This is a genomic window from Mesorhizobium sp. B2-3-14 (assembly GCF_006442175.1).
Taxonomy (GTDB): Bacteria; Pseudomonadota; Alphaproteobacteria; order Rhizobiales; family Rhizobiaceae; genus Mesorhizobium; species Mesorhizobium australicum.
The window spans coordinates 1-50,726 of sequence record NZ_VFVP01000019.1; the positions used below are offsets into that span (position 1 = coordinate 1).

The 50,726-nt window shown below is 62.8% G+C and carries 55 protein-coding genes, 1 tRNA gene, 3 pseudogenes and 1 riboswitch; of the genes and pseudogenes, 7 read left to right on the plus strand and 52 right to left on the minus strand.

Annotated elements, in window-relative coordinates:
• A partial coding sequence (locus tag FJ950_RS28955; protein ID WP_140620610.1) for an ABC transporter permease occupies positions 1 to 794 on the minus strand: 794 nt, incomplete at its 3' end.
• Between the two features lie 271 nt (positions 795 to 1,065).
• Positions 1,066 to 2,499: a DHA2 family efflux MFS transporter permease subunit gene (locus tag FJ950_RS28960; RefSeq protein WP_140620612.1), complete on the minus strand. Its 1,434-nt coding sequence runs from the start codon at positions 2,497 to 2,499 to the stop codon at positions 1,066 to 1,068.
• A 126-nt stretch (positions 2,500 to 2,625) separates the two neighbouring features.
• Between FJ950_RS28960 and FJ950_RS28965 the strand changes: the two genes are divergently transcribed.
• Together FJ950_RS28965 and hutH are read left to right on the plus strand one after the other, a co-directional pair.
• Positions 2,626 to 3,627 carry an ornithine cyclodeaminase family protein gene (locus FJ950_RS28965; RefSeq protein WP_140620614.1) on the plus strand — a complete coding sequence of 334 codons (1,002 nt, stop codon included), beginning with the start codon at positions 2,626 to 2,628 and terminating at the stop codon, positions 3,625 to 3,627.
• Positions 3,624 to 5,141, plus strand: a complete 1,518-nt coding sequence (hutH, locus tag FJ950_RS28970; protein WP_140620615.1) for a histidine ammonia-lyase — start codon at positions 3,624 to 3,626, stop codon at positions 5,139 to 5,141. Before FJ950_RS28965 ends, hutH begins: the two co-directional genes overlap by 4 nt.
• Here hutH and FJ950_RS28975 read toward each other — a convergent pair.
• The 14 genes from FJ950_RS28975 to FJ950_RS29040 form a co-directional block, all read right to left on the minus strand.
• A complete protein-coding gene (locus FJ950_RS28975) occupies positions 5,106 to 5,906 on the minus strand; it encodes a 3-methyl-2-oxobutanoate hydroxymethyltransferase (protein ID WP_140620617.1) in 801 nt (266 codons plus the stop codon). The genes hutH and FJ950_RS28975 overlap by 36 nt on opposite strands.
• Positions 5,907 to 5,967: 61 nt before the next feature.
• Positions 5,968 to 6,279: a MocE family 2Fe-2S type ferredoxin gene (locus tag FJ950_RS28980; RefSeq protein WP_023769541.1), complete on the minus strand. Its 312-nt coding sequence runs from the start codon at positions 6,277 to 6,279 to the stop codon at positions 5,968 to 5,970.
• 28 nt (positions 6,280 to 6,307) lie between these two features.
• Positions 6,308 to 7,390 carry a fatty acid desaturase family protein gene (locus FJ950_RS28985; protein ID WP_140620674.1) on the minus strand — a complete coding sequence of 361 codons (1,083 nt, stop codon included), beginning with the start codon at positions 7,388 to 7,390 and terminating at the stop codon, positions 6,308 to 6,310.
• An 85-nt stretch (positions 7,391 to 7,475) separates the two neighbouring features.
• Positions 7,476 to 8,657 carry an aldose 1-epimerase family protein gene (locus tag FJ950_RS28990; RefSeq protein WP_140620619.1) on the minus strand — a complete coding sequence of 394 codons (1,182 nt, stop codon included), beginning with the start codon at positions 8,655 to 8,657 and terminating at the stop codon, positions 7,476 to 7,478.
• Between the two features lie 10 nt (positions 8,658 to 8,667).
• Positions 8,668 to 9,450, minus strand: coding sequence for an ATP-binding cassette domain-containing protein (locus FJ950_RS28995; RefSeq protein WP_015317076.1), 783 nt, complete (start codon positions 9,448 to 9,450; stop codon positions 8,668 to 8,670).
• Positions 9,451 to 9,452: 2 nt separating this feature from the next.
• A complete protein-coding gene (locus FJ950_RS29000) occupies positions 9,453 to 10,472 on the minus strand; it encodes an ABC transporter permease (protein WP_140620621.1) in 1,020 nt (339 codons plus the stop codon).
• A gap of 44 nt (positions 10,473 to 10,516) precedes the next feature.
• The gene (locus FJ950_RS29005; RefSeq protein ID WP_140620622.1) at positions 10,517 to 11,461 is read right to left on the minus strand and encodes a substrate-binding domain-containing protein; all 945 of its coding nucleotides are present in this window, start codon (positions 11,459 to 11,461) and stop codon (positions 10,517 to 10,519) included.
• 55 nt (positions 11,462 to 11,516) lie between these two features.
• Positions 11,517 to 12,431 (minus strand): sugar phosphate isomerase/epimerase, encoded by a 915-nt coding sequence (locus tag FJ950_RS29010; RefSeq protein ID WP_015317073.1) that lies wholly within the window; start codon positions 12,429 to 12,431, stop codon positions 11,517 to 11,519.
• Between the two features lie 43 nt (positions 12,432 to 12,474).
• A complete protein-coding gene (locus FJ950_RS29015; protein ID WP_140620624.1) occupies positions 12,475 to 13,572 on the minus strand; it encodes a Gfo/Idh/MocA family oxidoreductase in 1,098 nt (365 codons plus the stop codon).
• Positions 13,573 to 13,607: 35 nt separating this feature from the next.
• Positions 13,608 to 14,678, minus strand: coding sequence for an ABC transporter ATP-binding protein (locus FJ950_RS29020; protein WP_140620626.1), 1,071 nt, complete (start codon positions 14,676 to 14,678; stop codon positions 13,608 to 13,610).
• A 3-nt stretch (positions 14,679 to 14,681) separates the two neighbouring features.
• Positions 14,682 to 15,773 (minus strand): ABC transporter ATP-binding protein, encoded by a 1,092-nt coding sequence (locus FJ950_RS29025; RefSeq protein ID WP_015317070.1) that lies wholly within the window; start codon positions 15,771 to 15,773, stop codon positions 14,682 to 14,684.
• Entirely contained in the window at positions 15,770 to 16,729 is a 960-nt protein-coding gene (locus FJ950_RS29030; RefSeq protein WP_015317069.1) for a sugar ABC transporter permease, read from the minus strand. The genes FJ950_RS29025 and FJ950_RS29030 overlap by 4 nt, the downstream gene beginning before the upstream one ends.
• Positions 16,726 to 17,586, minus strand: coding sequence for a carbohydrate ABC transporter permease (locus tag FJ950_RS29035; protein ID WP_015317068.1), 861 nt, complete (start codon positions 17,584 to 17,586; stop codon positions 16,726 to 16,728). The genes FJ950_RS29030 and FJ950_RS29035 overlap by 4 nt, the downstream gene beginning before the upstream one ends.
• 73 nt (positions 17,587 to 17,659) lie before the next feature.
• The gene (locus FJ950_RS29040; RefSeq protein WP_140620628.1) at positions 17,660 to 19,273 is read right to left on the minus strand and encodes an extracellular solute-binding protein; all 1,614 of its coding nucleotides are present in this window, start codon (positions 19,271 to 19,273) and stop codon (positions 17,660 to 17,662) included.
• 354 nt (positions 19,274 to 19,627) lie between these two features.
• On the opposite strand from FJ950_RS29040, the gene FJ950_RS29045 reads away from it, so the two are divergent.
• The gene (locus FJ950_RS29045) at positions 19,628 to 20,656 is read left to right on the plus strand and encodes a LacI family DNA-binding transcriptional regulator (protein WP_140620630.1); all 1,029 of its coding nucleotides are present in this window, start codon (positions 19,628 to 19,630) and stop codon (positions 20,654 to 20,656) included.
• A 56-nt stretch (positions 20,657 to 20,712) separates the two neighbouring features.
• Here FJ950_RS29045 and FJ950_RS29050 read toward each other — a convergent pair whose 3' ends face one another.
• From FJ950_RS29050 to FJ950_RS29130, 16 genes and pseudogenes are all read right to left on the minus strand, one after another.
• Entirely contained in the window at positions 20,713 to 21,732 is a 1,020-nt protein-coding gene (locus FJ950_RS29050) for an aliphatic sulfonate ABC transporter substrate-binding protein (RefSeq protein WP_140620633.1), read from the minus strand.
• Between the two features lie 31 nt (positions 21,733 to 21,763).
• Positions 21,764 to 22,659 (minus strand): annotated as a pseudogene (locus tag FJ950_RS29055) (ABC transporter permease).
• A 12-nt stretch (positions 22,660 to 22,671) separates the two neighbouring features.
• Positions 22,672 to 23,508: an ABC transporter ATP-binding protein gene (locus tag FJ950_RS29060; RefSeq protein ID WP_140620635.1), complete on the minus strand. Its 837-nt coding sequence runs from the start codon at positions 23,506 to 23,508 to the stop codon at positions 22,672 to 22,674.
• Positions 23,509 to 23,521: 13 nt separating this feature from the next.
• Positions 23,522 to 23,848 carry a ferredoxin family protein gene (locus tag FJ950_RS29065; protein WP_015317062.1) on the minus strand — a complete coding sequence of 109 codons (327 nt, stop codon included), beginning with the start codon at positions 23,846 to 23,848 and terminating at the stop codon, positions 23,522 to 23,524.
• Complete coding sequence (locus tag FJ950_RS29070) at positions 23,845 to 25,470, minus strand: FAD-binding protein (protein ID WP_140620637.1); 1,626 nt, start codon at positions 25,468 to 25,470, stop codon at positions 23,845 to 23,847. Before FJ950_RS29070 ends, FJ950_RS29065 begins: the two co-directional genes overlap by 4 nt.
• 34 nt (positions 25,471 to 25,504) lie before the next feature.
• Positions 25,505 to 26,101 carry a thioredoxin family protein gene (locus FJ950_RS29075; protein WP_140620639.1) on the minus strand — a complete coding sequence of 199 codons (597 nt, stop codon included), beginning with the start codon at positions 26,099 to 26,101 and terminating at the stop codon, positions 25,505 to 25,507.
• 246 nt (positions 26,102 to 26,347) lie between these two features.
• Entirely contained in the window at positions 26,348 to 26,788 is a 441-nt protein-coding gene (locus FJ950_RS29080; protein WP_140620641.1) for a DUF126 domain-containing protein, read from the minus strand.
• A complete protein-coding gene (locus FJ950_RS29085) occupies positions 26,785 to 28,035 on the minus strand; it encodes an aconitase X (protein ID WP_140620643.1) in 1,251 nt (416 codons plus the stop codon). The genes FJ950_RS29080 and FJ950_RS29085 overlap by 4 nt, the downstream gene beginning before the upstream one ends.
• Before the next feature lie 77 nt (positions 28,036 to 28,112).
• Positions 28,113 to 28,229, minus strand: a pseudogene (locus tag FJ950_RS30025) (TOBE domain-containing protein); the annotation flags it as partial.
• Between the two features lie 446 nt (positions 28,230 to 28,675).
• Entirely contained in the window at positions 28,676 to 28,840 is a 165-nt protein-coding gene (locus tag FJ950_RS29100) for a DUF3309 family protein (RefSeq protein ID WP_023769518.1), read from the minus strand.
• A 230-nt stretch (positions 28,841 to 29,070) separates the two neighbouring features.
• The gene (locus tag FJ950_RS29105; RefSeq protein WP_015317055.1) at positions 29,071 to 29,715 is read right to left on the minus strand and encodes a hypothetical protein; all 645 of its coding nucleotides are present in this window, start codon (positions 29,713 to 29,715) and stop codon (positions 29,071 to 29,073) included.
• A 405-nt stretch (positions 29,716 to 30,120) separates the two neighbouring features.
• Positions 30,121 to 30,807, minus strand: a complete 687-nt coding sequence (locus tag FJ950_RS29110; RefSeq protein WP_224531680.1) for an isoprenylcysteine carboxylmethyltransferase family protein — start codon at positions 30,805 to 30,807, stop codon at positions 30,121 to 30,123.
• Between the two features lie 188 nt (positions 30,808 to 30,995).
• Positions 30,996 to 32,027, minus strand: coding sequence for an ABC transporter substrate-binding protein (locus FJ950_RS29115; protein WP_140620645.1), 1,032 nt, complete (start codon positions 32,025 to 32,027; stop codon positions 30,996 to 30,998).
• Complete coding sequence (locus FJ950_RS29120; RefSeq protein ID WP_140620647.1) at positions 32,020 to 32,787, minus strand: ABC transporter ATP-binding protein; 768 nt, start codon at positions 32,785 to 32,787, stop codon at positions 32,020 to 32,022. Before FJ950_RS29120 ends, FJ950_RS29115 begins: the two co-directional genes overlap by 8 nt.
• Positions 32,784 to 33,647, minus strand: a complete 864-nt coding sequence (locus tag FJ950_RS29125) for an ABC transporter permease (protein ID WP_181171482.1) — start codon at positions 33,645 to 33,647, stop codon at positions 32,784 to 32,786. The genes FJ950_RS29120 and FJ950_RS29125 overlap by 4 nt, the downstream gene beginning before the upstream one ends.
• Entirely contained in the window at positions 33,610 to 34,218 is a 609-nt protein-coding gene (locus FJ950_RS29130; RefSeq protein ID WP_015317050.1) for a YkoF family thiamine/hydroxymethylpyrimidine-binding protein, read from the minus strand. Before FJ950_RS29130 ends, FJ950_RS29125 begins: the two co-directional genes overlap by 38 nt.
• Positions 34,209 to 34,322, minus strand: a riboswitch (TPP riboswitch). It overlaps the preceding gene by 10 nt.
• Before the next feature lie 275 nt (positions 34,323 to 34,597).
• On the opposite strand from FJ950_RS29130, the gene FJ950_RS29135 reads away from it, so the two are divergent.
• The gene (locus FJ950_RS29135; protein ID WP_140620649.1) at positions 34,598 to 34,906 is read left to right on the plus strand and encodes a hypothetical protein; all 309 of its coding nucleotides are present in this window, start codon (positions 34,598 to 34,600) and stop codon (positions 34,904 to 34,906) included.
• 58 nt (positions 34,907 to 34,964) lie between these two features.
• Here FJ950_RS29135 and FJ950_RS29140 read toward each other — a convergent pair whose 3' ends face one another.
• The 4 genes from FJ950_RS29140 to FJ950_RS29150 form a co-directional block, all read right to left on the minus strand.
• Positions 34,965 to 36,017, minus strand: a complete 1,053-nt coding sequence (locus tag FJ950_RS29140) for a formyltransferase family protein (RefSeq protein ID WP_140620651.1) — start codon at positions 36,015 to 36,017, stop codon at positions 34,965 to 34,967.
• Positions 36,018 to 36,115: 98 nt separating this feature from the next.
• Entirely contained in the window at positions 36,116 to 36,205 is a 90-nt protein-coding gene (locus FJ950_RS29720) for a putative RiPP precursor (RefSeq protein ID WP_210161496.1), read from the minus strand.
• A 150-nt stretch (positions 36,206 to 36,355) separates the two neighbouring features.
• The gene (gene msrA, locus FJ950_RS29145; protein ID WP_140620653.1) at positions 36,356 to 36,874 is read right to left on the minus strand and encodes a peptide-methionine (S)-S-oxide reductase MsrA; all 519 of its coding nucleotides are present in this window, start codon (positions 36,872 to 36,874) and stop codon (positions 36,356 to 36,358) included.
• Between the two features lie 167 nt (positions 36,875 to 37,041).
• Entirely contained in the window at positions 37,042 to 38,538 is a 1,497-nt protein-coding gene (locus tag FJ950_RS29150; RefSeq protein ID WP_246681403.1) for a glycosyltransferase family 39 protein, read from the minus strand.
• Between the two features lie 270 nt (positions 38,539 to 38,808).
• Here FJ950_RS29150 and FJ950_RS29155 point away from each other — a divergent pair, with 270 nt between their 5' ends.
• A complete protein-coding gene (locus FJ950_RS29155) occupies positions 38,809 to 39,495 on the plus strand; it encodes a hypothetical protein (protein ID WP_348641182.1) in 687 nt (228 codons plus the stop codon).
• Between the two features lie 158 nt (positions 39,496 to 39,653).
• Here FJ950_RS29155 and FJ950_RS29160 read toward each other — a convergent pair whose 3' ends face one another.
• The 15 genes and pseudogenes from FJ950_RS29160 to FJ950_RS29230 form a co-directional block, all read right to left on the minus strand.
• Complete coding sequence (locus FJ950_RS29160) at positions 39,654 to 39,971, minus strand: hypothetical protein (protein WP_140620677.1); 318 nt, start codon at positions 39,969 to 39,971, stop codon at positions 39,654 to 39,656.
• Positions 39,972 to 39,996: 25 nt separating this feature from the next.
• Positions 39,997 to 40,191 (minus strand): hypothetical protein, encoded by a 195-nt coding sequence (locus FJ950_RS29165; protein WP_140620656.1) that lies wholly within the window; start codon positions 40,189 to 40,191, stop codon positions 39,997 to 39,999.
• Positions 40,176 to 40,415: a hypothetical protein gene (locus FJ950_RS29170; RefSeq protein ID WP_023769504.1), complete on the minus strand. Its 240-nt coding sequence runs from the start codon at positions 40,413 to 40,415 to the stop codon at positions 40,176 to 40,178. Before FJ950_RS29170 ends, FJ950_RS29165 begins: the two co-directional genes overlap by 16 nt.
• The gene (locus tag FJ950_RS29175) at positions 40,412 to 40,612 is read right to left on the minus strand and encodes a hypothetical protein (protein WP_140620658.1); all 201 of its coding nucleotides are present in this window, start codon (positions 40,610 to 40,612) and stop codon (positions 40,412 to 40,414) included. Before FJ950_RS29175 ends, FJ950_RS29170 begins: the two co-directional genes overlap by 4 nt.
• Positions 40,613 to 40,614: 2 nt before the next feature.
• Positions 40,615 to 41,562 (minus strand): glycosyl hydrolase 108 family protein, encoded by a 948-nt coding sequence (locus tag FJ950_RS29180; protein ID WP_348641179.1) that lies wholly within the window; start codon positions 41,560 to 41,562, stop codon positions 40,615 to 40,617.
• Between the two features lie 43 nt (positions 41,563 to 41,605).
• Positions 41,606 to 44,137 carry a hypothetical protein gene (locus FJ950_RS29185; protein ID WP_140620660.1) on the minus strand — a complete coding sequence of 844 codons (2,532 nt, stop codon included), beginning with the start codon at positions 44,135 to 44,137 and terminating at the stop codon, positions 41,606 to 41,608.
• On the minus strand, positions 44,077 to 44,442 hold the full coding sequence (locus FJ950_RS29190) for a terminase family protein (protein WP_348641180.1): 366 nt from the start codon (positions 44,440 to 44,442) through the stop codon (positions 44,077 to 44,079). The genes FJ950_RS29185 and FJ950_RS29190 overlap by 61 nt, the downstream gene beginning before the upstream one ends.
• Positions 44,443 to 44,567: 125 nt before the next feature.
• Entirely contained in the window at positions 44,568 to 44,921 is a 354-nt protein-coding gene (locus FJ950_RS29195) for a hypothetical protein (RefSeq protein ID WP_140620662.1), read from the minus strand.
• Between the two features lie 144 nt (positions 44,922 to 45,065).
• Complete coding sequence (locus FJ950_RS30215) at positions 45,066 to 45,500, minus strand: hypothetical protein (protein WP_348641181.1); 435 nt, start codon at positions 45,498 to 45,500, stop codon at positions 45,066 to 45,068.
• Between the two features lie 174 nt (positions 45,501 to 45,674).
• Positions 45,675 to 46,103: a hypothetical protein gene (locus FJ950_RS29210; protein WP_140620663.1), complete on the minus strand. Its 429-nt coding sequence runs from the start codon at positions 46,101 to 46,103 to the stop codon at positions 45,675 to 45,677.
• The gene (locus FJ950_RS29215; protein ID WP_140620665.1) at positions 46,078 to 47,397 is read right to left on the minus strand and encodes an ATP-binding protein; all 1,320 of its coding nucleotides are present in this window, start codon (positions 47,395 to 47,397) and stop codon (positions 46,078 to 46,080) included. The genes FJ950_RS29210 and FJ950_RS29215 overlap by 26 nt, the downstream gene beginning before the upstream one ends.
• A 127-nt stretch (positions 47,398 to 47,524) precedes the next feature.
• Positions 47,525 to 47,614 (minus strand) — tRNA-OTHER (locus FJ950_RS29670).
• Positions 47,615 to 47,631: 17 nt separating this feature from the next.
• Positions 47,632 to 48,294: pseudogene (locus FJ950_RS29220) on the minus strand (terminase family protein); the annotation flags it as partial.
• Positions 48,248 to 48,637: a hypothetical protein gene (locus tag FJ950_RS29675; protein ID WP_181171486.1), complete on the minus strand. Its 390-nt coding sequence runs from the start codon at positions 48,635 to 48,637 to the stop codon at positions 48,248 to 48,250. The pseudogene FJ950_RS29220 and the gene FJ950_RS29675, both read right to left, overlap by 47 nt.
• On the minus strand, positions 48,630 to 49,004 hold the full coding sequence (locus FJ950_RS29230) for a hypothetical protein (RefSeq protein ID WP_140620670.1): 375 nt from the start codon (positions 49,002 to 49,004) through the stop codon (positions 48,630 to 48,632). The genes FJ950_RS29675 and FJ950_RS29230 overlap by 8 nt, the downstream gene beginning before the upstream one ends.
• A gap of 307 nt (positions 49,005 to 49,311) precedes the next feature.
• Between FJ950_RS29230 and FJ950_RS29235 the strand changes: the two genes are divergently transcribed.
• Together FJ950_RS29235 and FJ950_RS29240 are read left to right on the plus strand one after the other, a co-directional pair.
• Entirely contained in the window at positions 49,312 to 49,581 is a 270-nt protein-coding gene (locus tag FJ950_RS29235; protein WP_015317042.1) for a hypothetical protein, read from the plus strand.
• Positions 49,582 to 49,679: 98 nt separating this feature from the next.
• A complete protein-coding gene (locus FJ950_RS29240; RefSeq protein ID WP_015317041.1) occupies positions 49,680 to 49,985 on the plus strand; it encodes a hypothetical protein in 306 nt (101 codons plus the stop codon).
• 48 nt (positions 49,986 to 50,033) lie between these two features.
• Here FJ950_RS29240 and FJ950_RS29245 read toward each other — a convergent pair whose 3' ends face one another.
• Positions 50,034 to 50,462 carry a DoxX family protein gene (locus FJ950_RS29245; RefSeq protein WP_140620672.1) on the minus strand — a complete coding sequence of 143 codons (429 nt, stop codon included), beginning with the start codon at positions 50,460 to 50,462 and terminating at the stop codon, positions 50,034 to 50,036.
• Positions 50,463 to 50,726 lie beyond the last annotated feature (264 nt).

Here is a 50,726-nt window from a genome sequence, read left to right on the forward strand (position 1 = left end):
CCCGACAGCCCGATGCCGCCGATCACCGCCACCAGCACAATGTCGTAAAGCAGCGTCGAATTGACGACACGCGTGTTGATCGAATGCAGGCTGGCCGCGGTCAAAAGGCCGGCGATCAGGGCGACGAATGCTGACAGCACGTAACGCAGGACCAGCATCGGCCGCACCGGAATGCCGATATTGCGCGCCGCGACCGGATTGTCGCCGGCGAAATAGATGTAGCGGCCCCATTTGGTGCAGCGCAGGAATAGGAAGAACAGGAACGCCAGCCCCGCAAAGACGAACACCTCGATCGGGACGTCGAGAAAGCGCAGACCGCCGAGCAGTTCCACCCAATGGCCCTGCGGCACCGGCACGGCGTCCTGCGTGATCAATTGCGAACGGACATAGCCGAAGACGAAGGAGCCGGTCGCCAACGTGACGAAGATCGCCGGTACATCGGCGTAGGCGACGAGAAAGCCGTTGAGCAGGCCGATGGCGAGCACGCCGGCCAGCACATAGGCGAAGGCGAGCCCGTCCGGCGTTCCGCTGTTGAGCAGTTGCAGGTACCAGGCGACCGACATGGCCATGATCGCAACCGCCGACAGGTCGATGCCGCGGCCGATGATGACGACAGCCATGCCCAGCGCCAGTATACCCAGCACCGAGACGGAGCGGATAATGGCGACCAGATTGTTGGCATCGATGAAGCCTGGCAGGCCTATAGCCGCGGCAACGAACAGCACCACCGCTATGGCAAAGACAATGCCTTCCTGATTCAGGCTTCTGAAGTTCAGCCAGCCGGCCATGTTCATTGTCTGCTTTCACCCCGGTGGCAGTGCTGCCACCCCTGGAGAGAAAGCTAATCGGCTCAACGCCGCTTCGTCAAATGAATCCGCGTTCAAAACGTGAGGTGGCGATGAGATTCGCAAAGTGGACGCATTGATTGCCGAATCTGGCGCAATGCCTGGAAACTCCTGCACTTTTGGCCATTGTTTGCACCGTCTCGGCGCTTGGCGAAAGCACAACACCAAGGCGAAAGGCGAAGACGGAATTTAACCCTGCGATCTGGCGGAAAATTCGATTTCAGTTCCCGGCAACGTGGCCGGAAACCTCGGCGCCGGCACCTCTCGGCAACACCAGGAAACGGAACGACGCCACCAGGCCGATGATGCCGATCAGCAGGAAGGCTGCTCGAAAATCGACGAGGTCGAGCGCCGGCCGGTTTCTCGCGATCTGCGACAGGTTGAGGATCGCCGCCGCCACCGCGACGCCGAACAGCATCGCCACTTGCTGCAGCATCGAGGACAAGGTCGCCGCGGAGCTACGCTGCGCGGCGGCGATATCAGCGAAGGCCAGCGTGTTGAGCGCGGTGAACTGCATCGAGCGCGACAGGCCGGCGATCAGCATCAGCGCCACCACCAGCGCCTGCGGCGTCTGCGGCGAGATCGCCGCGCAGGCCATGATCGACACCGAGGCGATGATGCCGTTGATGACCATCACCGAGCGGAAGCCAAAGCGACGCAGCGTCGGCGTGGTCACCGTCTTCATGCCGAGATTGCCAAGGAAATAGGCCAGGATCATCATGCCGGCATCGACGGGCGATAGGCCGAAGCCGACCTGGAACAGCAGCGGCAAAAGGAACGGCGTGGCATTGATCGCCACCCGGAAGATGGTGCCGGCCGCAAGCGTCGAGATGGCGAAGGTCTGCACCTTGAACGAGGAGAGGTCGAGCAGCGGATGCGGCGCGCAACGCAGATGGCGCACCGCTAGCCAGCCGACGACGATCCCCGCCGCGATCAGTCCCACCGCCGGCAAGGCCCCATCCTCCGGATGCGCGATGCGCTCGAGACCATAGAGCAGGCAGGCGAGCCCCAGCGACGTCAGGAAAAAACCCGGCCAGTCGAGCGGCTTGGGATCGGCTTCACGATCGCCCGGTATGAAGCGGGCGACCAACACCAGCCCGATCGCGCCGAGCGGGATGTTGATGAAGAAATTCCAGTGCCAGGACAGATAGGTGGTGATGAAACCGCCAAGCACCGGGCCGACCACGGGCGCGAAGAGCGCCGGCCAGGTGATCAGCGCCGTGGCGTTGAGCAATTCGGATTTCGACGCGTTGCGCAGGACCAGGATGCGGCCGACCGGCGTCATCAAGGCGCTGCCCAGGCCCTGCACGGCACGGGCAACGACGAATTCGGTCAAATTTCCAGAGAAGCCGCAGGCGAGCGACGCCAGCGTGAACAGCGCGATGGCTGCGAGGAAGATGTTACGCGCGCCGAACCGGTCGGCGAGCCACCCCGACAGCGGCACGAACACCGCCATGGTCAGCATGTAGACGGTGATGCCGATGCTCATCGCCACCGCCGGCACGCCGAAGGAAGCGCCCATCTGCGGCAGCGACGTCGAGATGATCGTCGAATCCAGCAGTTGCATGAAGAAGGCGATGGCGACGATCAGCGCCACGCGCCGCGAATTCGTGGCTGTCTCGGGCAAGGCTTCATTTTCGGGAATGGCCGTCATGTCGGGTCGGTTTCAACAACATTTAGCCAACTGCGTCCAGAGATGGACCAACAAACTTTCGTGTCGTATCGCCGCCTGTTATGGAATGAACGGGCCTCGGTCTTAAACAACAGGAACCGTGCGCGCATGAAGCCTATCTATATCGACTACCTCAACGCCCTCGACATCGAAGCGCTTGCCATGGCCGATGGCGAGATCATCGACGCTGTCGAGGCCGGGCTCGTTGCGCAAGGCAAGGGCCAGACGGTGATCGAGCCGCGTGTCCACCTCGAACCCGACCCATCCTTCCACGGCCATTTCAACGTCTTGCGGGGCTACGTCGCGCCGCTCGATACGGCCGGCGTGAAAATCGTTGGCGACTATGTCGACAACTATCTTCACGGCCTGCCCTCGGAATTCGGCATCCTCAATTTGTTCGATCCACGCACCGGCACGCCGCGCGCCATTCTCGACGCCACGGTCATCACCGACATGCGCACCGGCGCCGTCACCGCCATCGGCGCCAAGCACCTGGCGCGCAACAACGCGAAGGTGCTCGCCCATATCGGCGCGCGCGGCACCGCGTACTGGAATGTGCGCCTGCTCGACCATCTCTTCGATTTCGATGAGATCCGCGTCCATTCGCGTCGCCCCGAAAGCCGCGATGGCTTTGCCGCAAAACTCTCCGCCGACCTCGGCAAGCCCGTCACCGCGGTCGCCGACTGGGAGAGTTGCGTCAAGGGCGCCGACATCGTCGTCGAAGCCTCACGCCTGCCCGAGCCGCAGCCGCTGCTGAAGACAGAATGGATCAAGCCGGGCGCGCTTGTCATTCCCTATGGCACGATGAGCGCGGTGGAGCTGTCGCTGACCGACATCATGCAGAAGATGGTCGTCGACGACTGGGGCCAGTGCAAGGGCGGCAAATTCGGTTCGCTGCGCGCGCATGTCGAGACCGGGCGGTTGAGCGAAAAGACGCTGCATGCCGAACTCGGCCAGATCGCCGCCGGCCTCAGGCCGGGACGGCAGAGCGACGACGAAACCATCCTCTTCTGGCATCGCGGCCTGTCGCTCTCCGACATTGCGCTCGGCAAGGCGATGCTGGCCAAGGCGCAGGCGCAAGGCATTGGCCAAAGGCTGCGCTTCGCATGAGCGCGCTCGTCCTCACCGGGGCCGGCGTCAGTGTCGACGATGTCGCCGCCGTCGCCCGCGAGGCACGCAAGGTGGAGATCGGAGCCAATGTCATCGGCAGGCTGGAGAAGGCGCGAAAGGTGCTCGACCAGGCGGCGGCCTCCGGCCAGCAGATCTACGGCCTGAACACCGGGCTCGGCGCCAATCTTCGCACATCGGTCGAGGGTGACGCCAGCGCCTTCCAGCGCCAGTTGCTCGAGGGCCGCAGCGGGGCGGTCGGCGAAGCGCTGCCCGTCGAGGCCGTGCGCGCCACCATGCTTGCCCGTCTGACAATGTTGTCGGCCGGTGGCTCCGGCCTGTCGCCCGCCGTGTTCGTTGCCTTGGTCGAAGTCCTGAACGCCGGCGTCCATCCAGTGATGCCGTCGCTCGGCTCGATTGGCGCCGGCGACCTGGTGTTGATGACCGCGATCGCCCGCCTGCTGATCGGCGAAGGTGAAGCCGATTATCAGGGAAGGCGCATGCCAGCGGTCAAGGCACTGATGATGGCCCGCCTCGGCCCCATCGGCCTGGCGCCCAAGGATGGACTGTCGCTGATCAACGCTTCCGCCGTCTCCGCCGGCGGCGGCGCGCTTGCGGTCACGGACGCGCTGTCGGCTCTTGCCCAGCAGCACCAGGCCGGCGCGCTGACCATGGAAGGTTTCGGCGCCAACCGCACCATCCTGGACCCCCGCCTGCACATGGCGCGGCCCGCCGCCGGCCAGCAGGCAGCCGCCAAGGCGCTGCATGATCTTCTCGCCCGCGACGAAGCGCCCGCGCCCACCACCATACAGGACCCGCTGTCGATCCGCTGCATGCCCTCGATCCATGGCGCGCTGATCGAGGCGATCGGCCAGGCAAGACGCGCCGTCGAGACCGAACTCAATGCCGCCGCCGACAACCCGCTGGTTCTGAGCGACGACGAGCTGGTGCTGTCGACGGGCAACTTTCACACCGCTTCGCTGGCGCTCGCCTTCGAGGCGCTAAGCCTGGCGATCGCTCAATGTGCCGCCGCCAGTGCCGCCCGCTTCATCCAGCTCACCGGTTCGGGCCGCAGCGGCCTGCCCAAATATCTGTCGCCGGTCGGTGGCGCCTCGGCCGGTTTGGTGCCGTTGCAAAAGACGGTGACGTCGATCCTGGCCGCCATCCGCCACAAGGCCAATCCGGTGATGCTCGACTTCCTGCCGGTTTCGGAAGGCGTGGAGGATCACGCCACGCAGACGCCGCTGGTGGTTTCAAAATGCGCCGACATGATCGCGCTGTGGCGGCGGCTGATCGCCTTCGAATTGATGGCGGCGGCGCAAGCCGTCGACCTGCGCGAGAGATTGACGCTGGCGCCACGCACATCAGCCGTCCACACCGCGGTACGCGCGCTCGTCCCCGCGCTCAACGAGGACCGGCCGCTCGGCGTCGATGCGGAAGCACTCCACGCAGCGCTCGCCGGCGGCAAATGGCAAACGATCCTAGCCCCGGCCGACCTTGTCGAGGAACAGGCGTAGCTCGGCCGGGTCCATGTGCACGATGTGCCGGTCCTCGGGATAGGCGCCGCTGTTGACGTCGGCGACATATTCGGAAAATGCCGCCACCCGCTCCGCTTGCAGCCGATCGTATTCGGCGGCGAAATTGCGGTAGATCTTCGAGTGGCGCGGCATGTGGCCACGGTTCTGGCCAAGAATGTCGTCGGCGAACAGATATTGCGCGTCGCAGCCGGTACCCGCGCCCATCGACAGCATGATCAGCGAGGTGCGCTCCGAGATCGCCTTCGCCACCTCGACTGGTACCACCTCGATCTCAGCGCCGATCGCACCGGCAGCCTCCAGTTGCTTGACCGCTTCGAACACCTGCATCGCCGTATCGGCGGACTTGCCGACCGCCTTGAAGCCGCCGGTCCAGGTCGCGCGGGAAGGAATGAGGCCGACATGGCCGATGACGGGAATGGCGTCATCGGCCATCCGCTTGATGGTGGCGTAGCCGGCGCTGCAATAGACGGCGTCGGCGCTCGCCTTGTAGAGCCGGAAGGCCCAGCGGACGAAATCGTCAGCGGTGCCGATCTCGAAGAAATTCTCGCCCGGCATGGTGAACAGGCTGGGAGCGGCATCGCGATATTGCGGGTTGAGCACCAGTTCCGGCGGCACCGAGACGATGTCGACCCCTGCCCGTTCGGCGGCTTCCGCCTCGTCCAGGGTGAGCACGCGCAGCATGGTCAGCTGACGCTTGCCTTTCATGGCGCGCAAATCGGCGACGGTCGGTCTCTTTCGGCTCATTGAAGCGTTCCCCTCTATTGTTTGCCGTCGCGGTGCCGGATCGATTGATCTTACCCCCGCTTCAGATCTGGATCATCACCTTGCCGGCTTCGATCTTCACCGGATAGGTCGCGAGATTGACGCAGACCGGCGCGCCCTTGGCCTGGCCGGTCTTGTAGTTGAAGCGGCCATTGTGCTTGGGGCATTCGATGATGTCGTCCATGACAAGCCCGTCGGCCAGATGCGCCTTCTCATGCGTGCAAAAACCGTCGGTGGCGAAGAACTCGTCATCCGGCGAGCGGTAGATCGCGAAGGTCCGCCCACCATGGTCGAAGCGGATGACATCCTCTTCCTCGACATCGTCCACCGCGCACGCTTCAACCCAATCGGCCATCTCTATCTCCTGCGGACATTCGCGATCGCTACTCGGCCGCCGCCGACATATCGACCTCGTGGAACTCACCGCGATAGGGCCTGGCCGTCGGCGGCAGTTCGCGCTTAAGGTAATAGTCCTCGTATTTCAGCTGCCTGAGCAGGACCGGCCAGACCTCGCGGTAGGCGTGCCACATGGACGGATTGGGCTTCGGCAGATCGTGCTTGATCAGTTCATGCAGCCTGGGCAGCGCGTGATACGGCACCATCGGGAACATGTGGTGCTCCACATGGTAATTCATGTTCCAGTAGATGAACCGGCTGATCGGGTTCATGTAGACGGTGCGCGTGTTCAGCCGATGGTCGACGACATTGTCGGCGAGCCCGATATGCTGCAGCAGGCCAGTCGTCACCATGTGCCAGGTGCCGTAGAGGCGCGGCAGGCCGATCAGCACCAGCGGTATCCATGACCTCAGCGCGATCGCGAGGGCGATCGTCGCCACATAGATCGCGACATGCCAGCGGGCCGCGACCACGGCCTTATGCTGTTCCATCTCGGGGATATAGCTCTTCTCTTCGTCGGACAGCGTCCCGAATGCCTGCCGCACCAGCGTCGGCAGCGAATAGCGAAAGTCGAGAATGCCGGTGAAGGCGAGCGCCGCCTTCAACAGGTCCGGCGGACGCATGACCGCGATCTCGGCGTCGCGGCCGACGATGATGGTGTCGGTGTGGTGGCGGGCATGGCTCCAGCGCCATTGCACGGGATTGCGCATCAGCATGAACGAGGCGATGTGGTAGACGACATCATTCATCCAGCGCGTGCGAAAAGCCGTGCCATGGCCGCATTCGTGCCAGCGTGAGTCGCTCGACGAGCCGTAGAGCACGCCATAGACGAACAGGAACGGCACCACCCACCACGAACCCCAGAACAGGACGATACCCACGGCCGAGCCCAGGATCGCGACAATCCAGATGATGGTGTCGCGGATCGCCGGGCCGTCGGAACGCTGCATCAACTCCTTCATCGCCTTGCGCGGCACGTCGGTGTGGTACCACTCGGCCGAGGCAAGCCCGGTCTCGATCGCTGCCCTGGTGCTTTCGCCGACCAGGCTGTAGTCGCGCTTTTTCGCCATCGTCGTCAAATTGGCCTCCAATCGTCGCGCAGCGCTGGCAATCCGGTCCGCCGGCCGGAGGGCTTGCTTTGAATAAATGTCGCGCTCATGTCCTGCCGGCCAGTCTTGGAAAATTTTCTGAAGGCTGAGGATAATCCTGCTCGGGCTGCCGGGCGATATCCGCGATCCTGGCTTCGGCGCCAGCGATTTCCTCCTTGCCGTCGAGGACGCGGAACACCGCGTCGTAGGCCCGGCTTTCGCCATGCTCCAGCCAGATCATCTCACCGCGCTCGCGGGCAGCGAGATCGCCGAGCACATGGTGGGTCGATGGCTCTATCCCCAGCGCGTACTGCCCGGCCTGGAAATTCTGCCATTGGTAGGCACACGGCAACTGGTCCTTGCGGGTCGCCACTTCGAAGCCGAGACCGAGCCGGTCGTTGACGACGGCCACCGGAACCTCGCCATGGGCGTCGGCGGCCATTTCGTGCTGCCAGACCTGCTCCCTGAAGTGCCGTTGCGGTGCCGGCGCCGTGCGATAGCCGACACTCTGCACCTCGTAGCGCTCGCCGGCATGGCTGGCCCAGACGACGTCGCGGATCGGCGCCAGATAACGGGAGCCTTCGTCGAGCAAGGGATGGCTGACATTGACATGGTAGAAATACATATGCGGGGTGCGGTTGAAGCCGTGGTTGACGACATGGTCCGAAAGCCGGATCTCGTTACCCCCGACATCGGCTTCGATGCGGCGAGTGAGATGCAGATCCTCGCCAAACACCGCCGACTGCTGCACGATGCCTTCTGCCCACAGCACGCAGCGGTCGCCCTCCCAGCGCTCGCCATAGCCGGTCAGCCGCGCCGGGATGGTACCGACACGACCATGCAGCGAATGAAGCACCGTCTTCTTCCCCGGATAGTTGTAGCTCTCGGCCGGCACTTCTTCCCGCCCCAGAATGTGGTCGAGGCCGCAGGTGACGAGCAGGCCCGAGAAGGACCGCGCCCAGGCCAGCCCCGCTTCCCCTTCATAGTCGTGCAAGCCCGGATGGCGAAAGCCGCTCGGCGAATGCCAGCCGATCGCCTGGCCCTTGAAGTCGCAATCGGCGATGTCGAGCGCCCGGTCGACGAGCGCGGTGAAGCGCAGGCCCGAGCCGGTGCGGAATTCGAGCATGCGGATGCCGCGCTCCAACCCGTCGCCGAGCGTCATCAGCCGCACGCCCGCGAATTGCGACAGCTGGCCTGACCGCTCGGCCACTTGCCGGCGCGACAGCGTCTTGCCGTAAAGCTCTACCATGCGACGCCCTTCACTTTGCCCTCGCCTCCTTGAGCAAGGCCGACATGTCGGCGCCGGTGATGATGCTTTCCACGGTCAGGAGGTCGGTGTCGGCGACCGTCTGTTCGGCGACGATCTCGCCGCGCCGCATCACGACGATGCGGTCGGCGACCTGGAAGACATGGTGGATGTTGTGGGTGATGAGCAGCACCGAATGGCCGGCGTCGCGTACCTCCTTGACGAAACGCAGCACACCGTGGGTTTCCTCGACGCCGAGATTGTTGGTCGGCTCGTCGAGAATGATCACCTTGGCGGCGAACTGCATGGCGCGCGAGATGGCGATCGACTGCCGCTCGCCGCCCGACAGCGTCGAGACCAGCGCATCAGCGTCGAGTTTCTTCGAGATGCCGACGCGCTTGAGGAGTTCGGAAGCGGCTTTGCGCAGCTTCGCGAGATCGAGCGGCGCGAACACGCCGAGCCAGCCGAAGTTGACCGGCTCGCGGCCGAGGAAAAGATTGCGCGCGATGCTGAGATCAGGCGCCAGTGAGGTGTCCTGATGGATGGTCTCGATGCCGAGGTCCATCGCATCCCGAGTCGAGCGGATCGAAACCTTTTCGCCGCGTACAAAGATGTCGCCACGATCGACAGGGAAGACACCCGAGATCGCCTTGATCAGCGTCGATTTTCCGGCGCCGTTGTCGCCCAGCAGAGCCACCACCTCGCCTTCCCGCAGTGTCAGCGAGGCGTTCTTCAGCGCGCGCACGCTGCCGAAGGACTTTTGCAGCTTCTGCAGCCGAAGTACTTCTTGCACCATCGTCAGCCCCTTGCGGCGTTCTTCTGCAGCAAAGCGTGCAGGATGAGCATGGCGAGGATGATGAGGCCGACAAAGATGTTGTAGGCGAGCCCCGGCACGCCGATCAGTACGATGCCGTTGCGGATGGCGCGCAGCATCAGCGCGCCGACGATGGTGCCGAGGATGGTGCCTCGTCCGCCGGTCAGTGCCGTGCCGCCCACCACCACCATGGCGATCACTTCCAGCTCATAGCCGGTGCCGGCCACCGGTGACGCGGCCGAGATGCGGAAGGCACTGATCATGCCAGCAAGGCCGGCCAGCACCGAAGTCGCGATGAACAGCCAGATCTTGACCGTATCGGCCGGCACGCCGCGCGCCACCGCCGCGTTGCGATTGGAGCCGATGGCGCTGATCCAGTTGCCGAGCTTGGCGTAACGCAGGATGTAGATGGCAAACAGCGAGAGGCCGATGAACCACCACAGCGAGGTGTAGAAGCGGAACGAGCCGATGTTGAAGCTGCCGGCGAGCAGCGTCACGAAGAAGCCCGGCTGGTCCCAGGATTTCAGCGGAAAGCCTTGCGTAATGTAAAGCGCTGCCCCGCGCACGACGAGCAACATCGACAGCGTCACCAGGAAGGAGGAGATGCCGATCTTGGTGACGATCAGCCCGTTGATCGCGCCGATCGCGATACAAAGCAGCAGCCCGGCCAGAAGCGCGACACCTATATCCACCCCGCCATTTTGCACCAGCAGCATCACCACCACCGGCGCCAGCCCAAACACCGCGCCGACGGAAAGATCGAATTCGCCTGCCGTCAAAAGCAGCGTCATGCCGAGTGCGATGATGCCGAGCTCGGGCAGGAACGCCATCATGTTGGAGATGTTGAGCGGCGACAGGAAATTGGCGTCGGCGACCGCGAATACCGCCAGCAAAATGAGGAGGATGACGAAGGAGGAGAATTGCGGCGAGCGCAGCAGGCGCGATCTGCGTTTCACCCCCGGCACTTCGTCTTCTGCGGCAATTGTCATGACTGCTTGAACCATGCTTGAAAAGACGCCCGCCGCTTTTCCGGCGGGCGCTGTTTTTCTCATTTCTTGTCGTAAAGCTTCAGAATCGGGTCGACGCTGGAGGCGTCGTAGAGACCGAAAGTGTGGATGTCGTAGCCGATCGGCTCGCCTGACGCGGCAAGCCCGAGCAGCGCCACCGGCATGAAGCCTTGCGCAGAGGGATATTGCCAGGCGGCGGCATTGACGAAGCCGTCCTTGACGGCTTGTGCCGTCTCCTTCGAATTGCCCCAGCCGACGACGGGGATCTTGCCCGCCGGCACGCCGGCGCCATCGAACACGCGCTTGACGCTGGCGGCGACGGAATCGCCGAGCGCGATGATCGCCGGCGGATTGTTGGCGACCATGTAGTCGGTCATCTTGGCGATGATGCCAGCCGGATCGGTGCCGCAATCGACCACGTCATATTTGATCCCCAAGGGATCGAAAACGCTGGCGATGCCCTCGGTCTCGAGCTGCTGGTAACTGGCGCCGGGAACCTCGACCGGCAGGAAAACCTTGTCGCCCTGCTTCACCATCTTGTGGTCGACCAGATATTTGGCCCAGATGACACCCGCTTCTTTCAGGTCCGCGCCGACATAGGCCTGCCGCCCTGTCGCCGGATCGTCGGTGTTGAAGAACACGATCGGGATGCCAGCCGCCTTGGCTGCTTTCACCTCCTCCGTCCACAGGCCCGGCTGCGCGGACGTGGTGGCGATGCCGTCGGGCTTGGCGGCAAGCGCCGAGTTGAAGGCTTCCTTCTGCGCCGCCATGTCGCCGCCGCTGAAGGAAATCTTGCAGGTTACCTTGAGCTGGTCGCAGGCCTTGGTCGCACCGGCGTTCCAGTCGATCCAGAACGCATCCGACGGACCGCCATGCGACAAGAGATAGAAGGTCTTCTGGCCGTCCTGCGCCTGCGCCGCCGTGCCAAGGGCGACGCCGGCGAGCACTGTCGCGGCGGCCGCCAATTTCAATGCGAATTTCAACATTCTTTCCTCCCTTGTTTGAAGCCGCGCCGCCGTGCACTGGTGGCGCGGCTAGCCGTCACAGGCCGTTGGCGCGGAATTTCCCGTCGAGGAATGTCTTGGCGCGCGGCACGTCGTCTTCCGACAGATGCTCGATGATCACCGGTATGTTCGGATGCTTTTCGGCCAGCCGCTGGAGGTAGAGGTCGTAGTTCAGCGAGCCAAGGCCGGGCGCCGGCAGTTCGATTTCGCCAACCCCGCGGAACGTATGGCTTTCCATCGCGTCGGCATCGCCGATGTCGGCGTGCTTCTCCGACTTGTCATCGCCTGAGCGCTTGACGTCCTTGGCATGCGCTATTCTGATCTTGTCGGTCAGCGTGTCGAACACCTGGTTCAGGATCTGGTCCATCCGGTCGATGTTGTGCGTCTCGAAATAATTGGTCGGGTCCATCAGCAGGCCAAGGCCTGGATGGTCGACCTGCGCGAACATCTTCACCGTCTCCTCGACCGAGCCGACGACGTTGTTGACATAGGTTTCGAGCAGGAAGACCGCGCCATGGTCGTAAGCCGTCTGGGCAAGATCGGCGATGACCTTGCGGCATTCCTCAAAACCTTCCTCGGTCTTGTTCTTGGGGTGATGCACCCAGTCGGATTCGGTGTTGTAGGTGCCGGTCTCCGAGATCACGTAAGGGCTGCCGAACTCGCGCGCATTGCGGATGATCTCCTTGAGATAACCGACGCGCTTGTCGCGCTCCGCCTTGTCGGGATGGATGATGTTGGTGTAGCCCGACACGCAGCAGACCGGCAGGTTGTGGTCGCGGAAGACGTCGCGCACCTTCCTGGCCTTGTCCTTGGTGATCTGCCCAGCCGACAGGTCGACATCCCTGAAGTGCAGGTCGAGCTGCACCGTGTTGAAACCGAGCCCGCGGATCTTCTTTGCCGTCTCTTCGAGGCCGTACGGGAAATAGCCCGTGAAAATACCTGCCTGCATCATGATCTTGAATTCCTCCCTGTAAGCGATTCAGTTGTCTGCGATTTCAGTTAGTTGCGTTTGTGGAGATTTCGGAAAGCTTGACCGTGCGGCCCGATGCCATCGAGCGATAGCCCGCTTCGACCAGCGCCATGGTCTTGACGTTGTCGGCAACGGTGAGCGCCGGCGGCGTACCGGTCTTCACGGCGTGCTGCAGCTGCTCCATGACGCCGATGAAGGCATGCGGGAACCACATCGTCTCCCAGCTGGGAGTTACCCACTCGCCGCCGGTCGTTTCGGCCGAAGCATAGGTCAGCGTCGAAGCAGCACCGGTCGGCCAGCCGATCGTGCCCTTGGCAACGCCCTTGGTGCCGTCGACGCGCCAGTTGATGTGCTGGTCGTCCTTGTAGCCCTGCTGGCGCGGACCGGACCACACATCCTCCAGCGACACGGCCAGCACGCCCGTGGGGAAACGCAGGGTCGAGACGGTGATGCCGTCGGAATGGTCGAATGTCGTGCGCGGATCCTTGCGCGTCAGCGTCGTGATCTCATCGGGATCGCCGAAGAGGAAGCGCAGCACGTCAAGGTGATGCACGCTCATATTGGCCAGCGTCAGCCGGTCGTAGCCCTGAAGGAAGGTCTGCCAGTGCGGAATGGCGTGCATGTCGATCTGCGCGAAAACGATGTCGCCCAGCGCGCCGCTGTCGATAATCTGCTTCAACACGCGCATCGACTGGTCGTAGCGCATGTTCTGGTTGACCGAGAGTATCTTGCCGGCCTTCGCCGCCTCGTCGCGCAGCTTGACGGCTTCCTCGACCGACAGCGCCAGCGGCTTCTGAGCCAGGATCGCCTTGATGTGGTTCTGCTTCAGCGCATGGCGGATCAGCGCCGGCTGCTGGTCCGGCGGAAACGCGAGGTCGATGATCTCGACATCTGCATCCTCGATCAGCTGTTCCGGGGTGTCGTGGACGGTCGGGATACCCCAACGGTCGGCGACCTTTTGCGCATTCGCCTTGGTACGCGAGGCGACCGCCACGACCGGAAAGCCGGCGTCCTTATAGGCGGCCAGATGGCATTCGGCCATGATCATGCCGGCGCCGACACAGCCGATCCGATATTCCTTCGTGCGGACCTTCACATCCGGCTCGAAGCCCTTGCCTGTCATGCCTTCCTCCCGAAATCCTGTCCTTGCGGCCGCGTTCATCTTGCCAACGCGCCTCCGCCCTGTCCGAAATAATGCACGCGCGCCGGCTCGCAGGATATCGCCACCATCGCGTCGGGCCTGATGTCAGGCTGGCCGCGCAGCAAAGCCTTCAGCCGCGCTTGCCCGGCGGCGAGTGTCACCACGGTATAGCCGCCAAGCGGCTCGACCTCGAACACCCGCGCCGGGCGGCCGGGGCTCGCCTTCTCGGTGTCGCTCCAGGGCCTGACCTTGATATCCTCCGGCCTCAGCCCGATCTCGGCGGCGTCGGCCGGAGCCGTGCGATCGGCGATGCTGATCGCGCCTTCGGCGGCCTCGATGCCGCCCTCGCCTTGAACGGATTTGAGGATGTTCATGACAGGCGACCCCAGCAGCCGCGCCACGTAGGTGCTGGCCGGGCGATCATAGATCTCGGCCGGCGCGCCGATCTGCCGGATCCTTCCGCTTTCCAGTATGGCCATGCGGTCGGCAATCGACATCGCCTCTTCCTGGTCGTGCGTGACATAGATCAGCGTCTTGCCGAGCTCCCGCTGGATGCGCTTCAGTTCGACGCGCGTTTCCTCGCGCAGCCGCGCGTCGAGCGCCGAGATCGGATCGTCCATCAGATAGGCGTTGGGGTCGCGCACCAGGGCGCGGGCGATCGCCACCCGCTGCCGCTCGCCGCCCGAAAGCAGTGCCGGCGGCTTGTGCAGAATATGGCCGATATGCAGCTTGGCCGCGACATCGGCGACGCGCCGTTTGATATCGACCTCGGCGACCCGACGCTCGACCAGCGGGAAACGGACATTGTCGAGCGAGCTCATATGCGGGAACAGTGCCAGGTTCTGGAACACCATGGCGACATTGCGCTCTGCTGGCGACACCGTGTTGACGGGCTTGCCGCCGATGAGGATTTCGCCGGCATCCGGCGTCTCCAGCCCGAGCACCAGGCGCAGGATTGTCGACTTGCCCGACAGCGGCGGCCCGAAGAAGCAGAAGAACTCGTTGTCGTTGACGGTGAACGAGGCGTCGTCGACGGCGAGCATCGTGCCGTAGCGTTTCGTCACATTGCGGAAGACGATGTCGGCCATGGCTCAACCCGCTCTCATCGCAAGGCCGCTAACGGCGTCGAAGACCCGCACTGACGACGCCGCGGGTGCGACGACCGCGGTTTGCCCTATCGACAGCCCGACATCATTGTCGAAGACCGCTTTCACGGCGCCGTCGCCCTGGCCGAGGTGAACGATGGTGCGCGCGCCGATGCGCTCGACGAAAGTGACAGGCATGGCAAGCCCGCGTCCATTCTCCGCCAGGGCCACCTGTTCCGGCCGAAAGCCGTAGAGCACCTCGTCGCGTGCGCCACGCATGGCCGCCGCCAGTTCGTCGGGTAATGGCGGCGTGATGCCCAGCGCCCCGAGATCGACGACCAGACCCCGGTCGCTCTCCGCAGGTCGGCCCTTGAGCAGGTTCATGCCCGGCGCGCCGATGAAGCGGGCGACGAAGACATTGGCCGGATTGTTGTAGACCTCGAGCGGCGTGCCGACCTGCTGCAGCACGCCGTGGTCCATGACCGCGATACGGTCGGCCATGGTCATGGCTTCCAGCTGGTCGTGCGTGACGTAGACCATGGTCTGCTTGAACTGGCGCTGCAGCTGTTTCAGCTCGGTGCGCATCACCGCTCGGAAGGCGGCGTCGACATTGGACAGCGGCTCGTCGAGCAGGAAGATCGCCGGCTCCATGATTGCCGAGCGGCCGATCGCCACGCGCTGCAGTATGTTGACCGACAGCCGGTCGGCCTTGCGGTCGAGCAGCGGCGTCAGTTGCAGCAGCTCGGCAATCGTGCCGACGCGACGATCGATCTCGACCGTGGCGGCGCCACGCATCCTTGGCCCGTAGGCAAGGTTCTGGCGCACCGTCATATGGGTGAAGATCGCGTAGTTCTGGAACACGAAGCCAACGCCGCGCCGGCCCATCGGCACGCCGGCCATGTCGCGCTCGCCAAACAGGATCTTGCCGCTGGTCGGCTCTTCCATTCCGGCAATCATGTTCATCGTCGTCGACTTGCCGCAGCCTGAAGGCCCCAGCAGAGCCATGAACTCGCCATCGGCGATATCGAGGTCCATGGTCTTCAGCGCCGTGAAGTCGCCGAATGTCTTGGTGAGGTGCTTGAGCTGGATCGTGCTCATGCCGCCACCTGCCTTGCCCGGGCCATGCGCTTCATGGCGAACACGGCGACGATGGAGAGCACGACCAGAATGGCGAGCGCGATCGCCGCCACATAGCCCCAGATCAGATCCTGCGTGGTGACCTTGTAGATGTAGACGGAGATCGTTTCGGTGGCGACGCCGGGGCCGCCGCCGGTCATGATGTACAGCGTGTCGAAGATCTTGAAGTTCTCGATCACCCTTATCGCCAGCGCGATGATGATGATCGTCTTCATCTTCGGCAGCACGATGGTGGTAAAGCGCTGCCAGGGATTGGCGCCGAGCAGCGTTGCCGCCTTGATCTGGTCCTCCGGCACTCCGACCAGGCCGGCCAGCAGGATCAGGAACATCAGCGGCGTCCACTGCCAGATGTCGGCGATCATCACCGCGATCAGCGCCAGTGTCGGATCCGACAGCCAGGCAATGGTGACTTGCGTGCCCGTGATTGCCGACAGGATGTCGTTCACCGGGCCGCCGGACTGGAACAGCATGAAGAACATGTAGCCGGCCACCGCCGGCACCACCATCATCGGCATCAGGAGGACCGAATAGAAGATGCGCTTGCCCGGAAAATCGTCGGCGAACAGCGTCGCCAGCGCCAAGCCTAACAGGAACTCGGCCGGCACGCAGACGACCATCACGATGACCGTGCGCTTCAGCGCACTCCAGAAGCGCGCGTCGGCGGCAAGGTCGGTATAGTTGGCGAAGCTGTTCCACATCTCCCAGGCGTTCCACCAGCCAAGGCCCGAGAGTGGCGACCAGTCGGTGACGCTGATGTAGAGCTGCATCAAGAGTGGAAAGGCCGAGATGAACAGCACCAGGATCTGCGCCGGCAAGGTCAGGCGAAAGCCCAACCGCATGCCTTCGTCGCGCAGCGCCGGCTTTGCGCGGGCCGCGTCCATCTCACCCTCCGAAATCGTCGCAACCACCGCGCTCATTGCTTGAGCGCTCCGAAAGTTAGCCCGCGCACCAGATGGCGCTGGATGGCGATGCCCATGATGACCGGCGGCACCGCCGCGATCAGCCCGAGTGCGGCCTTGGCGCCATAGAGCTGGCCGGTCATCGACGAGGACAGCGAGGCCATGTAGACGGGGATCGTCACCCATTCGCGCGTCGTCAGAAGCAGCGCGATCAGATAGTCCGACCAGTTAAGGATGAAGACGAAGAGCGCAGCACTCGCCAACGGCGCGCGCATCATCGGCAGCGTGATGCGGGTGAAGACGCGCAGCCGCGAGCAGCCCTCGACCAAAGCGGCTTCCTCGATCTCGCGCGGCATGTCGTCGAAGAAGGTCTTCATCAGCCAGAAAGCGAACGGCAGCGTGACGATGCCGTAGATCAGCGCCAGCCCCCACCAGCTGTCTGTGAAATTGAGGAAGGCCCACATGATCATGACGGGGATCATGACGGCCATCGGCGGAAACAGCCTGAGCTGGATCAGCGCCAGCGGCAGGTTCTGGCCGGAGCCGAAGCGCGACAGGCCATAGGCGGCGGCGGTGCCCGCCGACATGGCGATCGCGGTGCCGAATACCGCCGACAGAAGCGACGATAGGATCGGCTTCAGCGCGGTGCGGTCGAGCGCGACGATCAAATTGTTGGTGGACTCGCCGAACACGAACTGGAAATTGCTGAGCGTCGGGTTCTTCGGCCACCATGTCAGGTCCGCTCCCGTCGCCGACCATTCGGCGATCGGCTTGAAGGCCATCGACACCATCCACAGGATCGGCACCAGCGTGACGGCCATCGCCGCGAGGATCGCGGCGTAGCGGAATATCTCGAAGGGGACGGAACGCTTCATCTGGCTGCTTTTGCTGGTGGCGCCGGGGAAGAGCGGATGCTCCTCCCCTCCGGCTTTGATCCAGGGAGATGGATCAGCTGATCGGATCGAGAACGGTCGGCCATGCCTCCTTGTTGGTCCTGATGGCTTCGAGCAATTTGTCCTCGCCAATGCGCCGGGCGATCTTCTTCCACTCGGCTTCCGTGTCGGCCATCGCCTGCTCCGACGTCTTGGCCTTGGTCAGCGAGGCCATCAGGTTTTCGTCCAGCGCATTGTGGAAGGCGGTGGCGCCGGGATAGTTGATGGTCGGCACCGTGCGGGCGACCGTCTCGCGCACCACGTCCATGTGATAGGCGTGGTAGGTCTGGCGCACCAGCGGATCGGAGAAATCCGAAAGCCGGAACGGATCGAGATAGCCGCCGGGGTTGGCGCTCATCCAGGCATAGATGCGGGCCGAGCCCAGCCATTGCAGCAGGAGATAGGCGACCTCCTGGTTTTTCGACTGCGACGAGACCATGCCGGTCAGCGAGAACCACAATACCGAGCGGCTGATGAGTTTGCCGTCGATCTCGCGGCCGGGCGGCAGCATCGTGCCGATCTTGCCGGTGACCTTGGAGTCCTTGTTGCCGGCATTGTCGAGGAATTTCGGCAGGTTGGAGAACGCACAGGTCATCGCCGCGCCGCCCTTGGCGAAATTGCCGTACTGCTCCGGCCAGCCCCACGAGATCGCGTCCGGCGAATGATGGACCAGCGATTCGACATATTCGTTGGTGGCGGCGATGCCATGCTCGGAATTGATCAGCGGCTTGCCGTCGTCGCCGAACAGGAACTGGTTGGGCGAGGCCATCGACACATAGCGCTGGTACCAGTTGGTATAGCCCCAGCCCTGGTTGCGCAGGTCGGTGGAGCCGAACAGGCCCTTGTCCGGACGCTGGAAGAAGGCGGCGATATCGCCGTGCTGCTTCCAGGTTTTCGGCGGCGCCAGATCGTAGCCGTATTTGTCCTTGAAGGCCTTCTTCTCGGCTTCGTCACCAAACAGATCGGTCCGATAGACCCAGGTTTGGAAGTCGCCGTCCAACGACACGCCATAGTTGGAGCCGCGATATTTGTTGAGCAGCGATACACCCTTGGCGCCGTCGACATAGCCGGTCTTGGGATCGTCCCATTCGGGTTTGTACTGGGCGACGAAGTCGTCGAGCTTGGCGATGCCGCCGGTCTCGGCGAGATCGCCAAGGCGATTCCACTCGGTCGAATAGATGTCGTAGGCCCCACCCTTGGTGGAGATGTCCTGCATGGTTTTGGTGAATTCCTGGCCGTTCGGCAGACCGACGATCTCGATCGGGATCCCGGTTTCCTTTTCCCACAGCTCCTTGATCGACGGCGCCCCGGCCGGAAAAGGCTGGGTGAGCTGGCCAATCGAGCCGTCCGACAGGCCAAGCACGATCTTGGCCGGCGCCTTGCCGGCGCCCTTCAAAGCCTTGGCGGCCTCAATGGCGCGGCCCTCCGGTGTGTCGGGACCGTATTGATAGCGTTCGGCGCCATCAAAGCCCGTCGGGCCGCCGATCATGCCAGGTGCGAGCGCATCGGCCGCGAAGGCGCGGCCGGGACGAATGAATTGCGGAGCGATACCTGCAGCGGCCACGAACACCGCCGCCTTTCCTCCGGACGCCAGCAACCGGCGCCGCGAGATGCGGATCAGATCAGACATTGGAATTCCTCCCTCAGGCCCAATGTTTCCTCCACGAGCCCATGAGGGATATTGACGGCAGGATCGGAAGGCTGTCAACATCATTAATAATCAAAACACATCACAACATCGCATAGAGCGAGGAAATGCGTCATACCAAGGTTCATAGACCCCTCCGAATGCGTCGATTTGATGGGAAATGCGATCTCCCTTTCCGACGCGATCGTGCCGGACGAGTTGATTTAGCTTGGCGGCTTGCGCATCGGCCAAGGCCGGATACATCATTTCCCATCAGAATCGCGGATAACGGGGCGTTGGCGCAATCAGTCGCCAGCCGGCACTGCGTCATCCCTGATGCATTGAGGAGATGAGACGGTGCGTTCCACCCTGACCGACATAGCCCGGGAAGCCGGCGTCTCCGCCGCCACAGTCGACCGCGTGCTCAACAATCGCCCCGGCGTGCGGGCGCGCACGCGTGAGATCGTGCTCGAAATGGCGCAGCGCCTCGGCTACATCGCCGAAGGCCCGAACGGGGCACCGCCCAGGCCAGTGCCCGGCGAGGTCATCCGGCTCGACTTCGCGCTACCCGCCGGCACCAATTCCTTCATCAAGATGCTGCACCGCCACATCGAGGCACAGACCCTGGCGCGCCCCGATCTCGACGTCCATATCGCCACCATAGAGGGCTTCAATCCCGACCGGCTCGCCCGCCTGCTGCAGGATTTGCGCGGCCAGACGCAAGGCGTCGGTGTCATCGCGCTCGACCATCCGACGGTGCGCGAGGCGATCCGCTCGCTATCGGCCAACGACGTCAAGGTGGTGACCATCGCCTCCGACATCCTGCATGTGCCAAGGGTTGCCTATATCGGCATCGACAACCGCGCCGCCGGGCGGCTGGCCGGCTATCTGCTCAACCGTTTCATGGGCTCAGGCAGCCCCGGCAAGGTGGCGCTGTTTGCAGGCTCGCTGTCCTATCGTGGCCACGAGGAACGCGAGATGGGCTTCCGGCACATATTGACCGAGGAATCCCCCAATCTGGAGATCGTCGAGATGCGCGAAATGCTCGACGACCGCGAAAAGGCCTATTCGGAGGCGTCAGCCCTTCTGGAACGCCACCCCGACCTTGCCGCGATCTACAATGTCGGCGCCGGCAACACCGGCATAGCGCGTGCGCTGAAGGAACGCGGCCGTGCGCAATCCATGGTTTTCCTCGGCCACGAGGCGACGGACGGCACCAAGGAACTGCTGCTCGACGGCACGCTCGACGCCGTCATCGACCAGAACCCGCGCGTCGAAGCCCGTGAGGCGCTCAACATCCTGACCCACGCCGTCCGGGGCCTCCCTTATGAATTGCACCAGCCGAGGCTGCAGGTGATCTTCAAGGAGAACATCCCGGAGATTTGAGCGGTACTGATGAGCCGGGCGCGGTGCGGAGACGCCCGCTGGCTCGACCCTTCCGTCTACTGGACTGTGGCGACTTCCGCGGACGCGGCTTCGACAAAGCTCTTGTCGACCCATTTGCCGTAGTCGATCGATCCCTTGAGGAGCCCGGCGCCGGCCATGAATTTTTCTTCGGCCTTCAGGGCTTCGATCGCATCATCGGTGAGCTTCGGATCCTGGTGGAAGGCGCCATCGGCATAGGTTTTGCGCACGGATTTCTCCGACGATTTGGTCGCCTCGACAAAGGTCTTGATCGTCTCGTCGGGATGGGCGTCTGCCCAGCGCGAAATCTCGATGTCGACCTTGAGCAGCCGCTTGACCAGATCGGGATATTTCGCCGCGAAGGCGCCGTTGACCGAAATGACGTTAGGCACATTCCATTCCGGATGCGTGCTGGTGTCGTAGAGCAGACGCGCCTCGCCGGAGTCGACGAGCTTGGCCGCCGTCGAGTCGGTCTCGACGATGGCATCGATATCGCCGCGCAACAGGGCTGGGCCTGATGCCTCGAAAGGCAGGTTCAAACCCTCGACATCGTTCGTGGTCAGGCCGACACTGTTCAGCGCCTTGCTGAAATTGGAGTGCCGCACCGTGCCTGTGAGATAGGCGACCTTCTTGCCCTTGAGGTCCTGCAGCGTCTTCAGCGGGGAATCGGTCTTGACGACGATGTAGGAGCCGCCCGCCCTGACATAGCTCGACAGGCCGATCAGCTTGACGTCGGCGCCGGACGCGGCGACACGCAGCGCCGGGTTGTTGCCGGTATAGGTGAACTCGATGGCGCCGGTGGCCAAGGCCGTCGTCGCCTCCGAGCCGCCGTTGAAGGTCACCAGTTCGACCTTGATGCCGTCCTTGGCGAATTCCTTCTCCCACCAGCCATCCTTCTGGGCGAGGATAAATTTGAGGTGCCCGGGCGCCGTGCTGCCGATGCGGATGACGTCGGGCTTTTCCTGCGCGAAGGCAGGCATGCCGCCAAGGCCGATCACCACCACAAGGGCGCCCTTCAGAAACAGCCGGCGAAATCCATCGAATGCGATGCTGGACATGGGAAAATCCTTCCTACTTGGAGCGAATGGCTTAAATGAGCGAAGGCTCGGACTGGCCCTTCCAGGCGGTCGCCCAGCGCTCGAACCAGACGAGCAGGTAGTTGACGGTCAGGCCGATGACGGTGAGCGTCAGGATGCCGGCATACATGTCGGCCGTTTCCATCATCAGTTGCGAGTTCTGGATGAGGAAACCGAGGCCGGATTTGGCCGCCAGCATCTCGGCGCCGATCACCGCGAACAGCGAGGATTTGACCGCCAGCCGCGCACCGGCGACGATCGAGGGATGCTGGCCGGCAGGATGACTTTCCGGAACAGGTCGAAGTCAGACGTGCCCATCGAGCGCGCCGCTTTGATGAGCAGCGGATCGACCGACTTCACGCCGCTGATCGTGTTGACGAGGAGAAAGAACACCGAGGAGTAGAAGGTGATGGCCACCTTGGATTCCTCGCCGATGCCAAGCAAAAGGATGAACACCGGCAGCAGCGCGAATTGCGAGGTGTTGCGTAGCGTCTGCACCAAAAGGTCACTGACCTTCTCGAACAGAGAGTAGCGGCCCATGAGCAGGCCAAGCGGGATGGCCACCAACACGCCAAGCGCGAAGCCGATGGCCGCGCGCTGCAGGCTGATGCCGATATGCTCGACCAGTACACCCGAGGCAAGCAGGTCCCACCAGGCAAGCAGCACCTCGCTCAGCGGTGGAAAGAAGATGTGGTTCAGCCAGCCGAGCCGCGGCGCAATCTCCCACAAAAGGAAGAACAGGCCGAGCAGCGGCAGGCCATAGACGAAGGTGCCACCATACGTTCCTTTCCTGCGGGCTTTGACCTCTTGGGCTGCGCCACGCGCCTTGATTGCAGGAATTTTTGCGGCAACGGCGGCCTCGCCGCGAAACCCGATGGCAGGGCCGAGCTTTTCGGTCAGATAGGCCATGGTTCTAACTCCTCAATGGCCGAAGGCCGGCGACAGCGTCCAGTCCTTCTGCGCCCTGTTGACCTCGTCGCGCAGCACGTCCCAGACGCGGGCGCGATACGCGTTGAATTCAGTGCTGGCGCGGATGTCGCCGTCGCGCGGCCGCGGCAGGTCGATATCGATGATCTCCTTCACCGCGCCCGGCCGCGCCGTCATCACCACCACGCGATCGGCCAGGAAGATCGCCTCGTCGATCGAGTGGGTGACAAAAATGACCGTCGTCTTGATCTTGCCCCAGATGCGCAACAACTCGCCCTGCAGCAGTTCGCGCGTCTGCTGGTCGAGCGCGGCGAAGGGTTCATCCATCAGCAGCACTTCTGGATTGCTGGCGAGCGCGCGGGCGATCGCCACGCGCTGCTGCATGCCGCCGGAAAGCTGGTTGGGGAAACGATCCTCGAAGCCGGCAAGCCCGAACAGCGACAAAAGGTGCCTGGCCGTCGCCGTCCGCTCCGTCTTCGCCACGCCGCGCACTTCCAGCGCATATTCGATATTGGCGAGCGCCGTGCGCCAGGGAAACAGCGCATATTGCTGGAAGACGTAGCCGGTCTTGGGATCGGGACGCGTGATGCGCCTGCCGTCGAGTTGGACGTCGCCGCCGGTCGCCCGCGTCAGCCCGCCGATAATGTCGAGCAGCACCGACTTGCCCGAGCCGCTCGGACCGACCAGCGTGATAAACTCGCCCTTGCGGATGGCAAGATCGACGCCGTCGAGAACGGTGACGCGATCGGTCGCCTCGCCGTCGACGGTGACGAACTGTCCTGGTTTGAGCTGGAAGGTCTTGCTGATGTCGTTGACGACGATGCGGTTCATGTCTTGCCGCTTCCTATTGCGCCACGCGGATGCGGTGCGTCGGGTCGAATTCGGAGCCGCCGGCCTTGCCGCGCGTCCAGCCGAGTGCGCGGGCATAGGAGCCGAACAGAAGGCGCGCTTCGACCTCTGCCTCGGTGATGCCGGTTGGCCCTTCGGCTGCCTCGGCCACGTAAAGAGCGTCGGTCGGACAATAGATTTCGCACAGGAAACAGGTCTGGCAGTCGTCCTGGCGAGCAATGACGGGCGCGCCATGCTCGGTCGCGTCAAAGACATTGGTCGGGCACACCTTGACGCAGATGTCGCACTCAATGCAGCGCGTGGCCGAGACGATCTCGATCACGACGCCAGCTCCGCCAGCCGCCCGGGCGCCCCTTCGATGCGGAACTCGTCGACACCGGTGACGATCAGGCGATGCGCCAGTGCCGGATTCTTGCCCGGCAGGTCGACGCGGCGATGCATGCCGCGGCTTTCGGTACGGTGCAATGCCGCGGCTACCGACCAGCGCCCGACTGCGGCGATCGACGCCGCTTCGCGCGTGCGAATCCGGTCGCCCCCCTCGCCCCACAAATGGTCACGCACGTCGCGCCAGATGCTCTCCAGCCGCTCGCTGCTTTTCTCAAGGCGGCCACCATCCCGGAAGAAGTTCTTGTCGAGCGGCGTCACCTCGTTGCGCACCGCCTCAATGACCTCGCCTGCCGCGATATCGGCACGCGGCGCCGCCGCCGGACGCAGACCGGCCTGACCGAGCGGTTGTACGGCGCCCCGAAACGCTTTGCCGCTACGCCGCTTCGCGTGGGTCGAAGCCCCTTTGCCTGCCCACCAGCCGCTGGCCAGCGCCCAGGAGGAATTCACGGCGCCGCCGCCCGACACGGCGCCGGTCACGATCTCGCGGCTGGCCGCATCGCCGGCGGCGTAGAGGCCGGGCACGCCGGTGGCGCAATCGTCGGACACGATGTCGATGCCGCCAGTGCCGCGCACCGTGCCTTCGGCGCGCAGCGTGATACGGAACAACTCGCTGAACGGGTCGATGCCGGCACGGTCATAAGGCACGAAGCAGTTCGGCTGGCCCTGGCGCAGCCAGCCCTGCAGCGCCGGTTCGGCCTGGTCCAGCCGCGCATGGACCGGGCCGTCGATCAGCGCGCGGGCCACTTCCTCCTCGCGGTCGCCGATGCCGTTGCGCAAAGGTTCGCCAGTAGAGCCCAGGATCGGCGAACCATCCTCGCGGTGGAACGAGGCCCAGCGGAAGGGCAATCCCTTGTTGAGCGAGGAGCCATAAGGCGCCAACGTATACTTGCCGGTGAATTCCATGCCCGACAGGCTGGCGCCGGCCTCGGCCGCCATCAGATAGCCGTCGCCGGTCTGCCCCGTGCCGCCGAGGATGCGCTCGCGAAAGGCACAGCCGCCGGTGGCCAGGACCACCGCGCCCGCCTCGACGCGCCAATCGTGGCCGGCCTGCCTGGCGACTCCGGCGGCACCAACGATGGCATCGCCGTCGGACAAGAGTTCCAGCGCGGGATGGTGGTCGAGCACGGTCACGCCGGCAAGCAGCACCCGGCGGCGCATGAAGCGCATATAATCGGGCCCACGCAGATTGGCGATGTAGAGCCGGCCGTCATCCTCGCTCGGGAAGGGATAGCCCCATTCCGAGAGCCTGAGCAAATTGCGGTAGGCGGTGTCGACGCAGCGCAGCATCCAGCGCTGGTCCGCGAGCTCGCCCGTGCGCTGCCAGCGCCGCTCGACCACCGCATGCCTGTTGTCGCCCGGGGGCACGCACCATGTGCCCGTGTTCGACGGCGCCGTAGCGCCGCTGGTGCCGAGATGGCCCTTGTCCGCCAACACCACCTTGGCGCCGCTTTCAGCGGCCGCGACAGCCGCCCATGCTGCGGACGGGCCGCCGCCCAGCACCAGCACGTCGACCTGGAGCTGCAAGGTATCAGAAGCTGATTTTTGCGATTTGGGCATGGATGCTCGGCGAAGGAGTGTGAGGCGGTTGGCGTTATGCGGCGCGGGCCGCACCCGAGAACCACAGCGGCTCGTTCCCGGCGCTCCATTTGATGTTGCAGCCGATCGACGGCACTTGGCTTGCGGCGGGCCTGCCGCCCTCCAGCACCGAGTCGACGGCCGCGCGCAGATCAGCACCAGTCACCGGCCTGCCATTGCCCGGCCGCGCATCGTCGAACTGGCCGTGATAGGCAAGCCGCCGGTCGGCGCCGAACAGGAAGAAGTCAGGCGTACAGGCCGCGCCATAGGCTTTGGCCACTTGCTGCGACGCGTCCTTCAGATAGGGGAAGGAATAATCGAACTTTTCGGACTCCTCGCCTATCCGCGCGAGCGTCTCCTCGGGATGCTCTAAATGGTCGTTGGCGTTGATCGCTAGCACCTGCAGGCCCTTCGGCGCATAGTCCCTGGCGAATGCAGCAAGCTGCTCGCGGATCAGCACGACAAAGGGGCACCGATTGGAAATGAAGGCGACGAGCAGGGCCGGCTTGGCATCGAAATCGGCAAGCTTGTGCAGCACGCCTTGCGCGTCGGCCAACAGGAAATCGGCGGCCCTGGTGCCCAGCTCGATCGGGTTGGATTCGGTTTGCGGCATCGATGTCTCCGTTGCAGCGGTTTCATGCAGGTACTTATTCTATCAATTTAGTAGGATTATACGCCTGAGGGCGCGTCTGCGGTCAACCGGGCAGCTTAGAATATCGTGCCAATGTTTCAGGCCGCGCCGGCACGGTTGTTCGAGATGAGGCTGTGTTGGAAGAAACGCGATTTGGCCAGGGAACATGGCTCTGGCAGCGGCGACTTCAATCTGCAGCTCCCGCGCCAGCTTCAGGAACGCATGATCCTAGACCTTGCGAACGACCGCCTCACCATCTGCCCCGATACCGATCGCGATCCGCTCGCCGGAAACAATGCCCCCAATGTCGCAAACCACCAGCGGCATGCTGATCGCGTAGAGGAACTCGGCGACGATGGCGCCAACGGCAAGGATCGGGTCCGGCCGTTCCAGAAGAATGCCGGCCGGCGCCGTGCCCCTGCGGATTGCCTCGGCCAAGACAGAGGAAGAAGACGAGGACCCTCGCCCGCTCGGCATGACCAGTATCTTGCCGGAGACATTCTGGCCAAGGCCTGGGTGCGAATGATCCGTTATGTCGCCGGTCTCGGCGTCTATGCCGCCCCAGAAGCTGAGCGGTTGCGAGAACACCAGCGCCTCGCCCTCGGCGGCACCGGCCAGTTGGAATGTGCCGGCTCTTTCAACGACCTTCACTTCAATCGACCGCGTCATGAGCCGCTCCGCACGACGTGCCCTGCGGCGGCGGAGCGGATGCAATCCTTCATTTCGGCGAAGGCGACGGTCACGCCGATATTGCCCGGCGCATAATGCGCCCATTTGCCGGAATTGGTCATCACCACGCCGTCGAGACGCTCGAGAATCGAGGTGACATAGGTGCAGGTGTCAGCGACCGGGACCAGGCCGAACGCCTCCATGCCAGCCAATGCCCCCTCCTCCTGCAATTGTGTCAGCGTCGCGCGGCCGGTGTTGACATAGATCGGGATGCCCCTGCCCGGCGCCACCGCACGCAGCAGCGGCAACAGGCGCATCCATTCCTGGTGGGAAAAGTGCGGCGTGCCCAGTGACACGGCTGAAAGCAGCGCGCCGTCGGGCACTCCAGACAGTCTGGCCAGCGCATGGTCGATATCGGCGCGGCTGATGCGGATCGTCTCTTCCGGCGCATGGCCATGGAACGCCTCGTCGAGCGTCCGCGCTTCCGGCGTGATCGCGACCGCATGGAACAGCGCCACCGCGCCGGTCGTTGCCGCCGCCGCGCCCAGCGCCTTCAACTGGTCCTCGTCGCGCGGTTGCGGCAGACCGACGATCACAGGAATGCGGTCCCCACTGGCTTGCCCGATGATCAGCCCGACGCCGACGAACAGGCTGTCGCTCGGCTCCCCGTCGGCAACATCCAGCTCGAACAGGATGCGGCCGCGCCGGTTCTCGCTGAGATGCAGGCCCCAGCCCGGTGCGCGACCCGTCATGGCACAGCACAGGTCGATGAAATCGCCATAGCGGTTGGTGCGAGCGCCGATCACCGAATTGGCGAAAACGATGGCATTGGACTCGCCCCAGGCGATCTGCTGGCCGAATTCAGGCCGAAACCGCGTCTGGTAAGGGGCACAGGTGAATGTGGCCTGGCAGCCAAGTTCCAGATGCGCCGTCATCAACCGCCGCGCCGGCATTTCTTCAGCCGCCGGCATCTTGACCATGCCGGGATGAATAAGGTCGAACGACCCGACATTGAGCGTCGTCGGCACCCGGACACGTCCGCTTCCCTCGACCAGCCGCTCGACGAAGTCGAGCCCTGCCTTGCCGTGATAGAGGCAACCGTCGATATGGGCGCCGGTGATATCGAGCAGGCCGCTGGCGCCAATCGCGTTGGAAAAGGCGACGAGGATTTTCATGGCGGCGGCCGCGGCTGGGCCTTGCTCGCCATCGAGCATGGATTGGTCGCGGGCCGTCAGGTCAAGCGTCATCAAGGTGCTCCGGGCTTAACTTGGGCCCGGCTATGCGTTCCTTATTATCAGCGGTCTGGCAAGAGCCGAAACGACGATCAGCCCGCCGCCGCAATCAGCACTGTGCTCTCCGGCGACCAGCGCAGCACCACATCCTGCCCCTCCGCCAACCTGTCGGCGCCAGTATTCTGGACGATGACCTTCAGCGTCTGACCGGCGCAGCCGCGAGGCGGAGCGAGCGCCCGGCTTCGATCAGCGAGTCGTCACCTCGAGGCCGAGGCGGAGCGAAGCCGGCAGCAGCGCCAGATAGAGGTTCTGCGAGAAGAAGACGGCGTCATTGCCCAGCGTGAACGCCCACGGCGTCCCGTCAGCGGCAGGTCGGTCATGAGGGAGAAAAAGACCATGGCGAAGGCGGGAAGACCGGAGGCAATCGCTTTGCAGAAGAACGAAAGCCCGCTCCGGGAACCGGAGCGGGCCTTGGAGGAGGATGAAGGGGTGGGACCCTCTCCTCTTGTTTCCACGGGGGGTGTGGACCGCAATCACCATACAGCCGTCCTGCGGGGCGCATGATCACAAGCCGGCCTGCTTCCATCACATTCCAGTGCACGCCGGCGCGGGTTCGCTCACGGGACCGCGACGCCGGCGACACAAGAGGAGCCGGCTAGATGCGTCCCAGGACGACAAGGATGATGACGATGATCAACACAAGTCCGAGACCGCCACCGCCATAGTAACCGGTTCCGTAGAACGGGCCACCGCCCAGACCGCTGAAGCCGCCGAGCAGCGCGAGGATTAGAATAATGATAAGTATCGTTCCGAGACCCATGGCCTTCCCTGCTCCTGAATGCGCGCTTTCGCGCTGGTTCAACATCGCGCCATTTCGGATGTCGCAAGGTATGAACGTTTTAGAGGGGCTGGCGTTCCGCTGGACTATTGCGGCTACGGGACACACAGCCCGCAACGCAGAAAGCCCGCCTGGACGGCGGGCTTTCCAACCGGCCGGAGGCCAGGAGAGTGCGGTCAGGCCTACGGCTGGTTCCGCAACCTCCCTCAGCCTCAGCGGCGTGCGATCAGCAGGCAGAGCTGCCGCAAGTCGCGGTCATAGGTCCCTTCGCTGCTGAGGACATCGACGCAGCGCTTCTTCATGCGCGTCACCTGCGAGCTTGACATCTGGGCCACGACACCAGGAACGTTGGGGTGATTGGGATTGGATGGGTTGTTCGGGTTGGACGGATTGCTGGGATTGGTGCCGTTGCCGATGCCCGCGCCGACACCAATGCCACCGGCGCCGCCAACACTGGCGCCAAGCCCCGCATTGATGCCACCCGTTCCGCCAACATTGGCCCCGAGCCCGGCGTTGATGCCGCCCGAACCACCGATATTGGCGCCGGCTCCTGCATTGACGCCATTGCTGCCGCCGACCGACGCGCCGAGCCCGGCGCTGACGCCCCTCGAGCCGCCGACATTGGCGCCGGCTCCGGCGTTGACGCCACCGCTGCCGCCGACCGAGGCACCGACGCCGGCATTGATGCCGCCACCGCCGCCGACCGAGGCGCCGACACCGGCATTGACACCGCCGCTACCGCCAACCGAGGCGCCGACACCGACGCCAAGACCTGCTGCGTTTGCTGGCACGGACAGAACCAAGACTATTGCACTACCCGCCAACACACTGGCGACTGTCTTGATGGTAAAGGCCATAACACTCTCCTGTTGTCGTTGCGCTAGGCAGTCGGCATGCAGCCGATTGCGATGGCAACTACGTCGAAGAGAGTTTTGAGTTTCAATTCACGCTATACATGTGAGCGGCATGGTATTAACTGTCGAAACAAGAAAGCGGTAATGATAATAAAAACATAATATACTTGTAGAAAATATCTAACGGCAGACGTTTGCAATGTCTATATTTTGAGAAGTTTACGAGAAAAAACGATTTAGAGCCAGCTGTTGGAGAGCCGATGATTTGGTGCCAGGCTGCTTGCTACCGAACAGCCAGGATACAGCACCTCACCTGCGGAGCAGTTCCGGACCACTAGCCGCTAAGGAGCCCTGTTGGCCAACTCTGGATCAAACAGGACCGGCCACTCTCGCGTGACAGTCTGGCCTTCAGAATATCCGGTAAAACAGCCTATAGCGCACGCGCTCCATATAAGAGCGGTACTCCGGTTCCGCGGCAAGCAAGGCCTCCTCGCGCAGAATGCGGTACACCTGCAGATAGGTGATAACCGCATAGACGGCGAGATTGTAGAAGGAAAAGGCCGACAGCAGGTAAAGGACATGGCCGGTAAGGTAACCGGCATAGATCGGATGCCGCACCAGGCGGTAGGCGCCGCCGGTCATCACGCCGCGATTGGCGGGCAGGATGGCAAAGGAACGACCCAGCGACAGCTTTCCCCAGATGACGAACCACAGTGCCAGGAACTGCAGCGGCGCGGCGACATAGATGGGGATGATGGGGATGCCCGGTTCCATGGTGATCAAGGCGACACCAAAACTGGCGGTCACCGAAGCGACTACCGCAAGCGGGCTCCAGTCACGCGTCACCGGCCGCCGCGATAGCAGCAGCCAGGTAAAGGTGAGCGTCTCGGAGACCGCCACGAGCGCGATATTGAACCGGGTGGGATCCTGCACGAAGTGATACACGCCCCGGTACACAAACAGCGCGGCGCATGCGAGCGCACAAATGCGAAAGAAGCCTTCGCGCAAGTCGGCCAGGATCTCGCGCTTGCGCGCTTCGGATATCATCCCGCCCTGGTTGACGCGCGGAAGCGTTTCGCTTTTTGGTGCAAGCAAGGCAAGAACCCCGATCATCCCTCGGAGGGACCTTTGCACGCAACCATTGCTGTGCGGTTAACCGAGAAGATCATATCGGCATCAGAAACGGCGACGGCGCCGCCGAAAGAGACACAAGGCACGGCCGTGCAGATTGTCTCCGCTTCGAGGATCGCCAGGAATGGGTTTCGCCCGAGTTGATCCTCTCCTTAAGGGATTGGCCAGCTACCCCAGAATGCGTTGCTGAAATACCTGGCGAAATCCGGGCTCTGCGGCAGAACCTTACCGTCGGCGTCGCGCAGAATGCCGGCGGCGAAGAGGTAGTTGCCGATCGCTTCCATCTTGGCAGGGTCCAACGTCCCGATGGCACCATTTTGCCCGCATAGATAATTGCCCTCGAGCAGTGCTTTCAGCGAGGCGTGGACCAAGGCCGGATTCGTCAGGGCATCCTTGTTGGCGGCTATCAGCAGCGTGGCGGCCTCCCCTGGATGATCGACGGCGAATTGGTAGCCGCGCCGCGTTGCCTGGATGAAGGACGACGCCAGTTCGGGGTTCGCCTGGAGATACGCTTCGCTCGAAGAGATAAGCGTGGTGTGCTCATCGGGGACGCCATGGTCGGCATAGACGAAACTGCGCTGCTTGACGCCCCTGAGTTCGGCTTCGACGCCCTCCCAGGTCGACACTTCCAGCGTGAAGTCGACCGAACCGTTGGCCAGCGCCTCGTAGGCGGAAGTGCCCAGCGTCACCGTCTCGAAATCGCCCTTGCCGCCGTCGTGACGGATGATGGTCGAGATCAGCGCGGTCTCCCAGGCGCTGCCGAAACCGCCATAGGTCAGGCCATTCAGATCTTTCGGGCTTTTGATTTCGCTGCGCGCGGCATTGAACACCAGCCGGCCTGTCTCGGACTGCACGACGGCATAGACGCCCTTCAGATCGGCCCCCGCGGTCTTCTGGGTGAACAGGCTGATGGTGCCGTTGATCCCGAAATCGGCGACATGGTTGGCGACAAGCGTGCCGGCACCGGTATCGCTGTACGGCAGGATGTCGACCTCGATGCCGGCTTCCCGATAAAATCCCTTATCGCGGGCGACGAACAGGCCGATGTGGTTGGTGTTGACCGTCCAGTCGAGGGCGACTGTGACCGTCCGCGTTGCCGCGAAGGAACGGCTCGATCCGGTGATCAGCGGTACGCTGCCGGCAAGGGTGAGCAGCAGGGCTCGCCTGCGCGTCAAGTCAATCATGGTCATGTCCTTTGGATGGCTGGGGGTTGAGCAAAATGTCGAGAATCTCGGCCTCGAGTGCCCCGGCCTGCCGCGTGGCCGCGCTGGCGGAATCGCGCGCGCGCGGCAGCGGCACCTTGATCTCGCGCACGACCCGGGCAGGCCGCGCGGACAGCACATAGATGCGGTCGGACAGGAACAGGGCTTCGCGCACGTCATGAGTGATCAGCAACGCCGTCCAGTGGTGGTGCCGCCACATCTGTTCGAGCCAGCGCTGCAGGGCCGCACGGGTCAGTGCGTCGAGCGCGCCGAACGGCTCGTCGAGCAGCAACATATCGCGTTCCTGCACCACGGTGCGTAAAAGCGCCGTGCGCTGGCGCATGCCGCCCGAGAGCTGCGCTGGAAAGTGCCACTCGAAGCCGGCAAGGCCGAACTCGGCAATCAGCGGAGCCACACGCTTCCGGGCCGCCTTGCGGCTGACGCCTTGCACCTCGAGTCCGAGCGTGGTGTTGTCGAGGATGCGCCGCCACGGCATCAGCGCGTCGCGCTGCGGCATGAAGGCGAAATGCCTGCCGTGATCGTCGAGCGGCACGCCGTCGAAGAACATCTCACCCTCGCCATGCTCGGCGCCGGTCAGAAGCTGGAACAGCGTCGACTTGCCGGCTCCCGAAGGTCCAAGGATCGAGACGAATTCGCCGGCATCGACACGAAGCGAAATGTCGGCGAGCACATCGAGCCCGCCAAACGCCTTGCGAACATGCCGCAATTCGAGCCGGCTCATGCTTCTGGACCTTTTCCAGCGCCTTGCCTGCCAGCGGCTCGTTCCCAGGGCATGGCAAGACGCTGCAGCAGCATCGTCAGCCCGAACAGGACAAGGGTGAGCGCTGCGCTGACGCAGACGGCGGCGAGCACCAGGTCGGGACGGAAATTGTTCTTGGCGTTGAGCATGTAGATGCCCAGCCCTTTGGCCGCGCCTGCATATTCGGCGAAAATGGCGCCGACGACGGCATAGGTGATGGATATCCTGAGGCCAGCGAAGAAATAAGGCAGCGCCGAAGGCAATCGTGCCAGCATGAAGACACGCCAACGCCCTGCTCCCATGGCACGCAGCATCTGACCGATCTCCACCTCGGTAGCCTCGTAGCCCTGTACCAGCGCGACCAGCATCGGGAAGAAGGTGACCAGCGCCACCAGCATGATCTTGGGCGCCAGCCCGAAGCCGAACCACAGCACCACCAATGGCGCGATGGCGACCAGCGGCAAAGTCTGGCTGACTATGAAGATGGGAAACAGTGCTCGCCGCAAAGGCTGGAAGAAGTCGACCAGCATCGACAGGGCGAAGGCGGCACTGAGCGAACAGGCAAAACCGATCAGCGTGGCGCGGACCGTGGGAATGGCGTTGTCGACCAAGGCTTCCCGATTGAGCATCGCCTGTTCGAAGACGCGCGAGGGCGCCGGCAGAACCGTCGGCTTGATGCCGGAAATGTTTGCGTACAGTTCCCAGGCCACGAGCACCAAACCGATCGATATCACGGCCGGCGCTGTTTTTGCGAAGAAGCCCGCGACGTTACGCGGGTTGAATGACGATGAGACCACGAGCGGTTCAGACGGCGGTGGGACTGTTGGCCGAGACCGTGACATCGAGGGTTACATGGCCGGCGCCGGGCCCGAAGCGGCAGAAGGCTTCATCGAGGGCCGAGAAGATCGCGCCGGCATCGCCGCGCAGCTTGGTGCAGAAATTCTTGGAGCGATCGTAGACGCCGGACTGCTTCAGGAAATCTATGCAGCCATAGATTTCGTCCATGTGGTCGTCAGTGCCCATCACATAGAGCGAGAACTGCGCCGCCGCCGGCTGGCCAGTGGCCGGCGCGCCGCGCACTGCGGTGATGGCGGCTTGCTTGCGCGGGCCGAGTGGCCCGGCAGGTCCGCCGAACGTGTCGGAGCGGCAGATCGGGTCATCCGGCTCGCCTGGGCAGCCACGCGAAATGGTGGCTGACAGCACGCAATGCCTGCCGCTGCCAGACGCGGCCACGAAAAGGTCGCGCAGCGCAGGGAATAACACCTCGGGGGGCCCGACCAGCAAGGTCGAAATGTCGTCGGTCTCGATCCTGAGCTTATCGCGGTACGGATCGAGCGCGCCGAGCGCGCCCAGAATGATGCCGACGAAATCGTCGGCCATTGGATATAGGGAAACCTGTGCGCCTGAAAACATCGCCCGCCTCGCTCCGCTGGTATTACCCAGATCAGCTTCTAGGGTCTGTGGGCTTGCCGCCCCCGTCTCAGCCCCGACCGTACGGAGCACCCCTGTGGATAGGCGCGTTAAAGCATCATTCGGACGGTTGGGAAAGCTGTTTTTTTGGCAAGCCGCGCTAAAGCATTGCCCGAGCTCCAGGGCAATTGGACATCGCCGGCGCGGAAATTTGTCTGGAACCTTCGCCATTCCGAGGGGTTGTCCCACCAGTCGCTGGACGCGATTCCAGGACCAATTTTCCGTTCGGGATTGTGTCAAAACAAGAGATTGAGCGGTTCATGATTTCCGCGAAACCGTGCACCGTTCCCGGCGACGAGTTCACAGAAAATGGAGACAAATCATGTTCATGAAAATCCTCGCGGCTTCGGCCTTCACCATTGCCGTTGCAACATCCGCCATGGCACAAAGCAATAGCGCAGCGGGCGCGGATGGGCCCGGCGGTAGCGGCAAGTCCGTCACTGTGGACCCAAGCACCCCGGCTTCACCCAGTACGATCGATCCGGGCGCGACCAACAGCACGACCACCACGCCGGGCGACATGAATTCCAATGCGGACAAGAATTGCCCGACCAACCCGCCGGGTGCACAGACGGACGCCAATGGCAACGCCACCGCGCCGACCGTGAACGACAACAACTGCGGAAAGTAGTTTGCCATCGCGATATGAGAACCGCGGACGCAGTTTCCGCGGTTCCCATTATTGGGATTCAGTGTCCGCGACTACCCGCTTGCGGCTCTGGTGCCGCTTCACTGCCCACCCGGCCAAAGACCCTTAATTCAGCGTACGGTTTGCCGGCCCGGGGGCGTGGGAATGAGGCGTATATTTTCATCAGCCGTTTGAGCAGGCGCCCGTAGGTGAGGTGCCGAACCCGGCCATTGGCAAGATCGAACTCCACCATCCCCCACCGCCTTACGGGACCCTTTCCGGTTGGCGGACCCAGTCGCCTGACCTGGAAGGCCAGCCTGACCTTGCGGCCGGCGACATCCAAATAGATACCGGGTTTAGCGCCCAATACGTGCCACATCCGGGCAACGTGCCCGATCGACATGTCGGACGAAATCGCCATGTGGTCCCGCTCAAGTCGAGCCCAGACGAAATCACCGGCTGGCTGCCGCATCCCCGACACCAGATTCTTGCAATAGGCTGGCACCACCTCACGCACCAACCGGCGCATCGCGCTCGCCACGCCGTCCACCATATCCCGCCGCGATGCCCAGTCTGCTTCGGTGAACAGCACTTGTCCGAGGATGTCGCCGTCGTCGAAATTGGCCGACATCTTATGCAGTGTCACGCCGCCATGGACCGCATGCTGGCCATCCGCGACAAGACGATGGAGAGGATGTGGCCCCCGGTAGTTGGGCAGCAGCGCCGGATGAAAATTAAGCCCGCCCTTGGGAAAGAGGTCGAGCAGCTGCTGCGGGATCAAGGTCGGGAAAGCGAAGCAGATCAGCACATCCGCGGCGATGTCAGGCAATTGCCGGGCAAGCTCGTTCCAGTCGTAAGGCCGGCGGAATTCGATCAGCTTTACCGGCGTGTTGCCGAGATGGCGCCTGAGCAAAAGCCGGCGCCTCAGCCTGCGCCGAAAATTGCCAATGCTGAAGCCTCTGGATGGGCGTTGAAAACCAGGCACGATGATCGCACCAACACGGTTTCCCGCCTCGATCCATCCGGAAAGCAGCGGCCCGGTATAAGCAGAAACATCCAGGATGAAAATTGCATTGAGTTGCCCGGCGCAGGCCGCGGGTTCGGAAGAAATCATCTTCTCAAGCCCAGCGGGGCAAGACGTAGCCTGCCCGCACCAGCAATTCGATCACCGTTACAACTCGGCCGGCCAGGCCCGAAAGCCGGCCTGGCCGGTCAGGCTGCCTTGGAAGAAAGCGGTCCCGCCGCAACACTTGAGAGTCTTTCCCGCTTCACCAACACCGGCTTTTCGTAGATCTTCTTCATGCTCATCCCCGATGATCGATCAACCCACACAGTTGGCCAGCAACGCAACGAACTGTCAACCGCCACGGCGGCCAACAGCCCCTATGCGTATGATCCTTGGCAATCGACGGGCGTTTATACCCCACCTGCTGCCAAAACGGCTGGTGAACCTTATGAAACCGCCTTTTCACGAACCGGCAGCTTCCAGCCTGGTCTGACGAAATGGCAGGTGTAGCCGTTGGGATATTTCTCGAGATAGTCCTGGTGCTCGGGTTCGGCCTCCCAGAACGCTCCGGCCGGCGCAAGTTCGGTGACGACCTTGCCGGGCCACAGGCCGGAGGCGTCGACATCGGCGATGGTGTCCTCCGCCACACGCTTCTGCTCCTCATCGGTGTAGTAGATTGCGGAGCGATAGCTCATGCCGACATCGTTTCCCTGGCGATTGCGCGTCGTCGGATCATGTATCTGGAAGAAGAATTCCAGAAGCTGGCGAAAGCTGATTTTCGCCGGGTCGAAGGTGATCTCGATGGCTTCGGCATGCGTGCCATGATTGCGATAGGTGGCGTTCGGCACGTCGCCGCCACTGTAGCCGACACGCGTGGCAAGGACACCCGGGAAGCGCCGGATCAAATCCTGCATGCCCCAGAAGCAGCCGCCGGCAAGCACTGCACGTTCGCTCGAAGTCGCCATGTCACGTCTCCTCAAAAGGCAATTCCGGGGAAGTGTAGCGGCTCTCCGTCGGGAATTGCGCGGCACAAACTTGGATAGTGCATAAATGGGCATTGCTGCCAGCTTCGTCCAGTCAGACGAGCGGTCGTCCGGTTGTATTATAGGGGGATCGCACGACGCCGCTCACCCTAGCTGCGCGGATGCCGGGTCCGGCTGCTGGCGGCAGCCGGCAGATATCGCGTGCCGGGCGGAATGACGGCAAAGCTGATCGCCGCCGGCGGTGCCTCGCGCGACCAGTTGAAAAGAACGGTCTTGACCGGGATATTGTCCACCCACGCCAGAAATCTTGACGGCACGTGACGACCCGACCAGACCATCAGCATGCCGTGATCGCGCAACCGCTGCCTCGTGATCCAGGGTGCGAACCGCATATCGAGATCGGTGAAGATAGACGGCTTGTCATAGGCGTTGAGGCCAGCCAGCATGGCAAGATTGGTGTCGCCACCGACGATGTCGAGCCGGCCCGGCGCCGCCGCGTGCCAGATTGCCTCGGCCTCGTCCGAGATCGGCCGCGCCGGCCAGCAGACGGCGTCCATGCGTCCCCGCACATTGCAGTCCGTCCATCGGATCGCCCCATAGGCGCCCGACATGGCGACGATGCAGATGAAGGCGCAGATCGCCAACCTCCTCATCTCGACGGCACCGAGCCGGTGACCGAGAAAGGCGAGCGCGACGACGCCGACAAGATTGTACATCGGCGCGCCCCAGGCTTCCCCGGTGCCGGTGAACAACGAGACCACCATGATCAGCGCCGCCGGCCCAAGCCCCATCCAGCAGAGATAGACGAGCGTGTCGCGCTCGACCGGCACTTGCGGGGCTGGTGAGCGCCGCAATAGCCCTGATAGCGCCAACACCAGGAGAAAGCCGGAAAGGCCGGCCATCTGGACGCCGATATAATAGAGCCGCGCCCGGTGCTCGCTCACCCATGCATCGCGGCCGGCGAAATAGGTCAAAGGCAGGAAATCGATGCGGTAGAGTGCGATGGCAAGCGGCGCGGCGACGGCGAGAAACACAGCCAGGCCAAGCCATGGCCAGGGTGTCGCCAGCCGGCTGCGCGCACGTGGGTCGCACAGCAGCCAGAGGCCGCCGAAGGCAAGCAGCAAGCCGGTGGAGAACTTGGCGTAAAGCCCAACGCCCGACACCAATCCGAGCGCCAGCCACCAGCCCGGCCCGCCGCCGCGGCTGGCGCGCCACAGCAACCAGCAGATCGCCGCCCAGAACGGCATCTGCGCATAGTCGTGATTGAATTGCGGCGTCGGCCAGCCGAAGAAATAGACCGACGGCATCAAAAGCACGGCGGCCAGCGCTTTGTCGCGGCCGAGCGTGTCGCGAGCCAGCAGGTAGACCAGGACGAAAGTGGCCGAGATCGTCAGCTGGGCCAGCAGATATTGCGGCCAGCGGAACGATCCGGTCAGGAGATGACTGATCTCGAGCAGCCAGCCGGGGAGTTGCGGATGCTTGTAGGTCAAAAGCACCCATTCGCGGCCCCACATGAAGCCTTCCACGACGTCGCCGGGCGGTGCGGGATCGATGAGTGTTGGCACCAGGGTCCAGCACAGGATCTGCACCAGGCACAAAAGTGCCAGCAAACCCCAAGGGTGCCGAAGCAGCGCGGACCAAACCAATGACGAGTCCAGGCCCACGGCAGGCAGTGCTGCCGGCACCCAACGATCCATGGAGTCGTCAATTCCCGCCATGCCGCGCTTAAATCACATCGCCCGGTTTGCCGAATAGCCCCAAGGTCAAAGCTTACAAAAAAGTATACTTGCGTGCCATTGCAATACCAAGATTGAGCGGGAATCTCGGCGTTCTATTGCCCTCCCCGGGCAAAACAGCCCGCACACCTGATCCCACTTCAGCATCCCGGACATTCGATGCGTCACTAGCATGCCGTCATCCATCACCGCGCGCTCGACTTCTGGCTGGCGCGCGCGGCTGTCCTCGTCATCATCTGCCTGCAGCTTCTGGTCATCAACGATCTTTCGTTCGGCCCTCGCTGGCTGGCGCCGGCGCTGGAGGCCGCCCTGCTGGTGCCCCTATCCGTGGCCACCGCCTGGACGCAGGTCGCCACCCAGAAAGCGGTCGAGGAAGAGCACTGGTATCTCGTCGGCCGTTTTCGCGTCATGATCCGCAGGACGGCCCTGGTAATGACCGGCGTCGTCAGCGTCATGAACTGCGGTTCGCTGGTGCTGCTGGTGCGCGTGTTGCTGGCGGGACATGCCGGCAGCAGCGGCCAGACATTGCTCGTCGACGCGCTCAACATCTGGCTCACCAACATCATCGTCTTCGCCTTGTGGTTCTGGAGCACCGATCGCGGCGGGCCGCCGACCTGCGGACTGGTCAAACGCGCCCATGCCGATTTCCTGTTTCCGCAAATGACCCTGGACGATCGCGAGATCCGCGACTGGCTGCCTGGCTTCGTTGATTATTTCTTCCTCGCCTTCACCAATGCGACGGCGTTTTCACCAACCGACACCTTGCCGCTTTCCCAGCGCGCCAAGCTTTTGATGATGGCGGAGGCGATGATCTCGCTGCTCACGATCGCGCTGGTCGCGGCCCGCGCCGTCAACATCCTGGCCTGAGTACGGTTTTTCCGACCTTGCGCCGAAGAGGAGCCGGGCCTCGTATCCGTGAACGATGAGCGGCCCGAAAACGCAAGAAAGCCCGCCCTGGCGTGAGCCAAGGCGGGCTTGTGGTTCGATCGAGCCGTCAGGTGCCGGTCCCAAAGCAGGGCCGGCCGTCAGTCCTCCGGGGCTGGCCCGAACTTCCGCACGATCACCTCGAACAGAATATCCGAGATCCACATGGCGCAGACGCCGATGAGGAAGGCAGCCGCCAGCGTCGTCGTGTCGTCACTGGCCAGCGGCAGCCCGGTGGCGCGGGCATACTGGACCACCGGCAGCGTCAAATAGGCGGCGGCAAGCGCGCCGCAGATTGGCGACGCGACCATTTCGCGCAGCTTGTAGCGGTGACGCGACAAAGCCCGCAGGACGCCGCCGGCGAGACCGGCGGCAACGACCGGCCCCTTGATGCCAAGCAGGTCGAAGAGATCGTGCATCATTTGACCGTCCTCGTGACCATCGTCATGACTTCCATCCGCACAGTCTTTCGCCCTTGCGGTTGTGCGCCAGCAATGCCTTGACCTCGCCATCCGACAGCGCATCGACCGCTGCCACCGACAGGCGCAGCGGGCTCGACACCGCGCAAAATCCGCCCTTGGCAGTGGTACAGCCTGATATCACGGCCACGACCGAGGCGAGCATCAGTCCCTTGCCCATGATTTGAGCTCCTTTCGGGCGGCGGCGGACGGCAGCGCACCGATATCGTTCTGGACCTGGTCGGCTATGGCGCGCGCCTCGGCCTCGGTGGCAGCCTGTCGCGCGCGCTCCGCGCGTTCGCCGGCCAGCCGCTGGCGAACGCCCCAGCCGAATGCCGCCAGGATAGCGGCGCCCACGCCCAGAATGGTCGGATTGGTGAGCAGGAAAGACATTAGCGCGCTCATCGGTTTGGCTCATCCTTGGCGAGATAGCCGACGGCAAAGACCGCTATCGGCAAAAGCGATGCCCATGTCTCGGCGTCGTACCAGGATGGCCAGAAATTGCGTACGACGACGCCCGCGACGGAGACGGCCGCGGCGGCGATCGTGGCGGCCGTCAGCTTGTTGGTCGGACGGGTGGTCGGCTGGGTAACTGTGGCCATGGTCAGAACATCCCTTCAAGGGCATCGGCGATATGGTGCCAGGCGGCGAGGGTGACGAGCACGCAGGCGGCGATGATACCGCCGGTCTTCGCGGCCATCGGCATCCCGGAATTGTCGGGCGCTGGCGACGCCGGCTCGGCCGCCGGCACGGCATCGACGGGCGTTTCAGCCTTTGGCGGAGCTGCTTGCGGCGACGGTTTTGCAGGCCGCGCGGGTACAGCCGCCGGCGCCGACATCAGCAGCGCCTGCGCCCGCACCAACTTGACCCGATCCGACCAGCCGCGCCCGAATGTCGCCCATGTCGGCAAGCGTTGCAGGAACGCCAGCCGCGCATCGCAGAGCCCGTCGATCACGGCGCCGGCCGGTTTTGCCCTGGCCGCGGCGAGCGTGGCCGGCCCGATGCGCCCGTCCTGGGCAGCTCCCACCACCGCTTGCAGATACTTCGCTGCCCTGCCGGGTCCGCTGTTCACCGCGAAATCGAACACGGCGCAGTCGACGCCATCTGGCAACTCGGCCCCCAGCACGGCATCCCAATAGAACCGGCGAAAAACCGTTGCCACCTGGTCATCCCCGATCTTGCGCAGATCGGCCTTGCTAGCGCCGGCCTTCACGTAGCGGCGGAAGTTCGCCAGCGTGACACCCTTCATCGTGGCGCCGCCCGGATCGGCCGGATTGTCCGACCAGCCACCTTCGGATCTCAGAACGAGCGCAAGCGCCCGCGCGAAATTGCGGTCCATGGGTATTTCCCTTTCGCGTTGTAATGGTTTTGGTCGACGCAGGAAGTCGGCCATGCCCTCGCCCAGGATCCCAATCCCAACGACAAGCGCACCAGCCCTCGGTAACTGTGCGTTGTCTGGCATGCCGCCTTGCACGCAGGCCGGCACGTGATAGAAAAATTCAATTCCAGGACGAACGGGTTTCGGATGAGAAACTATATTGGCGCCGCGCAACGGCGACGAAGTCCTCCTCCTTCTGCGGAAGAAATCGAACTGATCATCGTGTCACCCAACGGTTGAGTCTTACAGCCCGGCCTGAGGCGGCGGGTGCAGGTAATACAGCCGCTAGCGTCACAGTATTGCCAACTGGCGCGCCGTTCACGGTTGTATTGTGCCACTGCCGCTCAGCGCCAATGATGACCGTATCAATCTCAATTCCGATCCGGTCGCCGCTAGCGATTCCTGAAGCGTTCACAACGTCGATGGTGGTCGCTCCCGAGAGCGACGCAGTACTGAGCGCAGTTTTCAGGAGGAATGTATTTCGATATCCCGGAAAACCATTCCGCTCGATCGTGGCACCGAGAGGCAAATAGCTCTCCATATTGGCGCTGTAGCAAAGCCGGCTAATGTCGGTTTCAAAGTCCCGTTGGCGCTGCATTGGCGCAGCGAAACCTTGTTCGAAATCGATACCTTCGATGATCGCCGCGCCTATCCAGCCAGAAGCCCCGACGAAAAAAGAGGCGACCGATGGATGTATCCAGAGCCAGTTGGTTGAGAACTCATAGACCGCCGCGCCCGTCCGAACGATCGACTGACCGTTGCTACCCTTGGCATAGTATGGGGTATTGCCAGAAAGCACTCCGCCAGAGGCGTCGAAGCATACAACCGTGACGGGGCGCGAGCCATTGAGGAAGCTAAGGAAGGCGGCCTGAGTGGTGTTCGCCTTCTTATAAATATGGCCAACTGCTTGGCCGGAACTCGACACCAAGAGCTGACCGTCGCCGTTGGCACGCGACGTGCGCGCTGTAACACCATTCGTCAGGAAGGGTGACGGTGCAGCATAGCCGCCAGTCGCACTGTCATATAGCACTACGCCAGGCACCGTTATGCGGCCCTCTGCCTGGATGGGAAAGAACTTTGCTCCCTCAAACCGCCGCACGAGGTTCGCGCCACCTGTGGGCCTATTGGAAATGTCACGGAGTGTGACAAAGATGCGTTTTAGATCGGGTGAGACGATGTTTGCATCGTCAATGCCCGATGCCGACAAAAGGTCGATATTGAATGAGGCGAAGCCAGTCGCTGACGGCACGTTGATCAAAGCAGGCGTGTTAGTGAATGCACCGTAGGTTTCGATACGCGCATTCCTGAAAAATACCGTAGTCAGATTGCTTGTGCTCCCTAGGGTAGCAAGTACGAAGATCGCATGGCCGACGCCTGCAGACGCGCCGTCAATTCCCATCTGCGGACCATCGATGAGCACCTCCTCAATGGCGGCAGTCCCTGCCAAGGTCAGCTTGACCGTTCCCCGCCCGATCACTTTCTGATTGGTGCCGATGTACCAGGTTCCGCCGCGAAACTGGCAATTGACAAAATACGACGAGCCAGCGAGATCGCAATGAACATGCGAGCCATTATTGTAGAGTGTAAGAATGTTGAACTCGTTGCTCACCCAATTGGTGTTATTCGCTACGCCGTCGAAATAGAGACCTTCGTCAAACCCGCGCACATGCAGCCAAAGCTTGCTTTCTGCCATACCGCCGAAATGAACCCCCCGCGTGTTCGCGATAATTGATTTATCCGAGGTGTTCTGGACCTCCAGCCAAATCTTCGCACGGCGCAAAATATTGGCCCCGGCCCCACCGACACGGACCGCTGAAAGGCCATCAAAGGCGCCACGTATCAGCGCGCCCTTGCCATTGATCTCGCCTACATCACGCCAGTCGATTGAAGAACCAACCATGTAATATGTCGCGACGGCGGGCAGGACGAGAGCGGCACTGGTGATCCGGCAATAAGAGCCGAGTGCGTTTAACGCAGCCGCGTTGTCAACGAGACCTTCGTAGGCACCGAGCATCGTCGCGCTGGCTACACTCTCCCTTAGCACCCAATACCCTCCACTCCCCGCATCCACGGTCCCATCCGGCATGAAGCGATCGGTGGAGCGGAAATATGCCAGCGCCGGGTAGCCGCCGGCGGTGATTGCCGCCAGCGACATGCGGGCGTAGTTGGCGCCGCCGACGAGGGTTGCCGGCGTGGTGAAGACCGGGGCGTAGAACTGCGTGCGGATGGCTTTGACGCCGGCGGCGATGGTGGCGCCGGCAGCTGTCGCCACCGACACGTAGATCGGCACGTTGACGCCCGACACCATGGCAGCGTCGGCCGCATATTGCTGGGCGAGATCGCGGGCGCGCTCCGCCTCGGCGATGACGCCGGCCAGTTCGTCCCTCACCGCCGCCGTCGCGTCGCCGACAAGATCGTCCGAGCTGAAGAAGGCAAGCGCGATGTCGTCGCGCCCGACGGCCGGCGCCAGCGTCTGGAACGCATAGACGAAACCGGCCGACACCGCGCCTTCCTGCACATGCACCGTCGTGCCCTTCTGCATGGTGCGGCTGGTGCGGGCGTCGGCTGCGCGATACCAGAAACCTTGCGAGGCCGTGTAGATGCCGTTCAGCCTGGCGTCGTTCTGGTCCTTGACCAACACTCGGTCGCCAACCGCGGTCTGGGTGCCGTCGATGGGCTTGAGGCCTTCTAGCCACGCCACGCCGTCGACGAGTACCGTCTCCAGGTTCGCCGTGGTTGCCAGGCGCACGGGTTCGCGCTGGTGACATAGACGACATCGGCCTCCGTATCCCAGGCGAGTTCGACGGCGGCCGAAGGATGGTCCCAGCCGAAATCGAGCGCCCCAAGGCGCGGCCAGTAGCGCGGCAGCCGGAACGGCTCGCAGGCGATCAGCGCCTCGGCCACCGGAAAGATGCGGCCGGAACCCAGCACCGGAATGCCCTTGGCGCGGGCATCGCGCTCATGTTCGGGATAGGCGGCGGCGATCGCCGCGCGCTGCTCGGCGCTGTAGTGGGCCGCATCGTCGATGGTCATGAAGGTGACGTGACGGCTCATTGCGCTGTCCTTGAATCATCTTGCAAGGCGCCGATCGTATGGTGTTGTTCGCACTGGGTTCTGGCGGCCGTCGCCGGCGGCCACTTCCCCATCGTGAGTAACCCCGCGAGGATCGGATCAGTCCCTCAGGACTTGTATCCTTCGTTCAGGCAGTCGTTCTGCCAGGCCCAGTCGAAGTCGGCCCGTGACATGGACTGGCCCATGCCCGGCTCGACGAACGGGCCGGCGGTGTTGTCGATATAGACGATGAAGCGCGCCTCCTTGGTGAAGGCGCCAACCGTGGCGGTGATGACGCCGCAGGTCTGGCCGGTCGAACTGTCGCCGGTAAGCTGGACATGCGAGAAGGTGGCCGAAGCATCGCCTGCCAGGCCACGCATCTTGCCTTGGGCGGCGGCGATCGCATCGGCGCGCCAATCGCCGCTGCCGCTGCAGGCTGAAAGCAGTGCAGGCAGGAAGAGCAATTTCATGAGGTGGCGCATGTCGGTTCCCGAACGTCGCGCCGCAAGCTACTCGACCTCCGGTTGCCGCGAAAGCGGTGTTGCAAATCATGGTTTCGGAGCTGTTTCACCCCTTGCCCATCCGCTCCACCTCCCCCGCCGACAGGAACAACATCACCACATCGCTCATGCCGAGCAGCGGCGTGAAGGTGACGATGGTGATGCCGCCGGTGGGTTGGTGCGGGTCAGGCCTTTGGAATAGATATCGAGCGGCCGGGATCGGCAGGGCCAGGATTGGGGATTCGTCGAGGAACGGCCGGCGTCTGCTGCGAGGCGCGGGCGGCTTTGGTGACATAGACGACATCGGCCTCCGTATCCCAGGCGAGCTCGACCGCGGCCGAAGGATGATCCCAGCCGAAGTCGAGCGCCCCAAGGCGCGGCCAGTAGCGCGGCAGCCGGAACGGCTCGCAGGCGATCAGCGCCTCGGCCCACCGGAAAGATGCGGCCGGAACCCAGCACCGGAATGCCCTTGGCGCGCGCCTGGCGCTCATGTTCGGGATAGGCGCCAATGATCGCCGCGCGCTGCTCGGGCGAATAATGCGCGGCATCGTCGATGGTCATGAAGGTGACGTGACGGTCATAGCGGTTCCGAAATCAGATTGGGGGGGAACGACCGTATGCCGCTGCTTGGACGCGATTCTTAAAAAACGGACGCGGCGCCCCTCATCGAACGCACATCAGCGACTAAGGCACGAATCTGCACGCAGAACCAATCCACGACAAAGGAAGTAGCGGCTACGGGAATGCCAGCGCGTTGTCGAAGGTCATGACCGCAACCTTATTTACAGCTCGAATTGGTCCGTTAAAAGTCTTCGCAAATCTAAGTTGAATCCGCTGAAAGGTGCTATCTTCGCTCGGATATCGTGAGCATACAATCAGTCCTGACACCTTCCCCTGCCGATGGCCATGATCCGTAAGGTACTTTGCAGTCGCGCAAATCTGATCAGCTGCGTGCTCGATTTTGCAGCCCTTCAATTCTACAATAACGTCACCAATCCCGTTCTTTGACACGATCCAATCTGCAGCGATGGCATTATTGACAACGCATCCATCGAACATCGTGCGAACTAACTTTTCCTTCTTTGGATTCAGAAAAATTGCCCTCTTTCCTTTCTCTTCAACTTTAATCTGCGATGCCTTACTCGTCGACTGGCAATTCTGCATTTCCCCCGCCCACCATAATTTTCAATATCTTAAGAAATTCTTCAGAAATCTCGCCTGAGACAGAGTCTAAGTATCCGCCATCGATTAGACCGTCTTCCTCGTTGACTATATTGTACACTTTACGGTCCTTAATGGCATAAGCACGAAGAGAGTTCTGCCGCAGCCAAGAGCCCCGAGGAACAATCTTCGCAAGCGTCGCAATTTGATCCTTCGTTGCAGGAATAGATGTTCCTGCCAGAACTAAATTGTTGATCTTCGATAAAACATAGGGACTGTGCGTTGTTAATATCATGAACCTGTTCTGTCGCGCGGCCGAAACAACACTACTGAGATATTCCACCAATGAGCTTTGAGCGGATGGGAAAAGATGAGCCTCAGGTTCCTCAATAACAACCATTTGAGAATCGACAGGCAGCTTAGAGTTCGGAGCAATACCTCGATAGGCAAACTGCGAGACTGTCAGCCAAAGCGGGAGCAATTCTTGTTGACCAGAGGAAAGCGCTGAAAAGGGCACCTTCCGTCCATCAGGACTCTCGACGAATTCCTGGTCCCTGGTGAATCGAACTTCGCCTCCGAAAATCTTTCTCATCAGATTCTCACGCTGCTGATCCGAAGGAAGGGAGCGACGGACTGTGATGTGGGCGTATCGCTCACGAACGTTCGCGTATTGGCGCCCAAATCGAAGCGTGATTTGATCGAGAAGACCGCCATGGTCAAAAACCGCAATAGCCTTTCCAACGCTAGTGAAAAATGAGCGCCCCGCAGGAATAAAGAGCTGATAAGAAATGTGGTCCCGGCCTAGTTGTCTAGATAGCCTCGTTTCGGCGGTATGTCTAACCCGGTATAGAACATCCCAAGGCGGGATGCTGTCCTCGTCCTTTGAACGAGATCTAGCCTTATCAAAGTCCGAAAGTATGGAAGAGTAAAACTCTTTGAAGAAATCAGACGCGTGTACGTTCACGCGGTCGAGAAAGGCCCGACTGGCTCGTCTCGGACGCTGAACGACAAATTTAATTTTGCCGGCTTCGAACGTGACCTTGAAACTTCCGTTACCCCAAGCAGACGGAGGAAACCATTTTACGAAGTCGAGCGCAAACTGATCATTGAAGTCTGAGAATGAGAGTCCTTCTTCAGCTCTGGAGTACTGAGCGTGAACCTGATGAACAAAGAAATAGATGAGTTTGGATATAACGCTCTTTCCGCTTGCTTGCGGGCCTATCAGAACAGTCATCGGAGCTAAGGTGACCTCAGCGGAATCGATGCAGGAAAAATTGCTTATTGTAAGTGTAACCATGGCATTCAGAAAACCAGCAGCTCAGAAATTATTTGGGAAGGACGGTGTGGTCGAATAGAATTTGCTCCCCATCGCCATCCTAAGCTCAATGCTTTGGCGTTAGCAATCCAAGGACGCAGCTTTTAGCTGGAGCGGTTAGCGAGAGTCGAACTCGCGCGTTCAGTTTGGGAAGCTGAACAGCCGCCACGGGAAATGACCTCAATGCTTCCCCATCCGCTCCACCTCCCCCGCCGACAAGAACAACATCACCACGCCGCTCATGCCCAGCAGCGGCGTGAAGGTGACGATGGTGATGCCGCCGGTGGCGTTGGTGCGGGTCAGGCCTTCGGAATAGATGTCGAGCGGCGGCTCCTCGTCGAACCAGACGCCGTGCAGCGTCTCGCCCTGCCATTTCTCGCGACCTTTTTCGTAGCTCTTGAACGACAGCACGCTCTCGCCGGCCTGCACATCGCCGCCGCCGCCATGGCGCACCACGACGCTGTCGAGCGCACCGGGCGCGCCGCGCCCCATGATGGTGTCCAAAATGGCGTCGGCCGGGATCATGCCGGTGCCCCATGCCGCCTGCTGCTGCGGCGGGCCGACCAGCACGCGCTGCGGGTTGTCGCGCGTGCCCTCGCCGGTGACGCCGGCGGCCCACAGCCGTACCGGCGTGTCGAAAACCTTGCCTTGCCACCACGCGGGGTAGCGGCCGGTGAGGTGCATCGCCCATTCGGCGCCGCCTGCTTTTGTCTTGCCGAGCTGGTTGCCGGCCATGAACAGGCGTTCGCGGTTGGCCGCGCCAGCGGCATGGAATTCAGCCTGGCGTTGATATGGCTTGTAAGAAGCCAGTTGGTTGGTGCGCTTTCTGCGGTCAAGCTCCGCCAGCAGCGCCAGATATTCGGTTCGGGCCGAGATCAGACGGCTCCTCGAGGAACGGTTTGACGACGGTTTCAAGGGCGCGGATGCGGTTGCGGATCTCGTCATCGCTTAGGGCGTCCAGTTGGTTTACGGCGACATCAAAATCCCTGGGCAGCACCGACAGCACGATCTTCAGATACTGGTCCGGCTTGTCGGTCCGCACCTCGGCGAGGACACCGGCGCCATGCGCCAGAAAATCGGCCCGCACGGCGGCCAGGAAATCGTCGCCCAATGTTTTCTTGGTCCGCTTCGGCCGGGGCGTCTTGGCGGCTACCGGACTGGCAGCGGGCTTGCGCCTTGCCGCCCTGGCCTTGCGGTGCGCCGGCCCGGTTTCATCAGTCATGGGTCCGCGCCCCGACATTGACATCACCGGCGGCGGCCTTCGGCGGCGCCTGCCTGGCCCGCTTTTTCAAGCGGGCGGATTTCTTCCTGGCCTTTCCGCGCTTCGGCTTCGCGGCCTGTGCGGGCCTCGCCACAGGCCTTGCAGCCTTGAGCCGCGCCATGGCGAGACCTACGAGCTGTGCGCCGATACCGGCCTGCGGAAAGCAGAAGCCACCGGCCGCATCGCGCACCATGCCGATCAGCACGCCGGCGGGAACCGCCTCGACACGGCCGAGGCGCGCCACCGGGCCGGCGCCCTCGAATTCGCCGATGGCGCTGACGATCTCGCGGCCGTCATCGCCGGTGATGATGCTGGCATAGCGGGGCATGGTATTTCTCGCATCTCGCGGAAGCAGCGCCCTACGGCGCCACCGCATCGGCAGGCAGCCCAACTAGGGGCCAGAAACACAAAACCCGCCTCGGCGGCGGGTCGGTGGCGCAAATCAGCACCATGGATGGATTTATAGCATCGCTGCCCTCACCGGTCAATGCCAAATAGGAAAAAATTCACATTTTCCGAGAGGGCATGATCCCGGCGGCTGACATTTATCCGGCTGTTCATGAACCGGCACCTGTGAAATCATCAGCGCCAGCTCATGGAATGATTCCCGTCGCACGGCCTTGTGGGAGAGGACGATGGACAGACCAGCCATGGCATCCGTCTTCCGGATGCGGCACGCTCCGGCCACGGTTTCCGGTGTGCGCAGCACCGGCCAGGGTCAGGCCGATCCGGTCATCCGGGTGCACTCGCTTGGCGAAGCGATCCGCTTCGTCGCCAACGCTTACCCCAATTACGACATCGGCACCGTCGCCATAGATTGCGGCGACCCTTCGATCCCACGCCTCGGCAGCCTGGAAGTCAGGGCGCTTTGGCGCGAGTATGGCGAGCGCCTGACGCAGGAGTAGCGCCTGACCGCTCACGATCGGCGCGCTGGTTCCCGCACGCCGGCCGGATCGGAAACGCCGCTGATGCGTTCCACTGCGATCAACGGAGGGAGAAATCCATGAACGTCGCCAACCTGCAACTCGAAGGCCTGTTGATGGCCGTCGCCTCGATCAACCACGTCCTGGTCAAAAAGGGGGTGCTGACGTCGGAGGAGATCGACATCGCGCTTCGCAAGGCCGAGGCGTCGGAAACCGGCGAGGAGCGATCGGACGGCATGTCGGCGTCGAACCGCGACGCCGTCAATTTTCCGATCCGGCTGCTGGAACTCGCCAACCAGTGCCAGCCGGAGGCCGACATGCCGTCTTTCTCGAAGCTGGCCCGCATGGTCGGCCAGATGAAGGAGCCCTACAACGATCAGATGTGAGATCCCTGCCCCTGGCGGACTCCTCGTGCCCTGCCCCCGGCATGCTCATTACGCCCTGCCCGGCCATCCCAGGTTCAGCGCCAGAATTCTTCCAGGTCCGTGGACCGCCGCGAACAGCAGTCCGGCCAGGAACGAAAAATGGTCGACGAAGAAACCGAACTCGGCCTGGTTGCCGGCCCAGTGGCTGGGTCCGTGGAAGGCAAAGGCAAGGAACAGCACATAGGCGGCGGCGACCAGGGCGGCTTGGGTGAAGAAGGCGCCGCTGAGGAAACACAGCACCAGGGCCACCTCCAGGATTGCCGCGCACCATGCCAGGAAGAGCGGGAACGGAAAGCCCGCGGCCGCGATATAGCCCGCCGTGGCCTCCATGCCCAGGAACTTGAAGGTCACCGCCATCAGGAAGACGGCGGCGAAGATCAGGCGGGCGACGAGAAGGGCCGCGGTCTGCCACGGCGATTGTGCGATTTGGGGCGACATGGTTGTTCTCCAGCTTCATCAGCCCCAAGGACGCACCGCCATGTGCCGATCCGACATGCCGGGCGAAAATTTTCACCGGTTCCGGTTTGACGCCCGATGCTATGGCAGCGCACCGCTCGAAGGAAGAAGCAAGACCGCTTACCGGCAGGCACAGCTTTAGAAATTCTTAATGATCCTGAAACTTGTCCGTAACCCTGATCGTGATATTGTTAGCCGGGGCTAATGCACAGCTATGTCTGGTGCACGATATGGGTGGGTGGGTTT

Excerpts from the sequence above, each read along its gene's own strand:
- FJ950_RS28960 (WP_140620612.1), bottom strand. The coding sequence starts at position 2,499 with ATGACGGCCATTCCCGAAAATGAAGCCTTGCCCGAGACAGCCACGAAT.
- FJ950_RS28965 (WP_140620614.1), top strand. The coding sequence starts at position 2,626 with ATGAAGCCTATCTATATCGACTACCTCAACGCCCTCGACATCGAAGCG.
- hutH (WP_140620615.1), top strand. The coding sequence starts at position 3,624 with ATGAGCGCGCTCGTCCTCACCGGGGCCGGCGTCAGTGTCGACGATGTC.
- FJ950_RS28975 (WP_140620617.1), bottom strand. The coding sequence starts at position 5,906 with ATGAGCCGAAAGAGACCGACCGTCGCCGATTTGCGCGCCATGAAAGGC.
- FJ950_RS28980 (WP_023769541.1), bottom strand. The coding sequence starts at position 6,279 with ATGGCCGATTGGGTTGAAGCGTGCGCGGTGGACGATGTCGAGGAAGAG.
- FJ950_RS28985 (WP_140620674.1), bottom strand. The coding sequence starts at position 7,390 with ATGGCGAAAAAGCGCGACTACAGCCTGGTCGGCGAAAGCACCAGGGCA.
- FJ950_RS28990 (WP_140620619.1), bottom strand. The coding sequence starts at position 8,657 with ATGGTAGAGCTTTACGGCAAGACGCTGTCGCGCCGGCAAGTGGCCGAG.
- FJ950_RS28995 (WP_015317076.1), bottom strand. The coding sequence starts at position 9,450 with ATGGTGCAAGAAGTACTTCGGCTGCAGAAGCTGCAAAAGTCCTTCGGC.
- FJ950_RS29000 (WP_140620621.1), bottom strand. The coding sequence starts at position 10,472 with ATGGTTCAAGCAGTCATGACAATTGCCGCAGAAGACGAAGTGCCGGGG.
- FJ950_RS29005 (WP_140620622.1), bottom strand. The coding sequence starts at position 11,461 with ATGTTGAAATTCGCATTGAAATTGGCGGCCGCCGCGACAGTGCTCGCC.
- FJ950_RS29010 (WP_015317073.1), bottom strand. The coding sequence starts at position 12,431 with ATGATGCAGGCAGGTATTTTCACGGGCTATTTCCCGTACGGCCTCGAA.
- FJ950_RS29015 (WP_140620624.1), bottom strand. The coding sequence starts at position 13,572 with ATGACAGGCAAGGGCTTCGAGCCGGATGTGAAGGTCCGCACGAAGGAA.
- FJ950_RS29020 (WP_140620626.1), bottom strand. The coding sequence starts at position 14,678 with ATGGCCGACATCGTCTTCCGCAATGTGACGAAACGCTACGGCACGATG.
- FJ950_RS29025 (WP_015317070.1), bottom strand. The coding sequence starts at position 15,773 with ATGAGCACGATCCAGCTCAAGCACCTCACCAAGACATTCGGCGACTTC.
- FJ950_RS29030 (WP_015317069.1), bottom strand. The coding sequence starts at position 16,729 with ATGAGCGCGGTGGTTGCGACGATTTCGGAGGGTGAGATGGACGCGGCC.
- FJ950_RS29035 (WP_015317068.1), bottom strand. The coding sequence starts at position 17,586 with ATGAAGCGTTCCGTCCCCTTCGAGATATTCCGCTACGCCGCGATCCTC.
- FJ950_RS29040 (WP_140620628.1), bottom strand. The coding sequence starts at position 19,273 with ATGTCTGATCTGATCCGCATCTCGCGGCGCCGGTTGCTGGCGTCCGGA.
- FJ950_RS29050 (WP_140620633.1), bottom strand. The coding sequence starts at position 21,732 with ATGTCCAGCATCGCATTCGATGGATTTCGCCGGCTGTTTCTGAAGGGC.
- FJ950_RS29060 (WP_140620635.1), bottom strand. The coding sequence starts at position 23,508 with ATGAACCGCATCGTCGTCAACGACATCAGCAAGACCTTCCAGCTCAAA.
- FJ950_RS29070 (WP_140620637.1), bottom strand. The coding sequence starts at position 25,470 with ATGCCCAAATCGCAAAAATCAGCTTCTGATACCTTGCAGCTCCAGGTC.
- FJ950_RS29075 (WP_140620639.1), bottom strand. The coding sequence starts at position 26,101 with ATGCCGCAAACCGAATCCAACCCGATCGAGCTGGGCACCAGGGCCGCC.
- FJ950_RS29080 (WP_140620641.1), bottom strand. The coding sequence starts at position 26,788 with ATGACGCGGTCGATTGAAGTGAAGGTCGTTGAAAGAGCCGGCACATTC.
- FJ950_RS29085 (WP_140620643.1), bottom strand. The coding sequence starts at position 28,035 with ATGACGCTTGACCTGACGGCCCGCGACCAATCCATGCTCGATGGCGAG.
- FJ950_RS29100 (WP_023769518.1), bottom strand. The coding sequence starts at position 28,840 with ATGGGTCTCGGAACGATACTTATCATTATTCTAATCCTCGCGCTGCTC.
- FJ950_RS29105 (WP_015317055.1), bottom strand. The coding sequence starts at position 29,715 with ATGGCCTTTACCATCAAGACAGTCGCCAGTGTGTTGGCGGGTAGTGCA.
- FJ950_RS29115 (WP_140620645.1), bottom strand. The coding sequence starts at position 32,027 with ATGATTGACTTGACGCGCAGGCGAGCCCTGCTGCTCACCCTTGCCGGC.
- FJ950_RS29120 (WP_140620647.1), bottom strand. The coding sequence starts at position 32,787 with ATGAGCCGGCTCGAATTGCGGCATGTTCGCAAGGCGTTTGGCGGGCTC.
- FJ950_RS29125 (WP_181171482.1), bottom strand. The coding sequence starts at position 33,647 with ATGTCACGGTCTCGGCCAACAGTCCCACCGCCGTCTGAACCGCTCGTG.
- FJ950_RS29130 (WP_015317050.1), bottom strand. The coding sequence starts at position 34,218 with ATGTTTTCAGGCGCACAGGTTTCCCTATATCCAATGGCCGACGATTTC.
- FJ950_RS29135 (WP_140620649.1), top strand. The coding sequence starts at position 34,598 with ATGTTCATGAAAATCCTCGCGGCTTCGGCCTTCACCATTGCCGTTGCA.
- FJ950_RS29140 (WP_140620651.1), bottom strand. The coding sequence starts at position 36,017 with ATGATTTCTTCCGAACCCGCGGCCTGCGCCGGGCAACTCAATGCAATT.
- FJ950_RS29720 (WP_210161496.1), bottom strand. The coding sequence starts at position 36,205 with ATGAAGAAGATCTACGAAAAGCCGGTGTTGGTGAAGCGGGAAAGACTC.
- msrA (WP_140620653.1), bottom strand. The coding sequence starts at position 36,874 with ATGGCGACTTCGAGCGAACGTGCAGTGCTTGCCGGCGGCTGCTTCTGG.
- FJ950_RS29160 (WP_140620677.1), bottom strand. The coding sequence starts at position 39,971 with ATGCACGATCTCTTCGACCTGCTTGGCATCAAGGGGCCGGTCGTTGCC.
- FJ950_RS29165 (WP_140620656.1), bottom strand. The coding sequence starts at position 40,191 with ATGGGCAAGGGACTGATGCTCGCCTCGGTCGTGGCCGTGATATCAGGC.
- FJ950_RS29170 (WP_023769504.1), bottom strand. The coding sequence starts at position 40,415 with ATGAGCGCGCTAATGTCTTTCCTGCTCACCAATCCGACCATTCTGGGC.
- FJ950_RS29175 (WP_140620658.1), bottom strand. The coding sequence starts at position 40,612 with ATGGCCACAGTTACCCAGCCGACCACCCGTCCGACCAACAAGCTGACG.
- FJ950_RS29190 (WP_348641180.1), bottom strand. The coding sequence starts at position 44,442 with ATGAGCCGTCACGTCACCTTCATGACCATCGACGATGCGGCCCACTAC.
- FJ950_RS29195 (WP_140620662.1), bottom strand. The coding sequence starts at position 44,921 with ATGCGCCACCTCATGAAATTGCTCTTCCTGCCTGCACTGCTTTCAGCC.
- FJ950_RS30215 (WP_348641181.1), bottom strand. The coding sequence starts at position 45,500 with ATGACCATCGACGATGCCGCGCATTATTCGCCCGAGCAGCGCGCGGCG.
- FJ950_RS29210 (WP_140620663.1), bottom strand. The coding sequence starts at position 46,103 with ATGCAGAATTGCCAGTCGACGAGTAAGGCATCGCAGATTAAAGTTGAA.
- FJ950_RS29215 (WP_140620665.1), bottom strand. The coding sequence starts at position 47,397 with ATGGTTACACTTACAATAAGCAATTTTTCCTGCATCGATTCCGCTGAG.
- FJ950_RS29675 (WP_181171486.1), bottom strand. The coding sequence starts at position 48,637 with ATGACTGATGAAACCGGGCCGGCGCACCGCAAGGCCAGGGCGGCAAGG.
- FJ950_RS29230 (WP_140620670.1), bottom strand. The coding sequence starts at position 49,004 with ATGCCCCGCTATGCCAGCATCATCACCGGCGATGACGGCCGCGAGATC.
- FJ950_RS29235 (WP_015317042.1), top strand. The coding sequence starts at position 49,312 with ATGGACAGACCAGCCATGGCATCCGTCTTCCGGATGCGGCACGCTCCG.
- FJ950_RS29240 (WP_015317041.1), top strand. The coding sequence starts at position 49,680 with ATGAACGTCGCCAACCTGCAACTCGAAGGCCTGTTGATGGCCGTCGCC.
- FJ950_RS29245 (WP_140620672.1), bottom strand. The coding sequence starts at position 50,462 with ATGTCGCCCCAAATCGCACAATCGCCGTGGCAGACCGCGGCCCTTCTC.